The organism is Georgenia halophila (assembly GCF_039541595.1).
Genome location: NZ_BAABGN010000013.1, coordinates 223,699 through 279,684, shown reverse-complemented (window position 1 = coordinate 279,684; position 55,986 = coordinate 223,699). Strand labels below are relative to the sequence as shown.

Sequence of the window (55,986 nt, the reverse complement as noted above, 5' to 3'; positions counted from 1 at the left end):
CGCGATCTGCGACAAGCTCGGCGCCCTCCGGCTGTCCGACGCCATCGAGCGCGGCCCCGGCCGCCACGGCGTCTCGAACGCGTTCTACCTCTACCTGCGCGACCCCGACGGGCACCGCGTCGAGATCTACAGCCAGGACTACTACACCGGCGACCCCGACAACCCGGTGGTGACCTGGGACGTGCACGACAACCAGCGGCGCGACTGGTGGGGCAGCCCGGTGGTACCGAGCTGGTACACCGAGGCCTCGCCGGTCCTGGACCTCGACGGCAACCCCCAGCCCCTGGTGACCCGCACCGAGGAGCGCGAGATGGACGTGACCATCGGCGCGGACGGCTTCTCCTACACCCGCAAGGGGGAGGATGAGCTGCCGTCCTGGAAGCAGGGCGAGTACAAGCTCGGCCACCAACTCTAGGAGCGAGACGCATGCTGTCACCCGAGCAGATCGCGACGATCGCGGACGAGCTGGCCGCCGCGGAGCGGGACCGCGCGGAGATCCCGCTCCTCACGGCCCGACACCCCGAGATGACGATCGAGGACTCCTACGCCGTGCAGAACGAGTGGCGCCGTCGCGGCATCGAGGCGGGCCGCCGCCCCGTGGGCCGCAAGATCGGCCTCACCTCCAAGGTGATGCAGGCAGCCACCGGGATCACCGAGCCGGACTACGGCGCGATCTTCTCCGACATGGTGTTCGAGAGCGGCTCCGTCATCGAGCACGGGCAGTTCACCGGCGTCCGCATCGAGGTCGAGCTGGCCTTCGTCCTCGGGCACGCCATCACCGGAGGCTCCAACGGCTCGGGCGCGACGATCTTCGACGTGCTGCGCGCCACGGAGTACGTGGTGCCGGCCCTGGAGGTCCTCTCGAGCCGCATCGCGATGAAGGGCCGCACGATCGTCGACACCATCAGCGACAACGCCGCGATGGGTGCAATGGTCTACGGCGGCAACCCGACCGCCCCGGACGCCGTGGACCTGCGGTGGGTCTCCGCCCTGCTGTACCGGAACGAGACGATCGAGGAGTCGGGCGTCGCCGCCGCCGTGCTCAACCACCCGGCGATGGGCGTCGCCTGGCTGGCGAACAAGCTGGCCCAGCACGGCGACCGGCTGGAGGCCGGCGAGATCGTGCTCGCCGGCTCGTTCACCCGCCCGATCTGGGTGGACAAGGGCGACACCGTGCTCGCCGACTACGGACCGATGGGGACCGTCTCATGCCGCTTCGCCTGAACCCGACGTTCCGCCAGCGCCTGGCCGAGGCGGACCGCCCGCTCTTCGGCGGCTGGGTGTGCTCCGGCTCCCCGATCGCCGCCGAGATCATGGCTGGCGCCGGCCTCGACTGGCTGCTCGTCGACATGGAGCACGCGCCGAACGGGCTCGAGTCGACGCTCGCCCAGCTCCACGCGATCTCCGGCTACCCCGTCACGCCGATGGTCCGCGTGCCGGCCGGCGAGACCGTCGTCGTCAAGCAGGTGCTGGACCTCGGTGCGCAGAATATCCTCGTGCCGATGGTCTCGACTCCGGAGCAGGCGCGGGACGTGGCGGCCATGGCCCAGTACCCGCTGGCCGGCCGGCGCGGCGTCGGCAGTGCGCTGGCCCGCTCGGCGCGCTGGAACCGGGTCGAGGGCTACCTGCGCGGCGCGGCCGACCACGTCTCGGTGTTCGTCCAGGTCGAGACCGAGGACGGCATCCGCAACGCCCGGGACATCGCCGCCGTCGACGGCATCGACGGCGTCTTCGTCGGCCCGAGCGACCTCGCCGCGTCGATGGGTCTCATCGGCCAGCAGACCCACCCCGACGTCGTCGCGGCCGCGACGGGGGCGATGGCGGAGATCTCCGCAGCCGGCAAACCCGCCGGGGTGAACGCGTTCGACCCGACGGCGGCACAACAGTACGCCGACGCCGGCGCCCGCTTCGTCCTGGTCGGGGCCGACGTCGCCCTGCTCGCCCGCGGCGCCGAGCAGCTGGCCGCGACCTACATCGGCAACGAGAAGGAGTGACCACCATGACGGAATCCGAGAGCGCCCTGCTCGACGCCGTGCCGAACCAGCTCTACATCGGCGGGCAGTGGGTCGACGCCGCGAGCGGCGCCACCTTCGCCGTGCGGGACCCCGCGACCGACGAGGTCGTCCGGGAGGTGGCGGACGCGAGCGCCGAGGACGGAGTCCGTGCGCTCGACGCGGCCGTGGCCGCGCAGGACGAGTGGGCCGCCACGCCGCCGCGCACCCGCAGCGACATCCTGCGCCGCGCCTTCGACCTGGTGCAGGAGCACAAGGACGACCTCACCCTCCTCATGACCCTCGAGATGGGCAAGCCGCTGGCCGAGTCGCGCGGCGAGGTGGCCTACGGAGGTGAGTTCCTGCGCTGGTTCAGCGAGGAGGCTGTGCGCATCACCGGCCGGTACGGGCGAACCCCCGAGGGCACCGGCCGGATGGTGGTCTCCCAGCGCCCCGTCGGGCCGTCGTTCTTCATCACCCCGTGGAACTTCCCGCTGGCGATGGCGACCCGCAAGATCGCGCCGGCGCTGGCCGCCGGCTGCACCGTGGTCGTCAAGCCCGCCCAGCTGACGCCGCTGACGACGCTGTTCTTCGTGAAGCTGCTGGAGACCGCCGGCCTGCCCGCCGGCGTGGTCAACGTGATCACCTCCGCCTCCTCCAGCCGCGTCTCCGCCCCGATCATCGCCGACCCCCGGCTGCGCAAGCTGTCCTTCACCGGTTCGACGCCGGTGGGCCGCAAGCTCATCGCCCAGGCCGCCGACAACGTGCTGCGCGTGTCGATGGAGCTGGGCGGCAACGCGCCGTTCGTCGTCTTCGACGACGCCGACCTCGACAAGGCGGTCGACGGCGCGATGGCCGCGAAGTTCCGCAACATCGGCCAGGCCTGCACGGCCGCGAACCGGTTCATCGTGCACTCCTCGATCGCCGACGAGTTCTCCGCCAGGGTCACCGAGCGGGTCAGTGCCATGAAGATCGGCCGCGGCACCGAGGACGGCGTGCAGATCGGTCCCCTCATCGACGACGACGCCATCGAGAAGGCGACCGCGCTCGTCGCGGACGCCACGGACCGCGGCGCGACCGTGCTCACCGGCGGCGGCGCAATGGAGGGCACGGGCCACTTCTACGAACCCACCGTCCTGAGCGGCGTCACGCGGGACAGCGAGATCCTCCGGGAGGAGATCTTCGGACCCGTGCTGGCGATCTCGACGTTCACCGACGAGGACGAGGCCGTCGCGCTGGCCAACAACACCGAGTACGGCCTGGTGTCCTACGTCTACACCCAGGACCTGGCCCGCGGGCACCGCATGATCGACCGCATCGAGACCGGCATGATGGGCCTGAACATCGGCGTCATCTCCAACGCTGCGGCCCCCTTCGGCGGCGTCAAGCAGTCCGGCGTCGGCCGCGAGGGCGGCTTCGAGGGCATCCACGAGTACCTCTCGACGAAGTACACGCTCACCCCGGCCGAGTAGCTGTATAGCGGGACGCCACCTCGGCGTCCCGTTACACAGCTCCGCCTCGCCTGGCGATGGCGACGCGAGCCAGCTCCTTGGCCTGCTCGTTGTACTGCTGGACCGCTGTGATCGCCGCCGCCAGGTCACCGTCGGCCAGCGCCGCGGTGAGCTCGTCGAGGTGCGCATGGCCGAGGAACGACTGCCACTCGACCTCGTTCCATACCGGTCGCCACACCCAGGCGATGCTGAGGCGCTTGTAGGAGTCGACCAGCTGCGTGGAACCGGAGAGCTCGACGAGCGCCGTGTGGTGCGCGGTGTGCAGCGAGAGGAACTCCTGCGGGTCCGCGCCGGGCGTCTGTCGCAAGGTCTCCATCCGGGCGACGATCGCAGACATCCGGTCCAGCACGTCGTCGGGCACGCGCCCGGTGTGGTTCACGACGACACCGATCTCGATGTTGGCTCGGGCGTCGTACAGGTTCTCGATGAGGTCGACGTTGATGGGCGTCGGCATGAAGCGTCCGTCGGGATCCCGCTCGACGAGCGATTCCATGGACAGTTTCACCAGGGCGTTGTGGACGTCGTCCGGTCTCGCGTCGAACGTGGCAGCGAGGACGTCGACGTCGAGCTCCTGCCCCACGGGGACGTCCCGCTGGAGGACGAGCCGCCGGACCTGGTCGTAGGTGTCCTGCTCGCGGAGGCGATCCAACCGGCCGAAGGACCCACGGAAGTAGGCGAGCGGACGTCCGGGAACCGCCTCAGCAGCAAGTGCCGTGCCGAGGAAGACCGAGTGGGTCCCGCCGCCCGTACGGCTGTCGACCCTGCAGACGATGGATGCCAAAGCACTGTCCAGCAAGGGCACACCACCATGCTCGGAGAGCCGGTGCTCGACGCCGGTGAACTTGTCGCCCTTGCGGGCGAACTGGCGAGCTAGCTGAGCCTGGTGCTCGGCCAGGATGTTGATGGCGAAAGTTCCGGAGAGCACCACGGCGTCGTGGGTCGAGCTGGTCTGGTTGAGGCAGACGAGCATCATCGGCGGCTCGTCCGACAAGGCGACGACGGCGGAGACGGTCGTGCCGTACAGCCGTCCCTCGGCAGCGGTCGTGATGACCGCGACTCCACTGGTGAAGTGTCCGGCGGCCTCGCGAAACGTCTCGGTGTCGAGGTCCGCCTGCTCCTGGGTCGTCATGGGAGTCCCTTCCCGTCGGTTCTCAGGCCGCGGGCCGGTCCAGTCCAAGATTCTCTCGGAGCGTGCTGCCCTCGTACTCGGTACGGAAGTAGCCGCGCTCCTGCAGCTCGGGCACCAGCTTGGTGCAGATCGCCTCCAGACCGTCGGGGTTGTGCGGTGCGTTGAGGTTGAACCCGTCGCACGCTCCCGCCTCGAACCACTCGATCATCGTGTCCGCGGCCCGCTGGGCCGTGCCGACGAACCACATGTGCCCGGTCGATCGCGCGCGGTCGATGATGAGTTCTCGCAGCGTCATTCCCTGCTCGACGCTCTTGCGACGGAAGATGTGGTACCGGCTGCCCATCTTGGGGTCCTCGGAGAACCGTTCCTCCGGGATGTGCTCGTCATAGCCGATGTCGTCGATCTCGAGCTTGAGGTCACCGGCCACCTGTCTGCGTCCGGACGCGAGGTCCACCATGTCTCCGAGCTCGTCGGCGATCTCCTTGGCCTCGTTCTCGGTGTCGCCGATGACCGGGACGATTCCCGGAAGGACCTTGACGTCATCAGCTTCACGACCCTGGTCGAGGACGAGGCGCTTCATCTTCGCGTAGAAGTCCTGCGCCCCTTCGAACTGTGGCTGTGCGGTGTAGATGATGTCGGCGATCCTGGAGCCGAACGCCATCCCGATGTCAGAGGACCCGGCTTGGACGAGGACGGGATGGCCCTGCAGCGGGCGGGGAATGTTGATGGGCCCTTGGACCTTGAAGTGCTTGCCGGAGTGGTCGATGGGACGCAGGCCCGCCGGGTCCAACCAGCGCCCAGAGGCACGGTCGACCAGGATCGAGTCGTCCGACCAGCTGTCCCAGAGCCGCTGTACCACGTCGACGTGCTCGTCGGCACGGTCGTAGCGCTCCTCCGGGTCGGGCACGCCCGAGCCGCCGAAGTTGGCGAACCCATCACGGGAGGTGACGACGTTCCAGCCTGCGCGGCCGCCGGACATGTGGTCGATGCCCGCCATCTGGCGCGCGACGTTGTACGGCTGGGTGAAGGAGGTGGAGATGGTGCCGATCAGTCCGATGTTCGTGGTCAGGGCCGCGAGCGCCGACAGGGTGGTGACCGGCTCGTAGAAGCCGTTCATCATGATGTCGCCGCGCATGGTGGAGTTGGCGTGGACGCAGTCGCCGAAGAACACGGCGTCGAGCTTCGCGGCCTCCGCCATCCGTGTCAGGTCAGCCACGAACGAGAGGCCGGCCAGCTCCTCGGCACGGCTGTTCTCCCGGCGCCAGGTGTCGCGGTGGTAGCCGGCCGGGAGCACAAAGGTGGTCAGCACCATGTGCCGGGAATCTGCTGCGCTTGCCATGGGAGAGTCCTCCATCGGGTTTCGGGTCGGGGCGGCCTCGGCCGTTCAGTCGGTGCGTGCGGCAGGGACCATCGGCACGCTCAGATACGAGTCGTGCTGCACGCCGGAATGGATGTGCCAGCGGCCGCTGTTGCGGATGTCCGTGTGGCGGATGACCGGTGAGCTGAGGTCGGCCGGCCGTTCGACGAAGTCATGCCCCAGCACCGTGAGGTGCAGACGTTCACCGGCGTGGAACCGGGTGCCCGACGGCCAGATCTCGATCTCCAGCGGCACGGGCACCCCTGGCGTCAACGGCTCCTCGGCATCGTGCGGATGCACGGGTCGCAACTCGCTCGAGGCATGCTCGTCCAGCGACCGATGGCTGGCCCGCAACCATCCGAGCGCGACGGGACCGTCCTCGAAGAGCGCGTTGAACGGGAACCGGACCTCCTCGCCGTCCGCGGTGAACTTGCGGACGGCCACGAAGACGTCCGCATCCGTGGCGGTGTCGGTCTCGAGCCACAACCGCAGGCGCATAGGGCCGACGACGTCGGTGTCCGTCTGGAACGTGTAGCCGGCGTCGAGCTGACCGGTGGTGGGGTCGACCCACAGGTCGGACTCCGCCGGGCGGTCCTCGGCCAGGTTTCCGGCCGCCGGATCGAGATGGAGCCGAACGGCTGCCGAGTCGGGCACCGGCCAGGAGACGTCGCTGCGATGGGTGTACCGGTCCCCCGTGTCCCGCACCTCGACGGTCACCCGTGGCCAGTCATGAGGCCCGGGGCCGGCGTCCAGCAGGTAGTGGTCGAAGAACTGCCGCTGCCGTTCGACGCTCTCCGGGTGGTAGAAGTACCGCCACTTCTTCTGCCCGTGAACCTCGAGCCACTTCTCCTCGCTCGCGATCCGGGCGAAGGCTTCGAGAGTTCCTCGGGTGTGCAGGCCGTGATCGCTCCAGCTACCCACGACGTAGGCCGGGACACGGATCTCTTCCAGGGGCGGGTACTTGTCCCGGTAGTAGTCCGACATCAGGGGGCGTGCCTCGATGTTTGCCTGGGTGTCCTCCGTGCGTGTCCGTGAGTAGCCCATGTTCTGGGAGGCGCGCGGAATGAAGCCGGTCTCCTGGATGCCACCGTGGTAGGCGAACTCGCGGTACCAGTCCGTGAAGCACTCCCAGGGACTGATGGCCTTCAACGAGGGAGGCTGCATCGCCGCGGCGATGAACTGACTGCCCGCGAGGTAGGACACCCCGAGCATGCCGACCCGGCCATTGGACCAGCCGGCCTCGCCGAGCCACTCCACGGTGTCGTAGACGTCCCGCGCCTCTTGTGGCCCGTTGTGTCGCCCTTCCCCCTCGCAGTTCCACATGCCTCGCGGGTCGGCGCAGGCCACGGCATACCCGTGGGCGCACCAGTAGGCCGGGTCAGGCGCCTCGAATCCCGTGTGCTCGGAGATCCACCCGTCTTCGAGGCCCGCCGGGGGCCAGAGGTGGTCCTTGGTGTTGTGCTTGCCGTACGGACCCCACGCCAGGAGGACGGGCAGGGGTGCGGACGACATGGCGGGCCGGTAGATGTCGAGGTAGATCCGTACGCCGTCTCGGAGCGTGACGGGGACGTCCTTCTCGAGCGTGAGCTCGCCCAAGTGCACCGTCTTGTGGCGAAGCGGCGGTAGCGGAGGCTTCCCAACTGCGGTGGTCGGGTCGATTCCTGGCCGGGTGATGACGGTGTCCTGCTCCTCTACGAGGCCCACGGGATACTCCTGACTGTTGACTGACGGACTGCTCTGTCCGGCTATCGCTCGAGCACGACGACGTCGTCGGCTCGGATGCCGAAGTCGACGGTCGTGCCGTCTCCCTCACGGCCGATGAACCGTTCCCCGCCGGCGGGCACGGCCACAGCCACCAAGGCTCCGCCCGGTGTCTCTAGGTTGGCCGTCCACTGCTCGCCGACGTAGGTGCTGTCTCGGATGACACCGCGGCCGGCTATCGCCGCCCCATCGATCTTGCCCGGGCGGACGTTCTTGCCCCGGAAGGCGATGGCGCTTCCTGGCGTGGGCGACGAGCGCTCGCCTCCCGCACGGAACTGCAACCCTCCGTCCAGCGTCGCGATACCTGCGGAGTCGAGGGATTGGCACTCGAGGATGTTCTCGAAGCCGACGAAGTCGGCCGCGAAGCGGGAACCCGGTTCGGAATGGACCGTCTCGGGCGATCCGACCTGGTCCACCCGCCCCGCGTTCATGATGACGACGCGGTCCGAGAGCGCCAGTGCCTCCTCCTGGTCGTGGGTGACGTAGATCGAGGTGTTGCCGAACTTCTTGTGGAGCCGCTGGATCTCGGTGCGCATCGCCGTGCGGAGCTTGGTGTCGAGGTTGGACAACGGCTCATCGAAGAGCATGAGGCCCCCCGCCGAGACGAGTCCGCGAGCGAGAGCCACACGCTGCTGCTGACCTCCCGAGAGTTCGTGGGGGTAACGGTCCGCATGCGCCTGCATCCCCACGGCGGCGAGCGTTTCCTGGACGCGCCTCTTGACCTCTGGACGGGCGACCTTCTGCCGCTTCAGGGGGTAGGCGACGTTGGAACGGACCGTCATGTGTGGCCACAGTGCGTAGCTCTGGAACACCATGCCGACCCTGCGCTTGTGCGGTGGGAGGAAGCTGTGTTCGCTGGCGTCGACGAAGACCCGGTCGCCGGCCGTGATCGATCCGGCATCCGGGTTCTCGAGCCCGGCGACGCAGCGCAGCGTGGTGGTCTTTCCGCAGCCACTCGGTCCCAGGAGCGTCACGAACTCGCCCGCGTCGAAGGTCAGATCGAGGTCCTTCAGGATGTGGTTGGCGGCGAAGGATTTGTTCACGCCCCCGAGCGTCACTCTCATCGTCATCCCCTTCGTTTGTTGAGCCACGGCGTCGTGGCCAGATCTGTCGGGCTCCTAGGCGGTTCGGACGGACGAGGCCGTCCGGGAACGCTCCGGGTCGGTGTCCTCGACCGCTTCCGAAGAGGTTGAGAGTCCCTGCGGTGGGGCGGTGCCGGGAGGAGGGTTCGGCGTCACCGCCTTGGTGCGCCGGGCGAGGACCCGGGAGAGAGTGAGACCCACGGCGCCGAGCACGAGGAACGCGAAGATCAGGAGCAACGAGGCAGCGGCTGCGATGGGCGCCCGTCCCTCGACGTAGCGGCTGTAGATCTCCACGGACAGGTAGTTGGTTCCCGACGCGGAGAGCACGAGCGGCGTCGAGAGAATCCCGCAGATGACCACGAAGCACAGCAACCAGCCGCTGATGAGGCTCGGCAGCATGAGCCGGACGACGATGTCCCAGATAGCACGGTACTTCGACGCACCGGAGACCCACGCCGCTTCCTCGAGCGAACGAGGTATCTGGGCCATCGCCGCCCCGGTGGTCCGACCGGCCAACGGGATGACCGCGACGAAGAGGGCGAAGACCATGATGATCGCCGTGCCGTAGAAGCCCGACAGGATGGGTACCTCGAGGAAGAACCACAGGACACCGAGGGCAAGGATCAGACCCGGCATCGCGAGCCCGAGCCACTGGCTGTACTCGATGAATCGAGCGAGAGGGCCGCTGCGGAAGCGGGCGGCCCAGCTCAGTGCGGTCGACGCGCCGATGGCGAGGAAGGCACCGAGGACGGCGACGCGCAGTGTGTTGGCGTACGCGTCCACCATCCGTGGACTGGTGAGGACGTCTTCGTAGTTCTCCAGGCTGAACCCGGCGTCGGCGCCGAGGAAGGGTGAGAGCGAGACCCGGACGAGTTGGTACATCGGTAGCACGATGGTCAGCGCAGCGAAGATCACGAGCAGGGCGGTGAGCGCCCAGCGCCAGGGCCCGACGTCGCGTCGGAGCATCCGTGACTCCTTGCCACCGACCGTGACGAAGGAGCGCTTCCCGAGCACCCGGACCTGGACGTAGACCAGCAGCAGGAGAGCCACCATGAGCAGGACGGACATCGAGCTGGCGTGCCCGAACATCGGCCCGGTGGAGGAGGACAGATATTGGTAGATCTCGGTCGGGACCACGAAGATGCCGGCCGGCACCCCGAGGATCTGCGGTGCGTCGAACGATTCGAGGAAGAGTACGAAACTCAAGATCATCGACCCGGTCAGGGCGGGCGCCAGGATGGGGATCTCCATCTGGAAGAAGGTCCGCACGGGACCAGCGCCGCTGATCCGTGCCGCCTCCTCCAACGACCTGTCCATCGCCAGGAGGGGTCCGAGGAGCAGAAAGAATTGGAGGGCGACCAGGCGCATGGAGGAGACCAGCACGATCCCCCACCACGACTCGGCGTTGACCACTCTGGCCTGCTCACCGAACCAGGCGCCGAGTGCCTCGTTGATCAGCCCGACGTTCTGGTTGCCGAGCAGGCCCCACGCGATGGCGAAGAACAGACCGGGCGTCGCCACGAGAACGAACATGATGACCGGTACCACGCGCCGCAGGGGTGTGTTCGTCTTCGTGTACAGGACCCCGAAAAAGAGCGCCACGACGGTGGACACCGCGACTGCGCAGGAGCCCATCGCCAACGTGCGGAGCCCGACGTCGTGCACGTCCGAGGAGGTGAGGACGTCGACGAACATCGCCGTCGTGTACTCGCCTCCGTCGCCGAACATCTCGGTCTTGAACGCGCCCTGGACGATCATCGCCGCGGGCGCCACGAAGCACGCCACACAGATCACCGCGATGATGACCTGCGGGTTGGCCAGTGCCGTTCGAATGCGTCGCATCAGTACGCGGGCTGACCGACCGGGGTGTATCCGGCACCGATCCTGCCGTCGGTGGCGGCGGCGATCTCGTCGTCGGAGTCCGGGCGTATGACGCGCGTCCAGAGATCCTTGATCTTCCAGGCGCCGTTCACGCGTTCGTAGTGCACCTTGTAGATGCCTTCAGACCAGGGGCCCCACACGCGCAGCATGCCGAAGGATGTACGGAACTCGCACTGGAACCTGTGCCACACGAACTCGCCGTAGGCCTTGTCGCCGTCGACCACGATGGAGGGTGACGACAGCATATAGGCGTCACGGGTCTTGACGACCGGCTGCAGCTCGGCAGAGAGCATCGCGGAGATGTTCTCCCGTCCTTCGTGCCTGCCGTGGTTGCGGATGTCACAGACGGCGTCTTCGGCGTAGGCGTCGGCGACACCGTCCCAGTTCCGGTCCGCCAGGTCGCGGAGGTACTGCTGCTGGACTCGTTCGATCTCCTGGACCGACGTCAGCTCGTCGACCTTTGTCTCGAGCGTCCGAAGTCTGTCGAGAGTCTCCTGATCTGTACTGGGCATACGCCCCCTTCCGGTTGGGCCCGCCCGGCTTTTCGCGCGTGGCCGTGTGTCTTACTGGGACGTGACTTCTTCGAAGAGGTCGGCGTAGCCGGCCATCTCCTCGCGCATCACGGACTGCGAGGGCAGGGGAACGAAGTCGTACTCCTCCAGGCGCTGCCAGCCGTGCGGTGACTCCAGTGACTCGTGCTGGTTGATCGGAAAGTTGCCAGACTCGAGAGTCACCTGCTGCGCCTCCACGGTGAAGAGGAAGTTCAGCAGGAGCTTCGCGGTCTCGGGAGCGGGTGCCTCGGCCGCCATCATCCACTTCTCCGTGGCGATGACCGGCTGCTCCAAGAAGTGCACCGCGAGGGGCGCGCCCTCCTCGGCGGCGTTGAGGATGGATGTGGCGGCGGAGGTCAGGTCAATCGGGTACTCGCCGGAACTCACGGACTGCAGCGCGAGTTGGTCCTGTGCCACAAGGCTGGACTGCGAGGCGACGGTGCGGAGCCACTCCTCGTCGACCACGCCTGACTGGAGAAGCGTGGTGAGGACCGTCTGCATACCACCCGGGCTGGCAGGGGTCATGAATGTGACCCGCCCGTCCCACTCCGGGTTGGCGAAGTCGGGCCAGTTCGCGGGCAGCTCGGACTCCTCGAGCATCTCCGTGTTGTAGCCGGCGGAGAAGAACAGCGCCCACGGGGAGTGGTAGAAGCCGTCCGGGTCCTGCACCTGGTCCTGGTGGATCCGGCCCTCGGTCCAGTCGGGCAGCTCGAAGGTCACCGGCGTGTACTCCTCGGCGAACCCCTGGTCTGCGTATCGGTCGGCGTTCGGGTTGGAGATCACCCCCGCGACGTGCCTGCCGGTGTCACGCTCGGCCTCCAGCGCGGTCTGGAGCTCGGCACCGGAGTACGTCTCGGTGGCGATGGCCAGGCCGGGGAACCGCTCCTCGAACGCCGCGTAGATGTCCATGAACTCGTCGTGGTGACCGGCGTAGATGGTCACTTCCGTGTTACCGGACTCGATGGCGGCCTCGTACAGGGAGGTGAGCTCGTCCTCCTGCTCCTCGTTCAGCTGGAGCGGGCCGAGGTCGAGGTCTTCGGTAGCGGCGGCCTGCGGGTCGTCGCTGCACGAGGCCAGTGCAAGCGCTCCACAGAGCGCAACGGTCGTCATCGCGAGCCGAGGCCGCGGTGAGGTGGGGAAACGCATGATGCTCTTCCGTTTCTCTGGAGACGGACTGCGATGTCTTCTCTCAGGTGAACGCCAATGACGCTCAGACAGACCAACCGTGACGCAGCGCACGCAACTTGTCAACGCCCATACATACATCTGCGCGACCTGAGCTGGATCTCTGTGGGGCAGTCCTGGACTCTGAGAGGCAGCAGGTGCTCGCTGTTGTGCCTGCCATCCCACCGTTTATGTGCACACAAGTCGGCCCTAGCCCTTCTGGATGCATGAGTGAGATCATCGCTACCAGGCCAGGATGTCACCCCAACTAGGTGTCACTCTTGACAAATCGACTGCATACAGGCCAGCATCGCTACGGGTAAGCCACGCAGCGACGCGTGCCCAACCGGCGGATTTGGAGCGCTCCTGACATGAGCACCTGGGACTACATCGTCGTCGGCGCCGGCTCTGCCGGTGCGCTCATCGCCTCACGGCTGTCGGCAGACCCCTCCGTGCGCGTTCTCCTGCTCGAGGCCGGTCTCGACTACCGAGCGGCTGACACGCCCAAGGAGTTCAAGGACAGGACCAAAGGGTTGGGCCTGGCACTGGAGGCGCCGAAGAACCACCTGAACCCGGAGTTCTACTGGCACAACACCACGGCCACACGCGCGAGCGGTCAGCAGGCGTTCCCGTATCGCCGCGGCCGCGGCCTGGGCGGCAGCTCTACGATCAACGGGCTATACGCGATCCGTGGCGTCGCCGACGATTTCCGCACCTGGGAAAGGCTCGGTGCGGCGGGTTGGGGGCCGGACACCATGCTCGACGCCTACCGCGCCATCGAGACCGATCTGGACTTCGGTGAGCAGCCGTACCACGGCGCGACCGGACCCACACCGGTGTACCGCGAACCCGAGCAAGGCTGGGGCGGAGTTGACAAGGCCGTCCACGAGGCCGCGCTGGACGCGGGATATCCATGGCATCCGGACCACAACGCTCCCAGCAGCACAGGCATCTCCCCCACCGCCATGAACATCAGGAACGGCGACCGTGTGTCCACGAACCACGCCTACCTGGAGCCGACCCGTGGTCGCTCCAACCTCACCATCCTCGGCAACACGCTCGTCGATCGCGTCCTCTTCGAGGGCGACCATGCCGTCGGCGTGGTCGATGCAACGGGTCAGGAGTATCGGGCACGATCTGGCGGCGAAGTCTTCCTGTGCGGCGGGTCCACGTCGTCGCCGGCGATCCTCATGCGCTCGGGCATCGGACCGGCGGACGACCTCCGAGCAGCCGGGATACCGGTGCGTCGCGACCTACCGGTAGGACGTAACGCTCAGGACCATGCCGTGACGTTCGTAGAGGTTCCCGTGATGGGAGCTGCCCAGACGAGTGTGGCCAACCGACCGACATACATCCTCGTGCGTTACAGCTCGGGTATCGGCCGGGACAACGACATGATGCTCCTCGCCACCAACCACAATTACTGGTTCGGCAGGCCCACGGCGGGGATCGCCGTATCACTCGAGCAGCCCTACTCTCGTGGGCACATGGTGCTCCGTTCGACCGACCCGCACGACGAGCCGCACTTCGAGCTGAACTTTCTGTCGGACGAGCGCGACGTCACGCGGATGCGCGACGGACTCGACAGGGCGCGTGCCCTCATCGAGCACGACGCGTGGCAGCGCATCATCACCGGAGAACCGATGTCTCCGCGCGACGATGTGGAGATGGTCTCCACGGTGAAGGACACGATGCATCTGAGTGGCACGGCGCGTATGGGTCACGAGGATGACCCTGAAGCCGTGGTGGACAGCGACTGCTGCGTCATCGGCATGAAGGACCTGCGCGTCGTGGACGCGTCGGTCATGCCGACGATTCCGAGCGCCAACACGTACCTTTCCGTTCTTGCCTTGGCCGAGGCGTTCGTGGACCGTAAGTTGATGGGAGCACAGTCATGACGATCCCTGTCTCGAGGGACACCGCTGTCGAGGAGGTCTACGAGCTGGCCTCCGGCGTCGCCTCGGGTGCTCGACACCTGATCGGTGGTGAGGTTGTCGACGGCACGGTCGCCGCTACGGTCCGCGCGCCATGGAACCGACAGCTGGCCGTGGACTACCGCATCGTCGACAGTGCGACCGTTCGCGATGCCGTCGCCGCCGCACGGCGAGCGTTCGACGAAGGCACCGGTGACCACGGACGGCGACGGGACGTGCTGCTCGCGATGGCCAACAGCGCCCGAAGCATCCAGGACGAGCTGGCCGTGATAATTGCGTTCGAGACCGGCAAGCTCATGCGCTCGGCGACCATGGAGGCGGCGGGCGTTGCCGCGTCTCTCGAGTACTGGGCAACGGTGCAGCCACGGACCGAGGCGCTCAGCTCGGACGACGCGCACACCACCGAGCTGGTACGCAAGCCGCTCGGCGTGGTCGCAGCGATCACGCCGTTCAACATGCCGGTGCTGATGATGGCCAACAAGGTCGGCGCTGCTCTCTCGACAGGTAACACGGTCGTCTGCAAGCCGTCGCCTGCTGCGCCCCTCGCCGCCCTGCGCCTCGCCGGCGCCGTCGCCGACGTCGTTCCTGCGGGCTGGGTCAACATCGTCGCCGGGGACGACGACGCCGGACCAGTCCTCTCCAGCTCACCGGACGTCGCGATGGTGTCGTTCACGGGCAGCGCCGCAGTCGGGAAGAGCATCATGCAAGCGGCGGCGGGCACCCTGAAACGTCTGCAGCTCGAGCTCGGCGGCAACGACGCCGCCATCATCGGTCCGGACGCCGATCTGGCCACCGCGATACCAGAGATCTTCCGGAGCGCCTTCGGCTCGAGCGGGCAGGCATGCGTGGCCGCGAAACGCGTGTATGCGCACCAGTCCGTCGCTGACGATGTGGCCGAACGCCTCGCACGGCTGGCCGAGGAGACCCGGGTCGGGCATCCGTTCGATGACCAGGCCACTGCGCCCGTGCTGACCACGGAGGCGCAGTACGACAAGGTCGAGGAACTGCTCGAAGGCGTGCGCGGAAAGTCCAAGATCCTCTTCGAGGGCAGGCGCTCGAAGACCACCGGCTTCTACATGCAGCCCTCCATCGTGACCGGGATCAGCAACGGCAGTCCGCTCGTCGACGAGGAGCAGTTCGGCCCCGTCCTGCCCGTCGTCTGCTACAGCTCGACCGCTGAGGCCATCGAGCTGGCCAATGCCACGACGTACGGGCTCGGCGCGACGGTCTGGTCCGAGGACGAGGCATTCATCGCTGAGGTGGTGCCGAGGCTCGAGACTGGCATGGTGTGGGTCAATGGTTTGGGCATGCCGCACCCGTCCGTACCGTTTGGAGGCGTGAAGGAGAGCGGCGTCGGGCGCGAAGGCGGCGAGGCCGGAGTGGACGCCTTCACCGAGCTTGTGACCGTTACTCAATACAGGCCGGCTCCCGGGAAGGTGACGTGATGGCGATTCCCATCGAGGTCAGCCCTCGCTCGCGACCCAACTTTAAGAGCTTTGTCGACAGCGTTACCGACAAGGTGGCCGACGAGGGGATCGACACCGAAGGTGTCATACCTCGGCTCAGTCTCATGACGCGCAAGCTGAATCAGCTGATGGCCGACGATGCGGCACAACGCGTGTACAGGCCCGGCGGATGGTCGCACGCCAGCTTCCGGATCTGCGTCTCTCTCTGGGTCATGGGTCCGCTGCCGTCGCACCGTGTCGCGTCGATGACCAATATGAGCCGAGCGACGGTCTCTGCCGCCCTGAAGAAGATCCTTGAGGATGAACTCATCACCAAGGAGCCGTCCACGGAGGATCTCAGGTCCGTCGTCGTCCGCCTGACACCAAGAGGTGAAAAGCTCATCAGAGAGAGCTATCAATGGCACCTCGAGGTCGAGAACGAATGGTTCGGCGCCCTGACCGAGGCCGAACGCCACATCCTGCTGATGCTTCTTGAGAAGATCATGGAGAACCGACCAGCCTTCCGCTGAGAAGACCTCAACGCACCAGCCGCACCTCGGCGAGATCGTTCAGGCCGGAGTCGACCTTGCGTGCGCCGTCGGGCCGGAAGCCGTTGCGGGCGTAGAAGGCGCGGGCGCGCGGGTTGTCCGCGGCGACCCAGAGCTGCGCCGGCTCCTCGCCGAGCACCGTCTCGAGCAGCGCCTGCCCGATCCCGGTGCCGTAGTGGCTGGCGTAGACGTAGAGCGCGTAGACCTCGAGGTCGCGCACCGGATGGTCGCCGAGGCTGCCGCCGACCATAGCGATCCCGACGACCGCGCCGCCCGACTCCCCGACGGCGATCCGGTAACCCAGGTCACCGCGTCCCAGGACCCGTCGCCACGTCTCCCGGCGGCGGCCCAGCGCTGCGTCGTCGTAGAACCGTTCAGGCAGCTGCTGCCCGTAGGCCTCGCGCCAGCCGGTGTTGTGCACCACAGCCATGGCGTCGGCGTCGGCGCGTGTCGGCGGCCGGACAACGAAGGCGACGGGTTCGGTCATGGCGTCCCACGCTACGGGCCGGCACCGCTCAGCCGTCCGGAGCCAGAACCGCTTCGAGATGCGAGTGCTGCTGAGCCGCACCATTCTGGGAACCGGGACCCGAACCCAGCCAGGAGGGATCCGCACGATGCCGAAGACGACCAAGGGCGGCAAGCCCAAGCAGACCGAGCTGCCGAGCACCCTGCAGAAGTCCGACAAGAAGGCTCAGCGCACGTTCGCCGAGGCGCACGACTCGGCGGCCGAGGAGTACGGCGAGGGCGAGCGCGCCCACCGCGTCGCCTACGCCGCTCTGAAGCACACCCACGAGAAGGTCGGCGACCACTGGGAGCCGAAGAAGGAGTCGGGACCGTCCGACAAGCAGGCGAAGGGTGGCCGCGGCACGAGCCGCAAGACCGCCGGCGGCGTCGACGCGAACGCCTCGAAGGCGCACCTGTACGACGTCGCCAAGGAGCTCGACGTGCCGGGCCGGTCCAAGATGGACAAGGGCGAGCTCGTCAAGGCGATCCAGAAGGCGAACGAGAAGAAGACTCGCGCCAACCGCTGATCTGGCGCCTGGGCTGCTCACCCCGCCCGGCGCCCGGCGACCTGAAGCGGCCTCCCGGCCCGGGATACCACGCGAGTACCGTCCCGGCGCTTTGTTCCCCTCCCCGCGCGCGTGTGGGTGCTCTCCGTGACACTCGCAGGTATGCATCGCGACGAAGCACGAACCATAAAGTTCCAGCTCGCGCATTGGGCTCGCGAGCTGGCCGACGCCGACGGCGTGGTCCCCCGGCCCAGCAAGCTCGGGAAGGGCGGCGTCACGGCCGACGACGTCATCGACGCCCCCACGTTGGCGATCGGCCTCGCACCACGGGCGGACGACGACTACGGCATCGCGCTGCGGTACCGGACGGACGTACCGCGGGCACGGGCGATCGCCGAGCAGCTCGCCGAGCAGGCTGGGCCCTCGGTGGACGTGCGGCGTACCGGCCGGATCCTCAGCCTCTCCGGCGTGCCCACCTGGTCCGGCATGCCGCTGCCCGCCGAACCGGCCCAGGGCGAGACCGGGCGGATTCGTCCGCTGCGCCCTGGCGTCTCCCTCGCACACGTCGACGTCACGGCCGGCACGCTCGGCGCCTTCGTGGTCCGGGAGGCCGACGGCGACCTCTTCGTCCTCTCGAACTGGCACGTCCTCGCCGGGTCGCCGTCCGCAGAGATCGGGGACGTCATCCTGCAGCCCGGTCCGGCCGACGGCGGCACCGCCCCGGAGGACCGGGTCGGTACGCTGGCCGACCTCGTGCCGATACGGCCGGAGGAGGCGATGACCGTCGACGCCGCGATCGCCCTGCTCGATGAGCCGCAGGCGGACCTGGAGTACCCGGTCGGCACGATCACCGAGACCGTCGAGGCCCGCGGCGGTGAGTCGGTGGCCAAGGTCGGGCGCACCACCGGGCGGACCAGCGGGCGGGTCAGCGCGATCGAGCTGGACGACGTCATGGTCGGCTACGGCGGGCTCGGCGCCGTCAGCTTCGACGATCAGATCGAGATCGAGTCCTCGACCGGCGGTCCTTTCTCCCAGGGCGGCGACTCCGGCTCCCTGGTCTACCGGGAGGACGGCGTCGCCATCGGCCTGCTGTTCGCCGGATCGGAGTCGGGTGGCCCGAACGGTACCGGGCTGACGTACGTCAACCCGATCTGGACCGTCCTCGACGCGCTCGGGGTCAACCTGGCCCGGTCGACAGCACGACAGGCATCGATCTGACCGATCGGCCCGGCCCGTCGGCTCCCGCGTCCGCGCGCACGGCGCACAATGGGCCGTGGAGGTGATCATCGTGGCCAGCCTCGAGCAGGCCAGGGCCGCCAAGCGAGCCCTGCGCGAGTCTCTCGCCGGGGCCGACGGCGTGACCGGCGTCGGCCTGGCTCCGACCGCCCATGCCGCAGACGCGACGAAAGCCTCCACGGAGAACTCCCCGGACGACCGAGGCAGCGCCACGGACGACGAGGACGACTGGTGCGTACTGGTCAACGTCGCCACGGCGGAGGCGAGCGGGCACGTGCCCTCCGACGTCGGGGGCGTTCCCGTCCGTGTCCGCGTCAGCGGAACGATCACCGCCAACTGAGAATCCTGGCAACCGGCTCGCCGGATCTAGCTCAGCCGGGACTCCTCACCCAACGCGTGCCAGGTGCGGTTGTGGTACACGAGCGGCGCCTCGCCCGCGTCGGGCACCTGGGTCTCGAGCGGCTGCACCGCGACGACGACGGAGCCCCCGGCGTCCATCTTGTTGACCACGCGCCCGCGCAACCACGCGCCGACGCCGTCGAGCAGCGGCTCGCCGGTCTCCAGTCTTGACCACCTCGTGGGTTCGGCGAATCGGTCGACGCCGCTGGTGGCGAACCGTTGCGCCGTGGGCAGGTCCTCGACGGACAGCAGGTGCACCAGGACCGTCTCCGCCCGCCGCAGCGCCGGCGTGGCCGACGACTCCGACGCGAGCGAGAACGCCAGCAGCGGCGGCTCCGCGGAGATGGTGATGATCGAGGTGGCGGTCAGACCGACCGGCCCGTCGCCGGGGTCGGCGGTGACTACGGCGACGCCCGCCGGGTGGTTGCGGAAGAACTTCTTGAACTCGGCGGCGTGCACGGTGCCCGGGAGCGCCCGCATCCGGCGGGCCCTCGGATCGGAAGACCGGACCCGCACCGAGGATTCTGCTGCCGCTGACATGTTCGCCACTGTGGCTAAGGGGGCACGGATCTAAAACGCGACGTCGACGATGTCTCAGATGCCGACCGGTTGGCCGCGGGTCCGGCCGTGCTGGGCCGCCATCTGGACCGCGGCTCGAACCGGGCGGCTCTGCGGCTCGGCACGGGCAGGTGGTGCTCGGCGCGTCCGCCCAGACCCCGAGCAGCGCCTGCGGGTGGCCGGTCACCGGTAGGTTCGCGGCGTGAGCAAGCGACTAGGAAGCACGGTCGAGGTCGAGTCGGTCGAGGAGTTCGACACCAGGATCGCCGACGGCGCGATCGACCTGTCCGGATGGCACCTGCAGGGTCTCGATCTGCGCGGCAGGGGCCACGCCCTGCGGTCGGTGGAGGTGGCCGGAGCGCTCTTCCTCGATTGCGAGCTGGACCCGGGCGACGAGGTGAGTATCCAGGCCCGGGGCGCCCTGGTGTTCCCGGCGGTGCCCGGTGTCCCCGTGGACAGCTACCGCGCGACCCTGTACGACGCGGAAGAGCTGTACGAGGGAATGGACGCCTCCTACGAGGCGACGCTCGACGCCCGGGTGTACGCCTGGTCCCAGCAGGAGCGTTCGCTGGATCTGACCCTCACCAAGGCCCTGCACGACCACTCCATCGACGACGCGCTGCTGGCCGCCGTCGAGGGACGGCGCGTCGTCGGGGTGATGGGCGGCCACGCCCTCGTGCGAGGCAGTGTCGAGTACGCGGCGGCCGCCCGGCTGGCCGCCGAGCTGACGCGCGCGGGCCTGACGGTCGCGACCGGCGGCGGGCCGGGCGCCATGGAGGCCGCCAACCTCGGCGCCTACCTCGCCCATCGCTCCCCCGGTAATCTCGAGGAGGCGCTCGAGATGCTCGCCGCGGTGCCCAGCTTCGCACCGTCGGTGCGGGCGTGGGCGCGCGCCGCCTTCGACGTGCGGGAACGCTGGCCGGACGGGGCCGAGTCACTGGGCGTGCCGACCTGGCACTACGGCCACGAGCCGCCGAACGCCTTCGCGACGCAGGTGGCGAAGTACTTCCGCAACGCGGTCCGCGAGGCCGTGCTGCTGCGGGTCGCGACCGCCGGCATCGTGTTCCTGCCGGGCGCGGCCGGCACCACCCAGGAGGTCTTCCAGGACGCGTGCGAGAACTACTACGCCGATGCGTCCTCCGTGGCGCCGATGGTGCTCGTGGGCCGCGAGCACTGGACGGAGCGTCTGCCGGTGTGGCCGCTGCTGACCGCACTCGCCGGCGACCGGCTCATGGCGTCACACGTCCATCTCGTCGAGGACGTGGACGAGGTCCCGTCGATCCTCGGCGGCCACGGCGAGAGCGCCCGGTGACATGACGACGCTGCTCTGGCTCGGCTCCGCCGGACTCGCGCTGTTCGTCGTGACCCTCCTGGTCGACGGCGCGACCCGGCCCGGGTACGACCCGGTCCGCCACCCGGTCAGCGCCTTGGCGCTCGGCCCGCGCGGCTGGGTCCAGACCGGAAACTTCCTGGTGTGCGGCGTGCTCGTCGCCCTTGCAGCGCTTGCCGTGCCGGGCACGTCCGGCAGCGGCTGGCTGGCCGTCCCGATCGCGGTCTTCGGCGTCTCGCTCCTCGCCTCTGGCGTGTTCCCGATGGACGCGATGCGCGCCTACCCGCCCGGTACCCCGGACGTGACGCCGGAACGCTTCAGCAAACGCCACCGGGTCCACGACTGGTTCGGCATCGCCGTCTTCATGTCGTTGCCCGCGGCGGCCGTCGTCGCCACGTTGGTGCTCGACGGCGCGGTCTGGCGCTCGTACTCCGGGCTCACCGGTGTCGCCGCTGCCGTGCTGTTCGCCGCCTTCGGCCAGGCCTGGGAGAACGACTCGCCCCGGGCCGGCCTCCTCCAGCGCGTGACGATGGTGGTCGGCTGGTGCTGGCTCGCGCTGCTGCTCGTGCATCTGGCCGGTTAGCCCAGGTCGCGCCGACCGCGCGCACCGTCGCGCGGGGCGAGCGCCCGGCGGCTCGACGTGACAGCTCGGTCAGAAGAGGAACAGGCAGAACGGGTGGCCGACCGGGTCGAGATAGACCCGGACGTGCTCCTGCGGCTGGAAGTCTGCCAGCACGGCACCGGCCGCGGTGGCGAGCGCACCGGCGGACTCGAGGTCGTCGACCTTGATGTCGAGGTGGCTCATCATCTGCTGCTGATCGGCGCGCGCGGGCCAGGTGGGCCGGGTGTAGACCGGCTCGAGCTGGAACGACAGCTTCGGTCCGCCGTCCGGCGAGGCGAGCTGTACCCAGGTCGGGTCGTCGGTGACCCTCTCCCAACCGAGCAGCCGCTCGTAGAAGCCGGCGAGCTCACGGGGGTCCGGTGCGTCCAGCACCACTCCGCTCAGCGTGAGACGGGGTTCGTCTGCCATGGTTCCTCTCCTTCGTGGACCGTTCAGCAGCGTAGGCAAGGACGCCACGCGCCGCTCGTCAAGCCCGCGCGACGACGTCGTAACCGTGCCAGTGCTTCGGCCCACGTCCGCTCGGACCGTCGAACTCGGAATCGCTCAGCTCGACGATCACCAGGCCGTCGAGCAGGGCCTCCACCTGGTCACGGTCGTGGAAGGTCATCCCCTCGACCGCCGTCGGGCCGGCGGCCCAGGAGTCCCGCTGACCGAAGAGGTTGACGGCGAGGACGCCGCCACCCCGGACGGCGGTGACGACCCTCGCCCACACGGCGTCGAACTCCGCCGGGGACGAACGGCAGGCTGGCACAGGCGAAGACGAGATCCGCCGTCGGGAACTCGTAGGTGCACAGGTCTGCGACGACGCCGGTCAGCGCGCCGTCACGCGTCTGGTCCGCCACGCCCGCGACCGCGGCCGGCTCCCGGTCCACGGCGGTGACCTGCCACCCCTGCTCGAGCAGCCACACCGTCTCGGTGCCGTCTCCGCACCCGAGGTCGACGGCGACTCCGGCGCCACCGACGGTCAACTCGCCCTTGCGGACGAGGTCACGTGGCGGACGTCCGGCGGTCCGCCGGTAGTACTCGGACCAGTCCGCATCGGCGCTCGACCCAGTCACCCACCGAAGCCTGCCACAGCCCGGCTGCGCCCGTGGGCGCCGCGGTCGGCGTCAGTGCGAACGGTGCACTGCTCAAGTCCTCACTATCGAGGGCGCCTTGGTGACTTTCCCAGGCGCTCACCGAGGATCAGCAAGCAGACCGCGGCGGCGGGCGACTGCCGCGGCCTCGGTCCGCCCAGAAGCGCCGAGCTTTGCCAGGATGCTGGAGACGTGGACGCTGGCGGTCTTGGTGCTGATGAAGAGCTGCCCGGCGATCTGTCCGTTCGTGCGTCCCTCGGCGACGAGGGCGAGCACCTCGCGCTCGCGGGGCGTCAGTTCGTGGCCGCCGCGGGTGGAGGAGCCCGGCGTCGGCCGTGCCGTGAGGTCGCGAAGCTCGACGAGCAAAGGCCGGGCACCGAGCCGCTCCGCCGTGCGGACCGCCCGCTCCGTCAGTCGGCTCGCGTCCTGGGCGCGGCCGGCGGCCCGGAGGGCGCGGGCCAGCCGCGCCTCGGAGCGGGCGCACTCGTACGGCTGGCCGAGGTCTTCGAAGCCGTCGACCGCCCGCTGCCAGGCTTCGATCAACTCATCCTCGCCCGGCGGTTCGATGCCGGCGACCCAGCGCAGGTGAAGCATCTCCGCCTTGGCCCGTGCCTGCCAAGCCCTTCCTTCGACGGCGTACGGGCGACCGGTCGCGGTGGCCCGGGACACGGTTCGCTCGGCGGCGTTTGCCTCAGCGGCACCCAGGCCGACCAGATCCTCAGCGTCGCTGCCGGCCCGTGCCGCAGCGTCCGCGAGCTGGCCAAGGAGCAGGGCGCCCAGCCGGACGCGGGCCTGGAAGAGGCCGTCTTCGGCGTGCCACAGAGTCGAGACCGTCCGGACAGCCTCGTCGTGCACGGCGACGGCACGGGCGACGTCGCCATGCTGTCCGTGCAGATCGATGGCTGCGCCGGCGGAGAGGACGCAGACGAAGGCGTCCCGAGGCCACCACTCGCGCACCTGGTCGAGCAGCCGCGCCGCGTCATCGTCCCCGCGCGCGACGGCACGGCTGAGTGCGAGAGCACCGAACAGCACCCCGACCAACGGCGGCGGGGACTGGTCGGAAACGTCGGACTCCGCGGCGACGGCGTCCCAGTCGCCGGTCATGTACGCGGTGAGGCAGGCCAGCAACCGCGCGTCGAGGCCGTTCGGGGACCACGGTCGGCCATGCTCGGAGGCGATGGCGGCCGCCTCGAGGTACACCGTCCGCGCCCGGGTCAGCTCGCCGACCTCGAAGAGGATGGTGCCGGTCAGGTGCAGCCCGCGGATCAGGGCGACGACGTCGTCGTCCCGCCGCGCCTGCGAGACGACCTCGCCGAGCGCGGCTAGCGAGGCGTCGGGGTCGCCCGACCCTTCCTTGAGCCGGCCGAGCAGCATCGCCGCCTCCGAAGCCACCCGCGGTTGGTCCCGCGCGCTCGCCAGTTCATGCGCCTCCTCGGCGAAGCGGGTCGCGTCGGCGTCCCTGCCGCGATCGTAGGCGGCGTACGCGTGTGCGGTCAGGGCTCGCGCCCGCAGCGATGGATCCTCCGCGGCAAGCGTGATGGCCTCCGCGGTCACGTCCAGTGCGCTCACGTCGGTGTCGATCTCCCGCAGGGCCGCGGCCTGTGCCAGCAGCAGGCGGGCGCGGTCAGACCCGGTCGGTCCGCCGGGTCGCTGGCGCAGGAAGTCGGCGATGAGATCCGCGGACCGGTGCGGGTGCCCGGACGCGAGCAGTGCATCCGCGGCCCGGACCGTGAGGTCCGTGCCGTCGACGTCGGGTGCGCCCGGTCGGTCAAGCAGCCCCAGGACGCGAAGGTAGTGGGTGGCTGCCTCGTGCGGACCACCGACGGCGGCGGCGTCGTCCCCCGCCTGGATGCCCGCGATCACCGCCGTGGTGACGTCCTGCGCGGCGAGGGCGTGGTGCGCCAGCTCACCGGCCGTGCCCTCGGTCCCGCCGGCCTGCAACGACCGCACGTAGGCAGCGTGCAGGCGCTGCCGTTCACCGGGCAGGAGATCGTCGTAGACGACCTCGGCGAGGAGGGCGTGGCGGAACGCGTAGGCGGTCCCGTCCACCGGCACCAGGACGTTGCTGTCGACGGCGGTCCGCACGGCGCCCTCCAGCGCCTCGTCGTCGAGGTCGAGGACGTGGACGAGCAGCTCGTGCGCCACCGGGCGGCCGGCGCAGGCGACGGCTCGGACCACGGTGCGGGGTGCGTCGTCGAGCCGGTCCAGACGCAGCAGTAGCAGATCGGCGAGGTCGGCGGGCAGGGCGGCGTCGCCCGCCGCACGCGCGAGCGCCAGCTCCTCGGCGAAGAAGGCGTTGCCCTCAGCCCGGCGGACGATCTCACGGACGTCGGGCTCGGCGGTAAGACCGGAACAGAGGCCGCGCACGAGAAGGCGGACATCGGCGTCGGGCAGCGGGCCGACCTGGAGCCGCTCCACCCCGGGCAGCCGTGCCCACTCCGCCGCCCGCGCACGCAGCGGGTGGCGCCGGTGGAGGTCGTCGCTGCGGTAGGAGGCGACGACGGCGACCTGGCCGGCGAACCCGCGGGTGAAGAGCAGAGTCACCAGGTCGCGGGTGGATGGATCCGCCCAGTGCAGGTCCTCGACGAGAACGAGCAGGCCGGCCGGCGCGGCGAGCTCCTCGAGCGCGGCGTGCACGGCGTCGAAGAGGTCGGCACGCCCGGAGTCGTCCGGGCCGTCCGCCGACGTGGCGGCCCGGCGGCCGGGACGCAGCCGGAGGAGAGCCGGGTGGCGGGCCGCAAGGTCGGCGAAACGGTCCGGTTCGGCAGCCTCGAGCCTGCCGAACATCTCGCCGAACGGCAGGAAGGGCAGGGCGCCGTCGCCGATGTCGGTGCAGTGGCCCACGAGCGTCGGGACGCGGGCCGGCTCGGCGCGGGCGGCGAGCTCGGTGAGCAGGCGCGTCTTGCCGACGCCGGCGTCCCCTGCGACGACGACGGCGCACGCTGTCCCGCTGTCGGTCAGGCCGGTCAGCGCGGCGAGCCGCTCGACCTCCGCCGCCCGGCCGACGAGGGGTGAAGCATGAGTCGTGGGCACGCCGCCATGATGGCCCCTCGTGCCCACATCGCGGTACCCGCGGCCATGCGCGCGAAGGTCGCCGAGCCGGGAGTCGCGGCCCGGAGTCGCACCGCCGAAAGCAGGCAGTGCCGCCGAGTGCCGGCGTTCAAACACCAGCAGACGGCGGAAGAGCCTGCTCTCGGCGGCAGGTCGCCGGTGCCTACTCCTCGAAGGCCGTCGGCCGCAGCTGCGCCGCGCGCACCTTATCGACGTCGAGCTTCTCCGACCGGTCGAACCGGTAGATGCCGTTCTGCTCCTGGAAGACGTCGGTGAGCTGGGTGTAGCAGTACGCGAACATCTCCCGGTCGTTCAGCAGCACGCCGGTCAGCCCGGCGAACCGCTCCTGGAACTCGTCCTCGTCCCGGACCCGCTGACCGTACCCCCAGGACTCGGAGGAGTCCTGCCCGCTGACGTCCGTGGCGTCCGGGTTCCACCAGATGCCGCCGAACTCGCTGACGAAGTAGGGCTGACCGCGGTACGGCAGCGACCAGGCCCGACCCTCGGGGCCCGTGTTGGTGTACGGCTCGCCGGTGGCGAGGCCGGACTGTTCGCGGGCGAACGCCTCCGGGTCCTGCTCGTAGGAGTGGGAGTCGTAGACGTCGGTTTCGGCCACGCGGTGGGAGTAGCCGGACGCGTCGAGGACCGGCCGCATGGGGTCGGCGGCCTTGGTGGCGAGGAACATCGCGCGCGTGACGTCGTCGAGCACCGTGATGCGGTCGGTGAGCGGCTGGTGGGTCTCGTTCAGCGGGCACCACCCGATGATCGAGGGGTGAGAGTAGTCGCGCTCGAGCGCTTCGACCCACTGGGTCACGAAGGACGCCGTGGGCCGTTGGTGGTCCCCGGCCGGTCCGAGGCCCGCGATCCCCCAGTCGCCGAACTCGCCCCACACGAGGTAACCGAGCCGGTCGGCGTGGTAGAGGTAGCGCTCCTCGAAGACCTTCTGATGCAGCCGTGCGCCGTTGAAGCCGGCCCGCTGACCGAGCTCGATGTCGCGGACCAGGGCCTCCTCGCTCGGCGCGGTCATGAGCGACTCGGGCCAGTAGCCCTGGTCGAGGACGAGCCGCTGGAAGATGCGCTCGCCGTTGATGAGGAATGCGTGCCCGTCGATCGACACGGACCGCAGACCCGCGTAGGACTCGACGTCGTCGACGACGTTCCCGTCGCCGTCCTCCAGGCGGATCCGCAAGCCGTACAGGAACGGGTCGTCCGGTCCCCAGGTTCGGACCTTGTCCTCCGGGATCTGCAGCACGAGGGAGGGCGCCAGGTCCAGGTCCGCCCGCACGACGGCGGAGGCCACGGTCTCGCCGTCGGCCGTCAGGTCCGCCGCCACCCGGCTGCCAGGCCCGTTGCCGCTGAGCGGCACCTGGACCGTGAAGGACGAGGCGGCCAGGTTCGGGGTGATGCGGGGGCGGCGCATGTGCAGGTCGGCGACCGGCTCCATCCAGACCGTCTGCCAGATGCCGGTGGTGCGGGTGTAGTTGCACTCGGAGTTGGCGTACTTGATGGCCTGCTTGCCGCGCGCCTGGGCCGCGTGGCGGGGGTCGCGCGCCCGGACCGTGATGACCACGCTCTGGCCGGCACGCTCCCCCAGGTCCACGGTGAACGGCGTCCAGCCGCCGCGGTGCCGGCCGACCTCCACGCCGTCGGCCCACACGGTCGCGTCCTGGTCCACCGCGCCGAAGTGCAGGTGCACGCGGCGGCCCGACCAGCCGGCGGGGACCTCGACGGTGCGTCGGTACCAGACGGCCTCGAGGAAGTCGGTGTTCTCGATGCCGGACAGCTCCGACTCGGGCGCGAACGGCACGAGGATCCGGTCGGACAGCCTGCCCTCGACGAGCCCACGCTCGAGGCCGGAGTCACCCTGGTCGATCTCGAAGTCCCACCAGCCGTTGAGGCAATGCCAGTCGGCTCGGACGAACTGTGGGCGTGGGTACTCGGGGCGCGGCATCGCGTCACCGGGTGTCGTCATCTTTCGCTCTCCTTGTCGTGCGGCCTGGTTCTCGGCTGTCTCAGTAGCATCGAATCTCGTAGACAGCCGCAGAGGGGTCACCGTTCGTAGCGTGAACCACGAGGCGAATGGCGGTCGAGCTGATCACGTCGACCAGGTGGTGCACCCGACGCGGGAAGCCGTTGCCCTCGACCACAAGTATGTCGGTCCACCGCTCGCCCGACCACGCCCGGATCGTGTAGTCGCGCACCGTCTGGGGGTCGCGCCACAGCGCGGGCGTGTGGTCGTACTCCCGCAGCAGGTGACCTGCGAAGGTGACGTGGACGGTGCTGATGTCCTGGGGCTCGTCCCAGTCGAGCTGGATCCACTGGTCGAAAGGATGGCCCGGATCGGACCGCCACTCGTTGGTGGCCCGGTGCGGCCTCGCCGTCCCGCTGATCACGCCGACCGGCGGGTAGGCGCGCTGCGCGGGCGTGATGCGGTGGCTCATCGTCACGCCGTCGCCGAACCGGCGCAGCCGCCCCGGTGACATCTCGAACGCCGAGACCGCACCGGGGAGGATGCGCCCGGCACGGAGCCACTCGACGGCGGGTTCGGCGGCGAGGTCCACGCGGACGTACTGCCCACCCGGGGCCGTGCGAACCAACGACCCGGGGTCGACGCGGACGTCCCAGGTGACCCAGTGCTCCCCCGGTTCGACCACGAGGGTCGTGTCGTCGAGCACCATGTTCGTGTCAACGCGGTAGTCCCAGATGTGGTCCGCCTGCTGCAGGCGTGCCGGGATCTCCACCGCCGTGTCGGAGTGGTTGCGCAGGAGGACGCTCACAGTCCGAAGGCCAGGAGCGTCCGGACCGGTTTCGACCGGAATCCACTGGGCCCGCAGCGCCGAAAGGTATTCGCCACTGTGGCGGACGTTCTCACGAAGACCGCCATCGATCCACCTGTCACCCGGCGCCGCGCCGAGATTGACCGCCTCGGAAGACGCCGTGATGGTCGCTGTCCGCGCACGGTCCCGCTCGTCGGCGTTGACCACGTTCGGAAGAAAGCACCCGTCCTTGAGCAACTGTTGCTGGACGTCATGGATAGCGATCGTCGCGACCTGCTGGACCGACACCCCGTTCTTGAGGGCGACGGCCGCGGCCGTACCGGCGGCCTGCCCCATGATCGCCGTCGTGGCCTGGACTCGGACGGAACCCAGACCGACATGCGTGGCCGAGACGTTGCGGCCCGCCATGAGCAGATTCGTCACGTCCTTCGCCACGAGCGAGCGCAGCGGGATGCCGAACGGTCCGACGTAGGCGGTCACGGACTCCTTGGAGTGCAGGTCGTATCCGGCAGCGGCCGTCGGCTCGCTCGTCGACGCAAGCAGCCCGCCGGGCGTGTGCAGGTCGATGTTCCAGCCGCCGTAGGCGATCTCATCCTCGAACGGCTCGTCCCGGAAGAAGTCACCCTCGGTCAGGAGATGCAGACCCATGATGCGCCGGCTCTCGCGCTTGCCCGGCACCTGGCCGAGCCAGTCGAGCGCGAGGTTCTTGGCCGCGTTCCGTGTCTGGGGGTCTTTGTTCTTCATCCAGTCCCACACGCCCAGCGTGTGCCGGGTCAGCTCGTGCCGGATCTCCTCGGCGTCGTAGATGGTGTTCCACGGCTTGCCGAGCTCGATCCACCAGAATCCGCCGCGCACGTCTCTGGGGACACGGCCCTGCTTGTAGAAGAAGTCGGGATCGGTGTACTCGACCGCCCACTCGGGCAGCTCGAAGTCGACCGGGTGTCCGACATCCTTGGTCTTGAAGTGGATGGAGTTGCCCATCGTGTCCTCGGACGCCTCGAGCGGGGCGTGCGGCTCGCCGAACTCGGCGCGCGCCTCCTCGCCCGTGCGGAACTCACAGCCGGCCAGTGCCGCGACCACGGCGTCGCCGGTGCAGTCGAGGAACACCTCGGCCCGCAGCTCCGTCTCGGTCTCGGCCGACATCGTCCAGCCTGTCACGGACGCGATGCGTCCGTCGGTGACGGTGACGTCACACACGGCGGTGTTCATCAGGAGGGTCAGGTTCTCCGTGCGCTGTGCCAGGTCGTACAGCGAGAGATCCCAGACGCTGTTGGCCCAGCCGTTCTCGAAGATGGGCTCGTGGTTCTTCATCCGCTCGCCGACCATCAGCTCCGAGAGCACGCCGCCCTCGCGGGCATACGCGTGATAGGTCGTGCTGCCGCGAGGCACCACCCTGACCTCCGAGGAGCTGTTCCCGCCGAGCACGGGCCGGTCCTGCACGAGGCAGACCCGCTGCCCCATCCGAGCGGCCGATACGGCGGCAGTGAATCCTGCGAGCCCTCCGCCGCAGACGACGATGTCATAGCTCTGGGTGACGTGTCTCAAATCTTCCTCTTCCAATGTTGCCGCACTCAGTCTTTTGCTCGGACGGTTCGCGTTATCCCTTCAGCCCAGTCGTGGCAATCCCTTCGATGAGGCGGCGTTGGAAGATCATGAATATGACGAAGACGGGCAGGAGGGACAGCGTCGTCATGGCGAACAGCTCCCCGTAGGAGGACTCGCCCATGCTGTTCATGAACATGCGCAGGCCCAGCGGCACGGTGTACTGATTGACGTCCGCCAGGTAGATCAGCGGGCCCATGAAGTCCTCGTACGTCCAGATGAAGGTGAACACTGCCGTGGTCGCCAGTGCTGGACCCATCAGCGGCAGAAGTACCCGGACAAACCGCTGCAGGTGCCCGCAACCGTCGATCTCGGCGGCCTCGTCGAGCTCTCGGGGGATGCTCCGCATGAATTGCACGAGCAGGAAGATGAAGAACGCGTCGGTGGCGAGGAACTTCGGGACGATGAGCGGCAGATAGGTGTCGACCCATCCGACCGCCGTGAAGATGGTGTACTGCGGCACAAGCGTCGCGTGAACGGGAATCATGACCGTGGCGAGCATGACGGCGAACCAGAGACGCTTCAGCGGAAACTCGACCCGGGCGAACGAGTAGGCCGCCATGGTGCACGCGACGAGGTTTCCGATCACCGCGCCCACGGAGACGACGGCGGAGTTGATGAGGAACCGGCCGAATCCTGGCGGGTTCGCCGCCCATCCGTCGGGATAGTTGGCGAAGACCAGCTCGCTGGGCAGGAAGGTCTCGGACGAGAAGATCTGGTCCTCGGGCACGAGGGACCCCCGAGCCATCCACAGCAGCGGGTACAGCATGCCGACGCAGAGCATGACGAGGCCGGCGTGCAGCAGGACGCGTTTGAACCTCTTGGCGGCTGCGCCGCCTCGAGCATCGACCGGCGGGCGGTCCACCGTCCGGAAGGTCACCATCATCGGCCCCCGTCCGCGTAGAAGACCCAGCGCTTGGAGCTGAGGAAGGCCACAGCGGTGAACATCGCGATGATCGCGACGAGGATCCACGCCAGCGCCGAGGCGTAGCCCATCTCGAACTCGGTGAAGGCCCGCTGGTAGAGGTACAGGGTGTAGAAGAGCGTGGATCCCACCGGGCCTCCGGTGCCGTTGCTGATGATGAACGAGGGCGTGAACGCCTGGAAGGCGACGATCGTCTGCATCACGAGGTTGAAGAAGACGATCGGTGTCAGCAGGGGCAGCGTGATGGAGAAGAATCGGCGGAGGGCGCCGGCTCCGTCCACGTAGGCGGCCTCGATCAGATCCGCGGGGATGTTACGAAGACCCGCGAGGAAGATGATCATCGGCGAGCCGAACTGCCACACCGCGAGAACGATGATCGTCATGAGCGAGTAGTCCGGGTCGGCGATCCAGTTCGGTCCCTGGATGCCGACGAGGCCGAGCAGATCGTTGACCGTCCCCTCCCGGCCGAAGAGCTGACGCCACAGCACCGCTATGCCGACGCTCCCACCGAGCAGGGAAGGCAGGTACAGCACCGACCGGTAGAAGGTCATGCCCCGCATGGCGCGGTTCATCACGATCGCGAGACTCAGCGCGACGATCAGTCGCAGCGGAACCGAGACGAGGACGTAGGTGAAGGTCACGCCGACCGACTGCCGGAAGTCCTCGTCATCGGTGAGGATCTCCGTGTAGTTCCCGAGCCCGACCCACTGCGCGTCCGTGAACAGGTCGTACTCGGTGAATGACAGGTACGCCGAGGCGGCCATCGGTCCCAGCACGAGGGTGAACAGACCGAGGAACCACGGGAGCAGGAAGAGGTAGCCGGCCACGGTCGCCGAGCGCCTCCGCCTCGGGGTGCGCCGTGGCGGACGCACCTCTTCCGCGCCCGGGCCGTCGACGCGCGCTCGGTCGCGCTGGGACGGCTCGCTCGCCACGGTGGGTGCACCGCTCGTTGAGCTGGTGCTCATTCGAGCTCTGCGGCGGTGGAGAAGAACTCGTCCACCGCGTCCGGGATGGTCGTGCTACCGAAAGCGACGGCCTCGTTGAGCTCGCTGAGCAGCGTGCGGAGCTCGGCGAAACCGGCCGGCCACAGGCGGTTGAGCGGGGTCGAGGTCTCCGCGACCTCGTCCATGTAGTCCATCGCCGCCTGCTCCTCGTCGGACAGGGTGCCGGCAAGCTGGTCACGGGCCTCCTGCGACGGCGGCATCCCCAACGAGACGCCGATCGCCTCACGGGCTTCCTCGTCGTTGATGAAGTGGTTGATGGCGTCCACGGCGGCGTCCTGGTTGTCGCTGGTGGCCGACACCGACCACAGGCTGGCCGCGTTCATCCAGAGACTGGGGTTCTCGGCGTCGTACGGGGGAAGGCTGAGCGACAGATCCGCGTCCATCAGACGCGTGTACGCGATGTAGTCCTGCGTCCAGCCGAACCCCATGGCCGCGCGACCCTGGGCCAGCGGCGCGTTGGGAAGCTCCCCTTGTCCCTCGGCCGTCACGTCCGCCGGCGGCGCGCCGCCCGCCTGACGAAGCTCCTCCCAGTACTCGAGCCAGGCGGTCAGGTCCTCGGGCGTCGCGTTGAGGGAACCGTCTTCCGCGTAGAACTGCCGGCCGTCGTCGCGGACGGCCAGGATGAACAGGATGAGGTCGCCGCCGCCGTCCTGGATCCCCCAGACGTCGTCGCCGAGCGCCTCATGGGCGTCGACGGCCACCTCGGCCAGCTCGTCCCAGGTGTACTCACCCTGCGGCACCGAGACCCCCGCCTCGTCCAGCAGCTTGTCGTTGGCTACCAGGCCCATGGCGTTGGAGGCCGCGACGACGCCGTAGAGCTCGTCCCCGACCGCGCCGAACTGCTTCAGTCCTTCGTCGACGATCTCGGCGTCCAGGCCCTCGGCCCCGCTGAGATCCATCAGCGTGCCCCTGCTCGAGTACTCGGGGATCTGGCTGCCGGCCTGCATGATCAGATCGGGCGGGTTTCCGCCCGCCGTCTGCGTGGCCAGGCGGTCCCAGTAGCCGTCCCACGGCTGACTCTCCCGGGCGACGTCGACTCCCGACGCCGCCGCGTAGGCGTCGAAGGCCTCGTTCAGCGCCTGGTTCTCTGAGTCCCCGCCCCACCACGTCGCGCGCATCGCTTCGGAACCGCCGCCGCCGTCACCGGAGGATCCACCTCCGGCGGGCGCGCTGACTCCGCAGCCGGCCACGGCGAGGGCAACCCCGAGCATCGCCGTTGCGCCCACGGCGAAGGGACGCGACGAACAGCGGATTTCAGACTTGGACATGAGGAAACCTCCGGGGTACCGGCGTCACTGACGGATGGGGCGCGCATTGGCGTTCTAACGTTGTATTCCAACGTTAGAACGGTAAGATAGTGAGCGATGAAGAGGTCTGTCAACGATTGCAGCGCCGAGAGTCGACCTTTCGGGTCGCCTCGACGGCTCGAGCCCGGGACGGCACCGTGACGGCGGCGGCAGGCAGGTCGGGATCCGCACGGCCGGGGCGACGCCCCAGCGTCAAGGACGTCGCCGAGCGCGCGGGCGTGTCGTGGAAGACGGTGTCCAACGTCGTGAACAACCGCACGAATGTGCGGCCCGAGACCCGCGCGAGGGTGGAAGCGGCGATCCGCGAGCTCGGGTACCGCACCAGCATGGCCGGCCGCCAGCTCCGGTCTGGCAGGACCTACCTGCTCGCCGTCGCGCTCCCCGACCTGACAATGCCGTACTTCGCGCACCTCGCCCACAGCATCATCCGGTCGGCCGAGGCGCGCGGCTACACCGTCCTCATCAGCGAGACGAACGGCCGGCCGGAGTCCGAGCGGTACGTGGCCGGCGGTTTCGACGCACAGTTCGCGGACGGCATCATCCTGCGGCCGGAGGGCCTCGACAGCACGACTGTCACGCAGGCTCACGGCCCCCTGCCGCTGGTGCTCCTCGGCGAACGCGTCGACGGCTCGCACCTGGACCACGTGATCGTCGACAACCAGACGTCCGGCCAGGAGACGACCCAGCACCTGCTCGATCTGGGGCGGCGGTCGCTGGTGTTCGTCGGCGCGCAGGAATCGCGTCAGTTCGGCCCGGGCTGGCTCCGCATGCTCGGGTACCGCGAGGCGATCGAGAAGGCCGGCATCGACTTCCAGCCGTCCCGAGTCGTGCCCGCACGGCACTTCACACGCGAGTCCGGCCTGCTCGCGGTCCAGGAGCTTCTCGGGCGCGGGCTACCGTTCGACGGCCTGGTCTGCGCGAGCGACCTGATCGCCATCGGCGCGATGCATGCCCTCCGACGGCGTGGCCTCCGCGTCCCGGAGGACGTCGCCGTCACGGGCTGGGACAACATCCCGGAGGGCGCCTACTCGAACCCGACGCTGACCACCGTCGCACCCGACATCGCGACGAGCGCGGACCGGGCCGTCGAACTCTTGGTCCGCCGGATCGAAGACCAAGACGCGGCCCCGCGAGAGGTCGTCGCCGGGCACAAGTTGATCCGGCGCGAGAGCACGGCAGCCGCCGGCTGAAGAGGCTAGCCCGTGTAGGCGCCCTGCCACACGACGTCGAACGGGGTGCGCGCCGTGAGGCGCCCCTCGATGGCCGCCGTCACCATGTCCTTGGCGGTCGCGACCGCGTCGAAGACCTCAGCGCCCTTGGCCAGCTCTGCGGCGACCGCGGCGGCGAGCGTGCAGCCGGCGCCGGACACGCGCTCCTCCCCCACCTTCGGCACCGAGAACACGTGCGGCTCGACGCCGTCGAAGAGCACGTCGACGGCATCATCGCCCGGCAGCTCGACGCCACCCTTGGCGAGCACGTACTGCGGGCCGAGGTGGTGGATCCGGCGGGCAGCCTCGACGAGGTCGTCGACGGTCTCGATGACGTCCATGCCGGAGAGCGTCTTGGTCTCGAACATGTTGGGCGTGACGACGGTGGCGTGCGGCAGGACCCGCTCGCGCAGCGCGTTGTCCGTGTCCAGGGCGGCGCCGGGCTCCTGGCCCTTGCAGATGAGGACGGGATCGAGGACGACGTGCCGGAAGGACTGTTCGGCCAGGGCCTTGCCGACCACATCGATGGTGGCCGGCGTACCCAGCATGCCGATCTTGACGACCTCGAGTTCGTAGGTGGCGGTGGCCGCCTCGATCTGGTCGGCGATGACCTCCGGGTCGACCGGCACGAAGCGGTGCGCCCAGCCGGCCTTCGGATCGAACGAGACGATGCAGGTGAGTGTGCCGACACCGAACACGCCGAGCTGCTGGAAGGTCTTCAGGTCGGCCTGGATGCCGGCGCCGCCGGTCGCCTCGGAGCCGGCGATGACGTAGGCGGGGTTGACCATCGGGTCCTCCGTTCGGTGGGTCTCTGCCAAGCACGCGGCGTACCAAACTACCGGAGCGGGGCTGCGATCACGCCCGACGGCGCAGCAGGCGGTAGCCGCCGACACCCAGCGCCGCCGCAGCGACCGTCCGGCCCATGCTCCGGGCACGGCCGTGGTGGCCGCCGTGCACGGTGGGCGCCTCGCCGGCGTCCCCGTACAGGCTGCCGGTTGTCTGTGGGACGCGCCGCCGGGACAGGTGTGTGCGCGAGACGACCCCGGACATGAACCGTTCCATGGTGCCCGGGAACAACCGGTGCTTGAGGACGACGATCCGCCCGATCGTGCCGACGACGGCCTCGCGTCGAGGACTGCGCACGAGGGAGCAGATCGTCCGCGCGACTCGTTCCGGGGTATACAGCGGTGGGATCGGCCGGGCCTCGCGGCCGGTGAAGTTGGCGACCTGCCGGTAGTACGGGGTGTCGACGCTCGGCGGCAGGACGGAGCAGACGTGGACGTCCTTGGCGCCGGCCAGTCTGAGCTCCTGTCGCAGGCTGAAGCCGAGCGCGCGCACCGCGGACTTCGACATCGAGTAGGCGCTGTTGTAGGGGGCCGGCACCTCGCCGAGCACCGACGAGACGTTGATGACCACGCCCGCCCGCTGCCTGATCATCTGCTCGACGGCGACGCGCGAGCCGTGGACGACGCCCACGACATTGACCTCGAGAAGGCGTTGCAGGTCGTGCAGCGGGGTGTCGAGGAACGGCGCGACGATGCCGACGGCGGCGTTGTTCACCCACACGTCGATCCGGCCCAGCTCCGTCACGGTTCGGCGGGCCAGGTCGATGACGCCACGCTCGTCCGCGACATCGGTGCTGACCACGATGGCCTCGGCACCGTGCTCGCGGCATTCGGCGGCAAGGGTCTCCAGCGGCTCCCTCCGGCGAGCGGCCAGGACGACGGCGGCACCCTCCTTGGCGAACCGGAGCGCGGTGGCGCGGCCGATACCGTCCGAGGCACCGGTGATGACGACGACGGATCCCTTGATGCGCACGACTACCTCCTCGGCGTCTGGATCCCGACGATAGATCGGCCCTGTGCTCGGCGCGCGTCAGGGCGCAGGGCGTCCTACGTTGGCGCCATGAGCGAGAACACGGACGGCACCATCAAGGAACCCGACGAGTGGGCCACCGGTGATGAGCCTGCGACGGGCGCCCAGCTGAGCTATCTCGAGACGCTCGCCCGGGAGGCGGGCCGCGAGCTGCCGGAGAATCCCACCAAGGCGCAGGCATCGGAGCTGATCGACGAGCTGCAGGACCAGAGTGGCCGCGTCTCCGGTGGGGACGACGCCTAGCCGTTCCCTTCGCGGCGCCGAGATTCTCGACCGCTCAGCTGCGCCTCGTTGCTCGGTCGTCCCACCCTTCGGACAGGCCCGGTCCGATCGTTCACGGCTCGGACGGGCCCGCCGGCCAGCGTCAGCCTCACCCAGACTTGGCTGTGCCGCCGGACCACGACCGGCGGCAGGAGAAGAAGGGTGAGCCACATGGACACCGCCGAGCTGCGGGCGACGCAACGCCCGCTGAAGCAGCGCTACCGCGAGGACCCGGGTGCGGCCGTCGTCACCCTGCGCGCCGAGGGGGACCTCGACACCGGTGGCGTCAGCTGCTCCGTGAGCACCGGCCGGGCGCTGGTCGAGGCCGGCCTGCACCCGGCCACCGGCGGGACCGGCACTCTGGCCTGCTCCGGGGAGATGCTCCTCGAGTCCCTCGTGGCATGCGCGGGAGTCACCCTCGGCGCCGTGGCGACCAACACGGGCCTGGACGTCACCGGCCGCGTGCGCGCCGAGGGCGACTGGGATGCCCGCGGCACGCTCGGCGCCGACCGTGACGCGCCTGTGGGTCTGACCTCGATCCGGCTGACCTTCGACCTCGAGTCCGACGCATCAGCGGAGGAGCTCGACAAGCTCGTCGAGACCACGGAGCGGTACTGCGTGGTGCTTCAGACGCTCCAGAACGGCCCGGCCATCACCGTCGACCGCGGCTGACCCGCTTCACGAGGGCGCTGCGGACGCTGCGTGGCGTTGAGCAGGTGATGCGTCCGACGGGCGGTCGTGTCGGGGCCTGCACGTATCGTCGCGGAATGGACCTCAACCTCGTAGGCCGCCGCGCCTTCGTCTCTGCCAGCACGGCGGGCATCGGGCTGGAGATTGCCCGTTTCCTCGCCAGTGAGGGCGCCGCCGTCACGATCCACGGGAGAGACCCTGCCCGCGCAGCGGACGCCCTCGCACAGGATCTCGCCGGCCACAGCTCCGTCGAGACCGTCCTCGGTGACCTCGGGGACGCCGAGGAGCGCACCCGTGTCGCGGACCGCGTCGCGAGTGGTGCTTACGACATCCTCGTCAACACTGCCGGTCCGTTCAGCGAGCATGCCTTCGCCGAGGCCGAGCCCGAGCATTGGCTCGACGCGTACCGGAGCAATGTCATCAGCGCCGTCGAGCTGAGCCGACGAGCAACACCTGGCATGACCGAGCGTGGCTGGGGCCGGATCATCACCCTGGGAACACGCGGTGTGCGGACGCCGTTGCCGAACATGATCGAGTACTCGGCCGCGAAAGCGGCCCTGCAGAACGCCACGACCGCGATGGCCCGTAGCCTCGCCGGCACAGGCATCACCGTGAACATGGTCAGCCCGGGTGTCATCCTCACGCCCGGCCTCCGTGCGATGTTCACGGCCCGTCCCGAGTACGCCGAGCGGTCCTGGGACGCGATCGAGTCCGAGGTGGCGACCACCTACGCACCGAACCCCGTGGGGCGACTTGGGCGCCCAGCCGACATCGCCGCCGCCGTCGCGTTCCTGGCCAGTGACCTAGCCTCTTACATCACCGGTGTGGAGCTGCCGGTCGACGGCGGGATCACCGGCGCCCGGTAGCCGCATGCCACCTACGCCTGGGCACTCGCTCCGCGTGCGAGCTCGGCCTCGTAGGACCGCTGCAGCCGCTCGGAGACCGACGGCGTCCCCGGCGCCCGCGCGACACCCAGATGCTGCTCGCGCAGCTCGTCCATGAACTCCTCCCACAGCTCGGGCCCACCCTCGTCGAGGATCTTCGCCCGGATGCTGAGCTCCGGTGCCACCGGCAGGAACTTGGTGCCCCACGCTCCGAGGGAGGCGAGCACTGGAACGAGCTGGATAGCCTGCTCGGTCAGGCTGTAGATCTGCTTCTGCTTGTGCGTCGGGTCCTGCACCCTGGTGACGATCCCGGCCGCGACGAGACGCCGGAGCCGCTCACTGAGGATGTTCGAGGCGATGCCCTCCTCCGACCGCGTGAGCAGCTCGCGGAAGTGGCGGCGGTTGCCGAACATCATGTCCCTGATCACCAGCAGCGACCACTTGTCCCCGATGACCTCCAGCGAGAGGTTGATCGGGCAGCCGGAGCGGTGCGCGTCGGCCACGTCGACCATCTCCCTCTGCATCTCCGGAACTAACTGGTTGCAGTTTACCTCCGCACGCGGTTAACCTCATCCCACACCAATTGCATCTAGCAATCACTCGCCGAGGAGCGGCAGAGATGGGCATCGTGACGTGCGACGTGACGGTCTCGGTCGACGGGTTCGTCGCCGGCCCGCGCCAGAGCAGGGACGCTCCGCTCGGCGTCGGCGGCGAGCGGCTCCACCGCTGGCAGTTCGAGGACGCCGAGAACAACGCGGCCGAGGTCGCGGCCATCACTCAAGCCGGCGCCTTCATCATGGGCCGCAACATGTTCGGACCGATCCGGGGCCCGTGGTCGGAGCCGTGGGACGGGTGGTGGGGCGCCGAGCCGCCGTACCACGCGCCGGTCTTCGTCCTCACCCACCACCCGCGAGAACCACTCGAGATGGCCGGTGGGACCACCTTCGCCTTCGTCACCGACGGGATCCGTGCCGCGCTCGAGCAGGCCTTGGATGCTGCCGGCGAGCGCGACGTCGCCGTCGCCGGTGGCGCCGAGACGATCAATCAATACCTCGCCGCCGGACTGATCCACGAGCTTCGGCTGCACGTCGCGCCCATGGTCCTCGGTGGCGGCGCGCGCCTCTTCGACGGAGTCGGAGACCTCGGCCTGACTCCGGTGAGCGCCCGCGCCACCCGGCTTGTCACGCACACCACCTACCGCGTCGACGGCCCTTCGGAGGGAACCTGATGACCACCGCGACCCACCTCCTGATCCGCGGCTTCCGTCCCGGTACGGATGCCGGTCCCGTGACGGGCTGAGCCATGGCCAAGCTCTTGTACTCCGTGACGATGTCCGCCGACGGGTTCATCGCGGGCCCCGGCGGGGACATGTCGTGGCTGACCGAGCACCTCGGAGCCGACCCCGTGATGGACGAGCTGATCGCCGGCGTCGGGGCACTCCTGGTCGGCGCCCGCACCTTCGGTGGCGACGACCCGCACCGCGGTGACCCCGAGCGCGAGGGCGCATTCGAGGGCGAGTGGGACGGCCCGCAGGTGGTGCTCACCCACCGCCCGCCGGCCCAGCCGGTCACACGCACGACGTTCCTGGACGACGTACGCACAGCTGTCGAGGCCGCACGAGACGCGGCCGGAGGCAAGGAGTACGTCAACGTCCTCGGGGCCGACGTGGCCCGTCAATGCCTGGAGCTCGGTGCCCTCGACGAGGTCCTCACCTGCGTCGCACCGGTCTTCCTCGGGGACGGCACGCGCCTCTTCGAGCGACCGGGCGGCACGCGCGTAGGCCTCGAGCGCATCCGACAGTGGCACACTCCTCGGACGACGAACAGCTGGTACCGCGTCGTCTGACGACGCACTCATGCGCAGCCCCGATCTCCTTGACCTCGCGCCGTCCCAGGGCGACCGACGGATCCGCTCGACCTCACCGACAAGACCCGGGGCCCACCCAGGGACCGACACCCGCTCGAGACGAGACCCCGACCACCGTCATACCCGGCTATCAGGAGCACCGACGTGCGGTCAATGTCCCTGATGCTGTAACAGGCGTCGCCTACGCTCGGAAGGAGGGGCTCATGAACGAGGGGGGCAATCGATGAAGAGTGGGCGCCAGCGGCCTTGGTTTCGTCATGGCGGCTTCCGGTGGATCATCGGGTGCATAGGTGCCCTCACCGCTGCGGCCTCGGTGGCATTTGTCGTGAGTCCATGGCCCGGGACTCTGCTTCTCCGGACGCTGTTCAAGAGAGACAGCGCCCGGCTACTTGGTGCCATGGAGCTGCACGCTCCGGCCGGGGTGATCCACAAGCAGAAATCGGCGTACCGCGACGACGATCCGGATGCGACATTTCACCTCTACCGCCCGGAAGACGCTTCAGGGCAGCTTCCTGCAGTGATATGGATCCACGGGGGCGCTTGGATCTCCGGAGGCGCTGCTGACGATGTTCCCTACTTCGAGCTGATTGCCGAACACGGGTACACCGTCATCGGGGTCGACTACTCTCTCGGCCCCGAGCGGATCTACCCAACCGCAGTTCACCAGCTCAATGATGCACTTTCCTACATCAACGCACACGCGGAACGGTTGCATGTGGATCCTGACAGGATCGTGCTGGCCGGCGACTCCGCGGGCGCTCAACTGGCAACCCAGCTCTCGGTGCTCACCACGAATCCCGAGTATGCCGGCGAACTCGGCGTGAAACCCGCCTTGCACGCCGTCCAGCTGCGCGGCGTAGTACTGAACTGCGGAATATACGATGTGAGGGCCCTGCTCGGGGCGAAAGGGCTTCTGGGATGGGGCGACGGTATAGCGATCTGGGCCTATACGGGTTCTAAAGCCATCGATGATTCAGCGGCTGTCCGTCAGATGTCGACGATTCACCATGTGAATCGCGCCCACCCCCCGGTCTACATCAGTGGCGGCAATGGCGACCCACTGACCAAGGAACAGTCTGAGCCGATGGCCGCGCGGTTGGCAGAGCTTGGGATCGACGTCACTACCCTGTTCTGGCCGACGAATCACACCCCGCCCCTTCCGCACGAGTATCAGTTCAACCTAGACAACGCCGAAGGTCGGACCGCATTCGCGAAAACGCTGGAGTTCCTCGAGCAGCGACTCGTGTCGTGAGCAGGGCCGCCATCAAGTCTAGGGCAGCGGTGAAAGGAGTGGGTCATGGAAAGACTGTTTCCCTGGTCATTTTTTAGGGGCCATTTCCGGTCCCTGTCCGATCGGAAGGAGACGTCAAGCCGGCAGAACTGGCCCTTGACCCTGCTGGTTTACGGTCTCCCACTCGCGGTTCTCATTCTGTGCTGGCAGCTCGAGCAGACGTTCCAGACTCCGGTAGTTCTTCAGGAGCCTGGGGCGGTACTGACCGCGGCAGCGTTGCTCACTGGCGGTGCCCTGACAGCTTTCACTCACCTCCACGCCTTACGCCTCAGGCTGACCGAGCGGATAAACGAATCCACCCAGACGGACAGGGACATGCTTGATGAAGTCGCGGTGCACCTCATCATGGCGGCCCTGGCCTCCATCTTTACCGCCTTCGTGCTGGTTCTCGGCATAACTTTTGCCACCGGGAACACCAATGGTGGCGTGATGAGCGGGCCATTCGCATGGATCGTCTTCGCCTCACTCACCTTCAAGGCCCTGCTCTACTGGATAGCGTTTCCACGTCTGTACCTGACGTACGTCCGGCTTAACGATGTCTCGTCGCGGATGTCTGGCACCGAATCCACTCCTTAGGGCGGACACCTGAAACAGACCCGCGCATCGCGATTGTCGTAGCGCTCGCCCTGACCTACCGAAGCGGCGTCAGCCTCCGCGCCACCACGATCTGGCTCCGCTTACGGTAGATAGATCGAGGTTGCTGGGAGCACGCGCATCCGGAGACGGTGGAGGTGATGAGGCATGACAGAACCCGGCACCGTCCAGCCACGTGCACGTGGCTGGCAGCTCACTGCGGGCACCGCGGTGGTAGCCGTGCTCGCCGTCCCTGCCGGTCTCGGCCTCGCCGTCTTCGGGTTTTTCGGCTGGTGCGTCGGTCCGTTGGTCCTCGTCGCGGGCCTTGCCGGGCAACGCCGCCGTGGACGGGCATGGGCGGTCTGGATCGGCGTCGGGCTGACTCTGGGAGCGCTGGCATACATCACCATCGGTCTGCTTACCCCCGACGGACCATCATCCGGCGGCGGATCGGGCTCACCGCTGAACTAGACCGCTGTACCAAAACGTCGGCGACACCATCAGGACCACAGGGAACGCGCACTAGCCCGCGCGGGATCCAACCACGTGGTAGCCCCGGTCGTGCAGCATCTGCAGCACGCTGTCGCAGTGGTCCGGCCCCTGGGCCTCGAGCTCCACGGAGATCTCGACCTCGTCGACCGCGAGCTCGGCATAGGTACGGATGTGCTCCACGCTCAGCACGTTGGCGCCGTCCCCGGCGAGGTCCTGCAGCAACGCTGCGAGGCTCCCGGGGCTGTCCCGGACCCTGACACGCATCTCCAGGTAGCGCCCCGAGGCGGACATGCCGTGGCGGACGATCCGCAACAGGATCAAGGGATCGACGTTGCCGCCCGAGAGCAGCACCACCACGGGCCCCGGGAAGGCGTCCGGGTCGCCGAGCAACGCCGCCACACCGGCCGCCCCCGAGGGTTCGACCACCATCTTGGCGCGCTCGGCCACATAGAGGACGGCTCGAGAGAGCTCGCTCTCGCCGACGGTGCGCACGTGGATCGCGTGCCGGCGGATCACCGAGAAGGGCACGTCTCCGGGCACCCCGACCGCGATGCCGTCCGCCATGGTGTCCACGGCGGCCCACGGCACCGGTCGCCCTTCCGCCAGGGACCGGGGATAGGTGGCGGCACCGGCTGCCTGCACGCCGACCACGGTGATGTCCGGGTCGACGGCGTGCGCGGCCGCGGCCACCCCGGCGAGGAGCCCGCCGCCCCCGGTCGGGACGATGATGGTGCGCGCGTCGGGTACCTGCTGGAGGATTTCCAGGCCGAGCGTGCCCTGCCCGGTGACGATGTCCGCGTGGTCGTACGGATGGATCAGCACCCGGCCCGTGCCGGCCGCCTCGGCGTGTGCGGCCTCCAGCGCCTCAGTGAGGTTCCCGCCCGCCTGCACCACCTCAGCCCCGTACTGGCGCGTGGCGTCCAGCTTGGGCAGCGCCGCCCCGAGCGGCATGAAGACCTTCGCCGAGATACCGAGCTCCCGGGCGGCCAGCGCGACGCCCTGGGCATGGTTGCCGGCCGACGCCGCGACCACGCCGAGCCGGCGCTGCTCCGTGCCCAGTCGGGACATGCGCAGGTAGGCGCCCCGGATCTTGAACGAGCCCGCGCGCTGGAGGTTCTCGGCCTTGAGCCACACCTGCCCCCCGGTCAGACGGGACAGGGAGGCCGAGCTCTCCACAGGCGTGCGGTGCACGACGGCGGAGATCGCCTCGGCGGCCTCCGTGAACGTAGCGAGGCCGGGGTCGAAGTCGGTTGGTTCAGGCTCTGACATCGCATCCTCCGTCGGTGCGTGGCCGGACCGTCGTCAGGCCGCGTACACCTCGGTGCCGCCCAGCCGGGTGGACAGGACTCGGCTCGTTCCGATGCCACGGTCCACCAGCACCGTGTCGCCGTCGTCGGCCACCCGGTCCGTCAGCCCCAGGACGCGGGCCGGGTTCAGCGTCGCCATCGCCAGCAGGGCCTCGGGGTCGACCGGCAGGTGTGCACGCGCCCAGTCGAGGCAGCCGAGCAAGGACCGTCCCGATCCCGCAAGCAGCTCGGTGCCGGTGAGGGTGAGCCGCCCGTCGGCGTCGACCGTGACGCTGCCTCCGACCGGCGTGCGGTACTCCCCCGGCGCATTGCCGGCAAGGGCCGCAGAGTCAGAGGTGAGCACGCAGCACCGGGAAGACTTGGCGCGGATCATGGCCGTGAGCACGTCGACCGGCAGGTGGTGCCCGTCGGCGATGAGCATGGCGTCGAGCTCGTCGGCGGCGAGCTGCGCCCAGATGTGGTTGGGGTGGCGCGGCACGGTCCGGTACGTCCCGTTGCCGAGGTGCGTGCTCAACGTCGCTCCGGCCCGCGCCGCGGCACGGACCTGTTCGGCCGTGGGAGCGCAGTGACCGAGCGAGACCAGGACGCCGCGCGTTCTCGCTGCCTTGATGTAGGCCTCCGTGCCCGGGCGTTCGGGGGCGAGGGTCACCACACGCACCAGCCCGCCGCTGGCCTCCTGCCACCGATCGAGCTCGGCGACGTCCGGATCGCGCAGGTGACGGACGTCGTGCGCTCCGCGAGGACCGTCGTCGGGATGGAGCGACGGGCCCTCCACGTGCACCCCGGCTATGGAGTGGGCCACCAGCGGGTCGGTCTGCCGTGCCGCGGCGACGGCGCGCAGGGCATGGACGATCTTCGCCTCCGGAGCGGTGATGATGGTCGGGAGGTAGGTGGTCACACCCTGCGCCCACAGGGCACGGGTGAGCTCGACGACGGTTGCCGGCTCGAGCTCGTCGGCGTTGACGTCCAGTCCGGCGTAGCCGTTGACCTGAAGGTCGACCAGGCCCGCGTGGCGCACGACCCCCGCCCCGAAGGTCTCAGGAGCGGTCATCGGCGCCGGTCTCGATCGGTACGCCGGCGGCCCGCTCGACGGCGGCGGCGGCGGCGTCGACCGCGGCGGCGTCGACGGCGGCGGCGTCGACGGCGGCGGCGTCGCCGAGCAACGACGCGGCACCCTCGTCGAGGTGGATCGAGGCCGCGCCGTGCGTACGCAGGACGCTGGCCGGGCAGCGTGCGGTCACCGGACCGGTCAGGGCGCAGGACACCGCGGCCGCCTTCTGGGACCCGAGGACCGTCGCCACCATCGAACGGGCACCCACCAGGGCCGGGACGGTCAGTGTCAGGGCACGTGTCGGCACGTCGGCCACGGCGGCGAAGAGGCCCTCGTCGACCTGCTGGGTACGAGAGACCTCGTCCAGCTCGACGGTGCGCACCAGCTCGGGGTCGTCGAAGTCCGCCACGTCGGGCTCGTTGAATGCGATGTGGCCGTTCACGCCGATACCCAAGCACGTCACGTCGATCGGCGCCGCCGAGAGCAGCTGGGCGTACCGGGACGCCTCCGCAGCCGGGTCCGCCGTCGGATCGATACGCCGCAGCGTCACGTCGGTGGGCAGGCGGTCCTGAAGCCACTGGCCGAACGCCTGCGGGTGGTCGAACGGCAGACCGAGGTACTCATCCATGTGGAACGCCTGTACCCGACTCCAGTCGATGCGCACATCGGAACGCAGGGCGGCGATGGTCGGCTCCTGAGACGGTGCGCTGGCGAAGATGACCCGGGCCCGCCCGCGCGCGCTGATCGCCTCGAGGACGAGCCGGGACACCCGATCCGCCGCGTGGCGCCCTACCTCGTCGGCCGTACGCGCCACTGTGGTCCCGCCGGCCAGCAGCCGGTCCGTAGTCCTCGACATCTGTCTCCACCAGTTCGTTATGCAAGCGGTTGCAGGGTCACCATAGGCGCGCGCCCACCGCCGGTCAACGACCGCGATGGTCCTCGGGTGGCCGTCGCCTCGTGCACATGCAAGCGCTTGCAGCCGGCCGTGGCCCTCCGTACGCTCCCGATCGACCTCATCGGTGCCGCGCCGAGGACCTGGCGCCCGAACGCAAGGAGGAGCATGGCGCTCGACCACGCCGCCCTGCAGGCCCGCGACCAGCTCGAGCGTGTGATCCTGCCGTTCTGGCTCTCGCGCGGCATCGACCGGACCTACGGAGGCTTTCACACCGGGTTCGACAACCGGGGACGCACCCGGACCACCACGGACAAGTTCACCTGGTCGCAGGGCCGCTTCGTCTGGTTGCTGGCGCGGGCCGCGCAGCACGCCCGCCGTGGGCGGCTCGCGCTCGATGCCCGCACGCTGCTCGCCGACGCCGAGGCGGGCGCCCGGTTCCTCCTCGACCACGCGGTGGTCGGTACGGACACCTGCGCCTTCCGAGTCACCGAGCGGGGTGAGCTCGTCAACGGCACGGCCTCCCCCGCGCGGAGCGTCTATGCCGACTGTTTCGTGGTCATGGGCCTGGCGGAGCTCGCGCGAGCCACGGGCGAGGCCGCCTGGCTGTCCCGGGCGGAGCCGATCCTGGCTCGCGCCCGTGCCGACATCCTGGCCGGCACCGCCCCCACCCCACCGTACGAGGTGCCCGCCGGGTACCGGGCGTTCGGTCCGACGATGATTCTGCTCAACACCCTGCTGGTGCACGCCGAGGCCGCTCGCGCGCTGGGGCTGGAGCTCGGTCCACACCGTCAGTGGCTGGCGCAGGGCCTCGACCTCCTGCTCGCCCACCGCGCCGCGGACGGGACGTTCGCGGAGATGCTTCCGGAGCACGCACCGCCGAGGCCGGACGCACTCCTTGATCGCCACCGCGTGCCGGGGCACGCCATCGAAGGGCTCTGGGTGGCCCTGGACGTGATGGAGCTCCTCGGGGACACGTCACACCAGCGCGAGATTCTCGACTCCGTGCCGGCGCTGTGCTCGCTGGGGTGGGACCCGGTCCACGGCGGCCTGCTGCGCTACACCGACGCCGACGGTGGCGCGCCGCGCGGAAACCGGTCCGACTCGCCGTACGAGGACCTCGTGGCACGGACCTGGGACACGAAGCTGTGGTGGGTACACACGGAGGCGGCCGCTACGGCGGCGATCTCCGCCCGCCGGCACGGTGACGCGGCGTCCGCCGAGTGGTTCGAGCGGATCTGGGACTACACGCTGGACACGTTCCCAGGGGGCGCCGACGGCGAGGAGTGGGTGCAGATCCGGGACCGCGAAGGCCGCCCGCTCGACGAGGTCGTGGCGCTGCCGGTGAAGGACCCGTTCCACATCACCCGCAACCTGATGCAGCTGCTCGTCCCGGCGAACGAAGAGGATCGGTAACGGGTCCTCGGGCCGCCCGCGAGGCGCCGCGGCAGCGCTTCTCCGCGGCGGGGACTCAGCTCGTGCCCGGAGCGGGGGCGGTCGTGCCCCGGACCGTCAACTCACCACGGACCCGCACGTCCTTGACCGCCTCGCCGCGCGCGACCCCGTCGAGCCGCTCGACCACGTGGTTGCCCAGCTCCTCCAGCGGGGCGGTGATGGTCGTCAGGGCCGGCGTGACGGTCCGGGCCAGCAGCACGTCGTCGCACCCGACGAGGCTGAAGTCGTCCGGTACTCGCCGACCGCGCTCCGCCAGCCCCGACAACACCCCGCAAGCCATGAGGTCGTCGAAGGCGAGCACGCCCGTGGCCCCGGAGGCGAGGATCTCCCGGGCCGCCCGGCGGCCATCCTCGAACTGGGCCTCGAACGGTCCCAGCTCGACGAGCTCGGCGCCCTCCTGCCCTGCCGCCGCTCGAACGGCTTCCACCCGTCGCGCTGCTGCCCACGCGTCGGCCGGCCCGCGCATCACCACAAGCTTGTGGTGCCCGTCCGCGACCAGGTTGCGGACGGCCTCGCGCAGAGCGGGGCCGTTGTCGACCACCACGGTCGGCAATCCACGCATCGCGCGGTTGACCACCACGGCCGGCGTCTGCCCGACCGCCTCCTTCAGGGCTGCGCTCGGTGCCCGCGGCGAGGCGATGATCAGCCCTTCGACCTGGGGCTTGAGCTGTGCGACGAGCCCGGGCTCGGCCGCGCCGTTGGCCTCGGCATCCACGAGGAGGACGCCTGAGCCACGTCCGGCGGCCGCCTTCTCGATCGCTCTCACCAACGGAGGAAAGAACGGGTTGGTGATGTCCGGGATCAGCAGCCCGATCAGTCCCGTGCGGCCGGTCGCCAACCCCCTCGCCGCCCAGCTCGGCTCGTACCCTAGCTGTTCCGCGGTGGCGAGGATGCGTTCGCGCACCGATCGTTTCACGAGCTCGGGGCGGGTGAAGGCCCGGGAAACTGTGGACGCGGAGATCCCCAGCTCCTCCGCGATCGAATAGATCGTCGCTCGTTTCATAACGGTCCTCGTTCCGCTCTCGTCATGCGGCAAGCGTCGCACAAGGCGTGCAAGCGGATGCACGTCACGGCGCGTTTCCTCGCGATCCTTCGTTGACGTGGCCAGCGTGCCAACCGCCCATCCCGACAGCCACGACCGCCAGCCCTGACCGACCGACTGCCTGCGCAGGAAGAGACCCGGTGGTTCGGGCGAACGTTCTGCCGATACCGTGCCGGTCATGGCGACCGACAGGCTCAGTGAGCTTGAAGACCAGGCGTGGCGGGGGTTCCTGTACACCCATGACCGGATCTGGCAAGAGATCGAGGCGGGGCTCGCCCCGCTGAACGTCAGTATGGCCGAGTACAGCGTGCTGGCACTGCTGGGCGAAGCCGGCCGGAACGGCATGCGGATGACGGAGCTCGCCCAGCGGCGGCTGATGACCAGTGGCGGGTTCACCCGGCTCGCCGACCGGCTCGAGCGTCGCGGACTGATCGAGAGACGGCGCTCGGACCACGACGGTCGTGTCTTCGAGGCCTTCCTGACCCGCGACGGACGCAGACTCCTGCGCATGGCGTGGCGCCAGCAACACAGCGACCTGCGCAGGCTCTTCTTCGACCGGCTCGACGACGAGCACCTGCGCCGCCTCGCCGACGCCTGGGAGCGGCTCGACCCGGACCGACCCGGCTCGGACTAGCTCCTGCTCACGGGGTCCACGATGAGGGCTCCGCTTTGCCGCTGCAGCTCAGCGAGGGCCCGGTCCGTCGCGATGTCGAAGGCGTGCGACCCGATCATCGAGCGAGCTCTGTGACTCGACAGAGAAATTTATCTTCCTAAGAAGGGAATTTGCCGCGCGCTCCCCCCGTTGCGCTCGTTGCACCTTCAACCAACCTCCCAGGGAGCTTCACATGGGCATCTTCAGTCAGCCGGGCGTGCAGGCCGAGGCCTTCGACGCGCCGACGACGGCCATCCACGACGTCTCGGGCGACTACACGCTCGACGTGTCGCACAGCCGCGTCGGGTTCGCGGCCCGTCATGCGATGGTGACCACCGTTCGTGGCTCGTTCACCCAGTTCGAGGGCGCGGCCACCATCGACACGGGCACCCCGGCCAACTCCAAGGTCTCGTTGCAGATCGACACCGGCTCGATCGACACCGGCAACAAGGACCGCGACGCACATCTGCTCAGCGGCGACTTCTTCGAGAACGCCGCGCACCCTCACATCACCTTCGAGTCCACCCACGTGGAGCGCGACGGCGATGAGTGGGCGATCACCGGCGACCTGACCATCAAGGGCGTCACGAAGCCCGTGACGGTGGTCTTCGAGGAGAGCGGCTCCGCCAAGGACCCCTTCGGCAACACCCGGGTCGGCTTCGAGGGCGCGACCGTGATCAACCGCTCAGACTGGGGCCTGACCTTCAACGCCGTCCTCGAGACCGGTGGAGTCATGGTCTCGGACAAGATCAAGCTCGACTTCGACATCTCGGCGATCAAGAACGTGTGAGACACCAGCGGCGTACGCCGGCCCGTCGATTCGAGAGGGCCGGGGTACGTCGTCTCGCGTCAACGACCTCGGTCGTCAACGGATCGCACCGTCCAGCCCGGCCGCGAGCCAGCTCATGCACGCGAGACGCACGTGAGGCGGTGGCGGGTGCCCGCCGTCGTGGTGCAGCAGCTGAAGTCCGTGCGGGTCGTCCCAGGCTCGGCGTGCACGTTCGACCAAGTCGCGATTGTGCGGCCCGTCGCCGTCGCCGCCGCCGGCGATCAGGAACCGTCGTGGTGCCACGAGAGCCAGCACCTCATCCTGGTCGCGTCCGTCGGGAACATGCTCACCGAGGTACCAGGGGTCGCTCCAGTTGGAGTGCGCGAATCCCAGCCCGGCCTCGTGCGCGACGCCGGTGACGACCCGGGTGTCCAGCGCCGCCAGGTGCAGGGCGAGCTTGCCGCCGAGCGAGTGCCCGAAGACGCCGATGCGGGCCGGGTCCACCCAGGACTGCTCGCCGAGGAAGTCGAGCGCGAGCAAGAGGTCACCCAGGCTGCGGCCCAGCCCGGTCATCGGCCATCGTCGGCCGTGCCGCTCGGCAGCGGGACCGTACCGGGCCCCCAGCTCACGGTTGCCTGCGGTGCTCTCGTCGGCCGCCGCCTCCTGCTCGAACCACCAGGGCACGGCCAGCACGCTCACACCCTGCGCGGCGAGCTGCAGCCCGTAGGCCTGCGCGGCCCGGTGCGGCCGTCCTGCCGTGCGAGCGCACGGCTCGCCCAAGAGCGTCGCCACCTCGTAGAACGGCAGCACCACCACGGGCTCGTGGGCGTCGGGCCGGTCCGGACGCAGCACCGTCGCGCCCAGCCGAGCGCCATAGCTGTCGAGGTGGACCTCCTCCGTGCGCCAGCCGGGCACCGCCGACGACGGCACAGAGGCGCCGAGCTCCCAACCTCCGGTCGCGTCCGTGCGGGCTCCCAGCCACTCTCGCCACCATCGCCGACCGTCCACCGGGCAGAACCTAAGGGTGCGAGAGGGCCGCTGGCAAAGAACGGCGGTCGTGCTCGGCGCTCGATCGGGCACCGCGGGACGACGCGACGGAAGGGCCGGCACGCGACATCCGTTGCTCGACCGTTACGCCGTCGCCCCCGGGGACGCTTGACAGAGAAAAACCGGATGATTAGGTTCTAGTGCAACCGCTTGCAAACTGCAGTTGAACTGCGCCTCTCATAGGCGAGGACGCAATGGAGGACTCATGAAGCGCACATCAGCGATCAAGGTCGCGGCTACGGCGATGGGCGCCGTACTGCTCGCTGCGGCATGTTCGGAGGGGTCGGCGGACACCGGCTCGGGCGGGGAGCCGGCGGACCCGGAGGAGGTCTCGGGCGACGTCACGTTCTGGTTCTACCCGATCGGCGTCTCCGGGGAGGCGAGCTGGTGGGAACCGCACATCGAGGCGTTCAACGAGGAGTACCCGAACGTCAACATCGACGCGGTCCCGCAGTCCTTCAGCAACCGCGAGGACTCCCTGGTCACGGCCGTCGCGGGCAACAACGCCCCGGACGTCGTGTACTTCAACCCGGACTTCATCCCGCAGTGGGCCGAGGAGGACCTCCTTCTCCCGCTGGACGATCTGCGCGACGACTGGGACGACTTCTACGACTCCTCCCTGGACTCCATGTCGTGGGAGGGCACGCTGTACGGGGCGCCGCTGCTCATGCAGATGATGACGTCGTACTGCAACGCCGACGCCCTCGAGGCCGCCGACGTCGAGTGCCCGACCACGTGGGACGAGTTCCGTGAGGCGGCCCCGGCCTTCAAGGAGGCCGGCTACTACCCGACCGAGTACCAGGGCACCACGACGCTCAACCACACCTACTACCCGTTCCTGTGGCAGGCCGGTGGACAGGTGCTCTCCGACGATCTGCAGTCCGCGGCCTTCAACAGCCCGGAGGGCCTGGAGGCGTTGGAGTTCGTCAAGGAGATGGTGGACAACGAGTGGGTGCCGCAGCAGCCGCTGACGGTGAACGAGCCCTTCGAGCAGACCCCCATCGGGCGGGCCGAGGTCGGCTACGTGCGTGGCGCCAACCTCACACAGACCCGGGAGGTCGTTGACCCGGAGCTCATCGAGGTCGTTCCGCCGATGTCGAACGAGGAGCAGGTGGCATCGGGCTCGGTGGGTGCCTGGTCCATCTTCAACACCACCGAGAGCCCGGAGGCCGCCAAGGCCTGGGTCCGGTTCCTCTCCAGCGAAGACTTCATCGCGACCTTCAACGAGGAGACCGGCTACCTGCCGCCGCGGGAGTCCATCGACTACCTCTTCGAGGACGACCCCCAGACCGCGCAGGGCATGGAGTACCTCGACACGGTGCGAGTGGGCGTGATGCACCCGCAGGCCCGCCAGATCATCGACGTGATCCGGCCGCACATCCAGTCCGTGCTGGTCGAGGGGAACGACCCCCAGGCAGCTCTCGACGCCGCCGAGGAAGACGTCAACGAGCTCCTTGCCCGGGGCTGACGACGCCCGCCGGGGCGCGCAGGGCCACATCGGCCCGGCGCGCCCCGCACCCCCGTACCGAGCAAGAAAGGGCCAGCCGTGGCGACGATCACCGCCCCGACCCCACAGGTCCGCAAGGAGCCCCGCAGGAAGATCTGGACGTCCAACGGCGCCCTGATCGCCTACGTCTTCATCCTCCCGTACGTCCTGTTCTTCACGATCTTCCGAATCATCCCGGCCCTGTACGGCATCGTCCTGAGCTTCGGCGAGTACAGCCTCGGCGGCAGCCTCGAGCTCCTCGGTCTGGACAACTACCGCCGGCTCTTCGCCGACGAGCTGTTCTGGAACGCCCTGAAGGTCACCGGCATCTACGCCGCGGTGGCGATCCCGATGACGGTGGCCATCTCGCTGGCGATGGCGCAGCTGTGCAACCGCGTGATGCGCGGCATGTCGTTCTACCGCTCCATCTTCTTCCTGCCCGTGGTGACCTCGCCCGTGCTGTCCGGTCTGGTCTTCATCTGGATCTTCAGCCCTGACGGGCCGTTGAACTGGGTGCTGGGCTCCGTCGGCATCCCCGCCACGAACTGGCTGCAGAGCAGCTTCTGGGTGCTGCCCTCGCTGGCCCTGGTCAGCGCCTGGATGAATTTCGGCTACAACATGCTCATCCTGCTCGCGGGCATGCTGGCCATCCCCCAGGACTACTACGAGGCGGCCCAGCTGGACGGCGCGAACGCCTGGCAGCGCTTCGTCAAGATGACCCTGCCGCTGCTGAAGCCGGCGCTCTTCTTCGTGCTCGTCCTCGAGACCGTGAAGTCGTTCCAGGTCTTCGACACGATCTACGTCATGACCGGCGGCGGGCCGGTCCGCGCCAGCTACACCCTGACGTACATGATCTACGACCAGGGCTTCGGCTACTTCGACTTCGGCTACGCCAGCGCCGCCGGTGTGGTGCTGCTGGTCATCACACTGATCTTCTCCCTGATCCAGCGTCGACTCGTGGGGAGGAGCCACTGATGACCACGACCGCCGCCGCGAAGCCGCAGCACCGCGACCGTGTCGCGACCACACCCACACCAGTCGCGAAGAGACAGGGCAACGGCCGGCGCAAGTGGCCGATGCACGTCCTGCTCATCGTGACCGCACTGATCACCGCGTTCCCCTTCTACGCGATGGTGGCGCTGTCCCTGCAACCGGGTGTCGCGATCGAGCTTCCCGGCTCGCTGCTGCCGTCCGACGCCTCGTTCGGTGCGTACGCCGACGCCATGAGCAGCCGCTCCATCCCGAACTGGGCGATGAACTCAGCGATCTACTCGATCGTGTCCGTCTTCCTCGTGCTGCTCTTCGCCTCGATGGCTGGATACGCCTTCGCCAAGAAGCGCTTCTTCGGACGGGAAGTCATCTTCTGGGTCTTCATCGCCATGCTGATGCTGCCCTATCACCTGACGATCATTCCCCAGTACCTCGTGGTCTCGCAGCTGGACGGGCTCAACACCATGTGGGGCATGATCGTCCCGACCATCGCGAACGCGCAGGCGATGTTCCTCATGCGCCAGTTCATCGCGGACATCCCCGACGAGCTCATCGACGCCGCGCGGATCGACGGGGCCGGAGAGTTCCGCATCTACTGGAGCATCATCCTGCCGCAGACCAAGCCCATCCTGGCGACGCTCGGGACGTTCGTGTTCCTGTGGCACTGGAACGACTTCCTGTGGCCGCTGGTCTCGCAGCAGTCGCCGGAGAACTACGTGCTCACCGTCGGTCTGAGCTCCATGCAGGAGCAGGAGGCGCCGCTGGCCACGATCATGGCCGGAGCGGTCATCACCTTCATCCCGGCGCTGCTGGTCTTCATCGTGCTGCAGCGCTACTTCGTACGCGGAGTGATGATGTCGGGTATCAAGTAGCCATGCCCCGCATGGACCTGCCGCAGCACGAGCTGGAGACCTACCTCCCCGACCGCACCGAACCAGCGGATTTCGAGGAGTTCTGGGCGATGACCCTTCGTCGCTCACGTGCCGCGGCAGAGCCGCCGCGGTTCAGCGAGATCGACGCCGGCCTCCCCGTCTTCGACACCTGGGACGTCTCGTTCAGCGGTTTCGACGGCCAGCCGGTGGCCGCCTGGCTCGTCGTCCCGACGGGCCGCACGGGACCGCTGCCGTGCGTCGTGCAGTACCTCGGCTACGGAGGTGGACGGGGATTCGCCTTCGAACGCCTGACCTGGGCGGCCGCCGGGTACGCGCAGCTGGTCATGGACAACCGCGGGCAGGGCGCGAGCCTGGGCTCGGCGGGAGCGACGGCCGACGTCAGCTCGAGCGCCGGCCCGCACGCCGTGGGCTACTCCACGCGAGGCATCCTGGAGCCGGAAGAGTTCTACTTCCGCCGCCTCTACACCGACGGCGTACTGGCCGTCGACGCGGTCCGGGCCCACCCCGCGGTCGACGGCGACCGAGTCGTCGTCGCCGGGGGCAGCTTGGGCGGAGGCACCGCCCTGGCAGTCGCCGCCCTGGCCGAGAATCTTGCCGGCGCGCTCGTCGACGTGCCCGCCCTGTGCCATCCGCGCCGGGCGATGGAGGTTGTGGAGGGCAACACCTACCGGGAGATCTGGACCTTCCTGCGCACCAATCGCGACAAGGCCGACCAGGTTTTCCGGACCCTGTCCTACGTCGACGGCATGAACTTCGCCGTCCGTGCCACGACACCGGCGCTGTTCTCCGTCGCCCTCATGGACGACATCGTGCCGTCCTCCTCCGTCTATGCCGCCTACAACCATTACGCGGGCGCCAAGGACATCCGGGTGTGGCCGTTCAACCGGCACGAGGCCGGCGGGCCGTACCAGACGGCCGAGCAGATCGCCTACGTGCGCGATCTGCTGAGCTGAGCCCGAACCGGTACGGACGACGGGCGCGCCACCCCAGGGCGGCGCGCCCGTCGCGGATGGCGCGACCTACAGGTCGGCGCACTGACCCCGACTCGGGCCACCGATCGTGTTGGCCTTGCCCTCGTCCGTCGGCTGCTGGGCGTTGCCGGTGCAGCGCAAGGGGCCTTCGACGGTGCTGTCGGAGACCACCACCGCACCGGTCGAGCCGTGGATCGAGACGGGGCCGGTCACCTCCGAGGACCGCAGCTGCACCGTCGTGGCCCCCTCCGCCGTCAGCGGACCCTCGATCGATCCCCTGGAGACGACGAGGGAGGCGCCCGCCGCCACGCTGACCGGTCCTTCGACATCCGCGTCCTCGAGACACATCACGCCGTCGGCGATCCTCACCGGGCCCTCATGGGTCCCGGTGAACGTCTCGTCGCACCGAGGCATGGGCTCGGCGGGAACCCACCGGTACAGCGTGCCGCCCCGGTTGTAGTAGTAGTTCCCGAGCCGGTCGATGGCCAGGTTCTGAACACCGGTCTGGAGCGTGGTCATCTCCATGGTGGCCGGGTCGATCTCGAAGAGCCGGCCGGCCGTCTGCCCCACCAGCGTGCCGTGGTGCCAGAACAGCTCCCGGGTGGTCCAGTAGGCGCCGGAGTCGTCCACGTCGAAGTACCTCTGCTGCCGCACCACCTCCATGGTGGCCGGGTCGACCTGGAAGACGCCGTTCGCCGTCATCCCCCAGAGCATGCCGTCGTCGTCGAAGGTGAGAGCGGAGATGTTCTCCTCACCCGGTACCGGCGTACCCAGGTGGACGACCTCCTGGCTGGCGGGATCGAAGACGAACAGCTGGCCCTCGTCGGTGGTGGGCTCGGTTCCCAGCCCACCCCAGATGCCGGTGCCGCCATAGACGAGCCCGTCGCGGTAGGCCAGGCTCAGGATGGTCTGGTCCTCGATGAGCTCCGGCAGCACGGTCAGCTCGCCGCTGTCCGGGTCCAGGAGGCTCAGCGCGCCGCCGAGATGACCGTAGTCGGGCACGGAACCGACCGCGACGACGTCGCCCGCGGACGCGAAGG

54 protein-coding genes and 1 pseudogene (2 of these 55 cut by a window edge) are annotated in these 55,986 nt (G+C 69.0%); 28 read left to right on the top strand and 27 right to left on the bottom strand.

Features of this window, described 5'->3' with window-relative positions; genetic code table 11:
• The 4 genes in view from hpaD to ABD907_RS17445 are tightly spaced (at most 11 nt apart) and all read left to right on the top strand, a layout consistent with a single transcriptional unit that may run on beyond the window.
• On the top strand, positions 1–415 hold the 3' end of the coding sequence (hpaD, locus tag ABD907_RS17460) for a 3,4-dihydroxyphenylacetate 2,3-dioxygenase (protein ID WP_345217888.1). 737 nt of this gene lie to the left of the window's left edge; the window shows 415 of its 1,152 coding nt (coding positions 738–1,152); its start codon lies off the left edge, out of view; it ends in the stop codon at positions 413–415.
• 11 nt (positions 416–426) lie between these two features.
• Entirely contained in the window at positions 427–1,224 is a 798-nt protein-coding gene (locus tag ABD907_RS17455) for a fumarylacetoacetate hydrolase family protein (protein ID WP_345217886.1), read from the top strand.
• On the top strand, positions 1,209–1,994 hold the full coding sequence (locus tag ABD907_RS17450) for an HpcH/HpaI aldolase family protein (RefSeq protein ID WP_345217883.1): 786 nt from the start codon (positions 1,209–1,211) through the stop codon (positions 1,992–1,994). Before ABD907_RS17455 ends, ABD907_RS17450 begins: the two co-directional genes overlap by 16 nt.
• A 5-nt stretch (positions 1,995–1,999) precedes the next feature.
• The gene (locus ABD907_RS17445) at positions 2,000–3,463 is read left to right on the top strand and encodes an NAD-dependent succinate-semialdehyde dehydrogenase (protein ID WP_345217881.1); all 1,464 of its coding nucleotides are present in this window, start codon (positions 2,000–2,002) and stop codon (positions 3,461–3,463) included.
• A gap of 31 nt (positions 3,464–3,494) precedes the next feature.
• Here ABD907_RS17445 and ABD907_RS17440 read toward each other — a convergent pair whose 3' ends face one another.
• Genes ABD907_RS17440 through ABD907_RS17410 form a run of 7 tightly spaced genes read right to left on the bottom strand, consistent with a single transcriptional unit; the run spans position 3,495 to position 12,409 of the window.
• On the bottom strand, positions 3,495–4,631 hold the full coding sequence (locus tag ABD907_RS17440) for a flavin reductase (protein WP_345217879.1): 1,137 nt from the start codon (positions 4,629–4,631) through the stop codon (positions 3,495–3,497).
• Between the two features lie 22 nt (positions 4,632–4,653).
• Positions 4,654–5,970 (bottom strand): NtaA/DmoA family FMN-dependent monooxygenase, encoded by a 1,317-nt coding sequence (locus tag ABD907_RS17435; protein WP_345217876.1) that lies wholly within the window; start codon positions 5,968–5,970, stop codon positions 4,654–4,656.
• 45 nt (positions 5,971–6,015) lie between these two features.
• Positions 6,016–7,692 (bottom strand): CocE/NonD family hydrolase, encoded by a 1,677-nt coding sequence (locus ABD907_RS17430; RefSeq protein ID WP_345217874.1) that lies wholly within the window; start codon positions 7,690–7,692, stop codon positions 6,016–6,018.
• Positions 7,693–7,733: 41 nt separating this feature from the next.
• Positions 7,734–8,813, bottom strand: coding sequence for an ABC transporter ATP-binding protein (locus tag ABD907_RS17425; RefSeq protein ID WP_345217872.1), 1,080 nt, complete (start codon positions 8,811–8,813; stop codon positions 7,734–7,736).
• A 54-nt stretch (positions 8,814–8,867) separates the two neighbouring features.
• A complete protein-coding gene (locus ABD907_RS17420) occupies positions 8,868–10,673 on the bottom strand; it encodes an ABC transporter permease (protein WP_345217870.1) in 1,806 nt (601 codons plus the stop codon).
• Positions 10,673–11,224 (bottom strand): nuclear transport factor 2 family protein, encoded by a 552-nt coding sequence (locus ABD907_RS17415; RefSeq protein WP_345217868.1) that lies wholly within the window; start codon positions 11,222–11,224, stop codon positions 10,673–10,675. The genes ABD907_RS17420 and ABD907_RS17415 overlap by 1 nt, the downstream gene beginning before the upstream one ends.
• Before the next feature lie 51 nt (positions 11,225–11,275).
• Positions 11,276–12,409, bottom strand: coding sequence for an ABC transporter substrate-binding protein (locus tag ABD907_RS17410; protein ID WP_345217866.1), 1,134 nt, complete (start codon positions 12,407–12,409; stop codon positions 11,276–11,278).
• A 389-nt stretch (positions 12,410–12,798) separates the two neighbouring features.
• Here ABD907_RS17410 and ABD907_RS17405 point away from each other — a divergent pair, with 389 nt between their 5' ends.
• The 3 genes from ABD907_RS17405 to ABD907_RS17395 are packed head-to-tail and all read left to right on the top strand — an operon-like array spanning position 12,799 to position 16,336.
• Entirely contained in the window at positions 12,799–14,325 is a 1,527-nt protein-coding gene (locus ABD907_RS17405) for a GMC family oxidoreductase (protein ID WP_345217864.1), read from the top strand.
• Entirely contained in the window at positions 14,322–15,806 is a 1,485-nt protein-coding gene (locus tag ABD907_RS17400; RefSeq protein WP_345217863.1) for an aldehyde dehydrogenase family protein, read from the top strand. Before ABD907_RS17405 ends, ABD907_RS17400 begins: the two co-directional genes overlap by 4 nt.
• On the top strand, positions 15,806–16,336 hold the full coding sequence (locus ABD907_RS17395) for a MarR family winged helix-turn-helix transcriptional regulator (protein WP_345217861.1): 531 nt from the start codon (positions 15,806–15,808) through the stop codon (positions 16,334–16,336). Before ABD907_RS17400 ends, ABD907_RS17395 begins: the two co-directional genes overlap by 1 nt.
• 7 nt (positions 16,337–16,343) lie before the next feature.
• Here the strand turns inward: ABD907_RS17395 and ABD907_RS17390 are convergent, their stop codons facing one another.
• Positions 16,344–16,841 carry a GNAT family N-acetyltransferase gene (locus ABD907_RS17390; protein WP_345217860.1) on the bottom strand — a complete coding sequence of 166 codons (498 nt, stop codon included), beginning with the start codon at positions 16,839–16,841 and terminating at the stop codon, positions 16,344–16,346.
• Between the two features lie 127 nt (positions 16,842–16,968).
• Between ABD907_RS17390 and ABD907_RS17385 the strand changes: the two genes are divergently transcribed.
• From ABD907_RS17385 to ABD907_RS17375, 3 genes are all read left to right on the top strand, one after another.
• The gene (locus tag ABD907_RS17385) at positions 16,969–17,385 is read left to right on the top strand and encodes a ChaB family protein (RefSeq protein WP_345217859.1); all 417 of its coding nucleotides are present in this window, start codon (positions 16,969–16,971) and stop codon (positions 17,383–17,385) included.
• Between the two features lie 141 nt (positions 17,386–17,526).
• A complete protein-coding gene (locus tag ABD907_RS17380; protein WP_345217857.1) occupies positions 17,527–18,582 on the top strand; it encodes a trypsin-like peptidase domain-containing protein in 1,056 nt (351 codons plus the stop codon).
• Between the two features lie 70 nt (positions 18,583–18,652).
• The gene (locus tag ABD907_RS17375; RefSeq protein ID WP_345217855.1) at positions 18,653–18,940 is read left to right on the top strand and encodes a hypothetical protein; all 288 of its coding nucleotides are present in this window, start codon (positions 18,653–18,655) and stop codon (positions 18,938–18,940) included.
• 26 nt (positions 18,941–18,966) lie between these two features.
• Here the strand turns inward: ABD907_RS17375 and ABD907_RS17370 are convergent, their stop codons facing one another.
• Positions 18,967–19,539 (bottom strand): flavin reductase family protein, encoded by a 573-nt coding sequence (locus ABD907_RS17370; protein ID WP_345217854.1) that lies wholly within the window; start codon positions 19,537–19,539, stop codon positions 18,967–18,969.
• A 220-nt stretch (positions 19,540–19,759) separates the two neighbouring features.
• On the opposite strand from ABD907_RS17370, the gene ABD907_RS17365 reads away from it, so the two are divergent.
• A complete protein-coding gene (locus tag ABD907_RS17365) occupies positions 19,760–20,869 on the top strand; it encodes an LOG family protein (protein ID WP_345217852.1) in 1,110 nt (369 codons plus the stop codon).
• 1 nt (position 20,870) lies between these two features.
• Entirely contained in the window at positions 20,871–21,470 is a 600-nt protein-coding gene (locus ABD907_RS17360; RefSeq protein ID WP_345217850.1) for a DUF998 domain-containing protein, read from the top strand.
• Between the two features lie 69 nt (positions 21,471–21,539).
• On the opposite strand, the gene ABD907_RS17355 is transcribed toward ABD907_RS17360, so the two are convergent.
• The 9 genes and pseudogenes from ABD907_RS17355 to ABD907_RS17320 form a co-directional block, all read right to left on the bottom strand.
• Positions 21,540–21,917, bottom strand: a complete 378-nt coding sequence (locus tag ABD907_RS17355; RefSeq protein ID WP_345217848.1) for a VOC family protein — start codon at positions 21,915–21,917, stop codon at positions 21,540–21,542.
• Between the two features lie 58 nt (positions 21,918–21,975).
• A complete protein-coding gene (locus ABD907_RS17350) occupies positions 21,976–22,260 on the bottom strand; it encodes a hypothetical protein (RefSeq protein WP_345217846.1) in 285 nt (94 codons plus the stop codon).
• Between the two features lie 34 nt (positions 22,261–22,294).
• Positions 22,295–22,417: pseudogene (locus ABD907_RS21300) on the bottom strand (class I SAM-dependent methyltransferase); the annotation flags it as partial.
• A 267-nt stretch (positions 22,418–22,684) separates the two neighbouring features.
• Entirely contained in the window at positions 22,685–25,618 is a 2,934-nt protein-coding gene (locus ABD907_RS17345; RefSeq protein ID WP_345217844.1) for a helix-turn-helix transcriptional regulator, read from the bottom strand.
• Positions 25,619–25,799: 181 nt separating this feature from the next.
• The gene (locus tag ABD907_RS17340) at positions 25,800–27,608 is read right to left on the bottom strand and encodes a glycoside hydrolase family 2 protein (RefSeq protein WP_345217842.1); all 1,809 of its coding nucleotides are present in this window, start codon (positions 27,606–27,608) and stop codon (positions 25,800–25,802) included.
• A gap of 40 nt (positions 27,609–27,648) precedes the next feature.
• A complete protein-coding gene (locus ABD907_RS17335) occupies positions 27,649–29,958 on the bottom strand; it encodes an FAD-dependent oxidoreductase (RefSeq protein WP_345217840.1) in 2,310 nt (769 codons plus the stop codon).
• A 52-nt stretch (positions 29,959–30,010) separates the two neighbouring features.
• On the bottom strand, positions 30,011–30,898 hold the full coding sequence (locus ABD907_RS17330; RefSeq protein WP_486334129.1) for a carbohydrate ABC transporter permease: 888 nt from the start codon (positions 30,896–30,898) through the stop codon (positions 30,011–30,013).
• On the bottom strand, positions 30,898–31,905 hold the full coding sequence (locus ABD907_RS17325; RefSeq protein WP_345217837.1) for a carbohydrate ABC transporter permease: 1,008 nt from the start codon (positions 31,903–31,905) through the stop codon (positions 30,898–30,900). The genes ABD907_RS17330 and ABD907_RS17325 overlap by 1 nt, the downstream gene beginning before the upstream one ends.
• On the bottom strand, positions 31,902–33,212 hold the full coding sequence (locus ABD907_RS17320) for an ABC transporter substrate-binding protein (RefSeq protein WP_345217835.1): 1,311 nt from the start codon (positions 33,210–33,212) through the stop codon (positions 31,902–31,904). The genes ABD907_RS17325 and ABD907_RS17320 overlap by 4 nt, the downstream gene beginning before the upstream one ends.
• 89 nt (positions 33,213–33,301) lie before the next feature.
• On the opposite strand from ABD907_RS17320, the gene ABD907_RS17315 reads away from it, so the two are divergent.
• A complete protein-coding gene (locus tag ABD907_RS17315) occupies positions 33,302–34,441 on the top strand; it encodes a LacI family DNA-binding transcriptional regulator (protein ID WP_345217833.1) in 1,140 nt (379 codons plus the stop codon).
• A 5-nt stretch (positions 34,442–34,446) separates the two neighbouring features.
• On the opposite strand, the gene thiD is transcribed toward ABD907_RS17315, so the two are convergent.
• Together thiD and ABD907_RS17305 are read right to left on the bottom strand one after the other, a co-directional pair.
• Entirely contained in the window at positions 34,447–35,247 is an 801-nt protein-coding gene (thiD, locus tag ABD907_RS17310) for a bifunctional hydroxymethylpyrimidine kinase/phosphomethylpyrimidine kinase (RefSeq protein WP_345218903.1), read from the bottom strand.
• Positions 35,248–35,314: 67 nt separating this feature from the next.
• Positions 35,315–36,277, bottom strand: coding sequence for an SDR family oxidoreductase (locus tag ABD907_RS17305; protein ID WP_345217831.1), 963 nt, complete (start codon positions 36,275–36,277; stop codon positions 35,315–35,317).
• An 87-nt stretch (positions 36,278–36,364) separates the two neighbouring features.
• Here ABD907_RS17305 and ABD907_RS17300 point away from each other — a divergent pair, with 87 nt between their 5' ends.
• The 3 genes from ABD907_RS17300 (at position 36,365) to ABD907_RS17290 (ending at position 38,151) form a co-directional block, all read left to right on the top strand.
• Positions 36,365–36,577 (top strand): DUF3072 domain-containing protein, encoded by a 213-nt coding sequence (locus ABD907_RS17300; RefSeq protein ID WP_345217829.1) that lies wholly within the window; start codon positions 36,365–36,367, stop codon positions 36,575–36,577.
• Between the two features lie 189 nt (positions 36,578–36,766).
• Entirely contained in the window at positions 36,767–37,267 is a 501-nt protein-coding gene (locus ABD907_RS17295) for an OsmC family protein (protein WP_345218901.1), read from the top strand.
• 95 nt (positions 37,268–37,362) lie between these two features.
• Positions 37,363–38,151 carry an SDR family NAD(P)-dependent oxidoreductase gene (locus ABD907_RS17290; RefSeq protein ID WP_345217827.1) on the top strand — a complete coding sequence of 263 codons (789 nt, stop codon included), beginning with the start codon at positions 37,363–37,365 and terminating at the stop codon, positions 38,149–38,151.
• A gap of 11 nt (positions 38,152–38,162) precedes the next feature.
• Here ABD907_RS17290 and ABD907_RS17285 read toward each other — a convergent pair whose 3' ends face one another.
• Positions 38,163–38,672, bottom strand: a complete 510-nt coding sequence (locus tag ABD907_RS17285) for a winged helix-turn-helix transcriptional regulator (RefSeq protein WP_486334128.1) — start codon at positions 38,670–38,672, stop codon at positions 38,163–38,165.
• Positions 38,673–38,788: 116 nt separating this feature from the next.
• Here ABD907_RS17285 and ABD907_RS17280 point away from each other — a divergent pair, with 116 nt between their 5' ends.
• The 5 genes from ABD907_RS17280 (at position 38,789) to ABD907_RS17260 (ending at position 42,370) form a co-directional block, all read left to right on the top strand.
• The gene (locus tag ABD907_RS17280; RefSeq protein ID WP_345217823.1) at positions 38,789–39,397 is read left to right on the top strand and encodes a dihydrofolate reductase family protein; all 609 of its coding nucleotides are present in this window, start codon (positions 38,789–38,791) and stop codon (positions 39,395–39,397) included.
• A gap of 74 nt (positions 39,398–39,471) precedes the next feature.
• The gene (locus tag ABD907_RS17275; RefSeq protein ID WP_345217821.1) at positions 39,472–40,014 is read left to right on the top strand and encodes a dihydrofolate reductase family protein; all 543 of its coding nucleotides are present in this window, start codon (positions 39,472–39,474) and stop codon (positions 40,012–40,014) included.
• 418 nt (positions 40,015–40,432) lie between these two features.
• Positions 40,433–41,287 carry an alpha/beta hydrolase gene (locus tag ABD907_RS17270; RefSeq protein WP_345217819.1) on the top strand — a complete coding sequence of 285 codons (855 nt, stop codon included), beginning with the start codon at positions 40,433–40,435 and terminating at the stop codon, positions 41,285–41,287.
• A gap of 45 nt (positions 41,288–41,332) precedes the next feature.
• Positions 41,333–41,902 (top strand): hypothetical protein, encoded by a 570-nt coding sequence (locus tag ABD907_RS17265; protein ID WP_345217817.1) that lies wholly within the window; start codon positions 41,333–41,335, stop codon positions 41,900–41,902.
• Positions 41,903–42,067: 165 nt separating this feature from the next.
• The gene (locus tag ABD907_RS17260; protein ID WP_345217815.1) at positions 42,068–42,370 is read left to right on the top strand and encodes a hypothetical protein; all 303 of its coding nucleotides are present in this window, start codon (positions 42,068–42,070) and stop codon (positions 42,368–42,370) included.
• Between the two features lie 51 nt (positions 42,371–42,421).
• Here the strand turns inward: ABD907_RS17260 and ilvA are convergent, their stop codons facing one another.
• The 3 genes from ilvA to ABD907_RS17245 are packed head-to-tail and all read right to left on the bottom strand — an operon-like array spanning position 42,422 to position 45,605.
• Positions 42,422–43,660, bottom strand: a complete 1,239-nt coding sequence (gene ilvA, locus ABD907_RS17255) for a threonine ammonia-lyase (protein ID WP_345217813.1) — start codon at positions 43,658–43,660, stop codon at positions 42,422–42,424.
• Between the two features lie 33 nt (positions 43,661–43,693).
• Entirely contained in the window at positions 43,694–44,749 is a 1,056-nt protein-coding gene (locus ABD907_RS17250) for an N-acetylglucosamine-6-phosphate deacetylase (protein WP_345217812.1), read from the bottom strand.
• Positions 44,736–45,605 (bottom strand): 6-phosphogluconolactonase, encoded by an 870-nt coding sequence (locus ABD907_RS17245; protein WP_345217810.1) that lies wholly within the window; start codon positions 45,603–45,605, stop codon positions 44,736–44,738. Before ABD907_RS17245 ends, ABD907_RS17250 begins: the two co-directional genes overlap by 14 nt.
• A 204-nt stretch (positions 45,606–45,809) precedes the next feature.
• Between ABD907_RS17245 and ABD907_RS17240 the strand changes: the two genes are divergently transcribed.
• Positions 45,810–47,057 carry an AGE family epimerase/isomerase gene (locus tag ABD907_RS17240; protein ID WP_345217808.1) on the top strand — a complete coding sequence of 416 codons (1,248 nt, stop codon included), beginning with the start codon at positions 45,810–45,812 and terminating at the stop codon, positions 47,055–47,057.
• A 55-nt stretch (positions 47,058–47,112) separates the two neighbouring features.
• On the opposite strand, the gene ABD907_RS17235 is transcribed toward ABD907_RS17240, so the two are convergent.
• Positions 47,113–48,099: a LacI family DNA-binding transcriptional regulator gene (locus ABD907_RS17235; protein ID WP_345217806.1), complete on the bottom strand. Its 987-nt coding sequence runs from the start codon at positions 48,097–48,099 to the stop codon at positions 47,113–47,115.
• Positions 48,100–48,316: 217 nt separating this feature from the next.
• Between ABD907_RS17235 and ABD907_RS17230 the strand changes: the two genes are divergently transcribed.
• Positions 48,317–48,772 (top strand): MarR family winged helix-turn-helix transcriptional regulator, encoded by a 456-nt coding sequence (locus ABD907_RS17230; RefSeq protein ID WP_345217804.1) that lies wholly within the window; start codon positions 48,317–48,319, stop codon positions 48,770–48,772.
• 211 nt (positions 48,773–48,983) lie between these two features.
• The gene (locus ABD907_RS17225; RefSeq protein WP_345217802.1) at positions 48,984–49,580 is read left to right on the top strand and encodes a YceI family protein; all 597 of its coding nucleotides are present in this window, start codon (positions 48,984–48,986) and stop codon (positions 49,578–49,580) included.
• Positions 49,581–49,655: 75 nt separating this feature from the next.
• Here the strand turns inward: ABD907_RS17225 and ABD907_RS17220 are convergent, their stop codons facing one another.
• Positions 49,656–50,567, bottom strand: a complete 912-nt coding sequence (locus ABD907_RS17220) for an alpha/beta hydrolase family protein (RefSeq protein WP_345217799.1) — start codon at positions 50,565–50,567, stop codon at positions 49,656–49,658.
• Between the two features lie 244 nt (positions 50,568–50,811).
• Here ABD907_RS17220 and ABD907_RS17215 point away from each other — a divergent pair, with 244 nt between their 5' ends.
• The 4 genes from ABD907_RS17215 (at position 50,812) to ABD907_RS17200 (ending at position 54,928) form a co-directional block, all read left to right on the top strand.
• Complete coding sequence (locus tag ABD907_RS17215; protein WP_345217797.1) at positions 50,812–52,074, top strand: ABC transporter substrate-binding protein; 1,263 nt, start codon at positions 50,812–50,814, stop codon at positions 52,072–52,074.
• Positions 52,075–52,152: 78 nt separating this feature from the next.
• Positions 52,153–53,067 (top strand): carbohydrate ABC transporter permease, encoded by a 915-nt coding sequence (locus ABD907_RS17210; protein ID WP_345217795.1) that lies wholly within the window; start codon positions 52,153–52,155, stop codon positions 53,065–53,067.
• The gene (locus tag ABD907_RS17205) at positions 53,067–53,954 is read left to right on the top strand and encodes a carbohydrate ABC transporter permease (protein WP_345217792.1); all 888 of its coding nucleotides are present in this window, start codon (positions 53,067–53,069) and stop codon (positions 53,952–53,954) included. Before ABD907_RS17210 ends, ABD907_RS17205 begins: the two co-directional genes overlap by 1 nt.
• A gap of 2 nt (positions 53,955–53,956) precedes the next feature.
• Positions 53,957–54,928, top strand: a complete 972-nt coding sequence (locus tag ABD907_RS17200; RefSeq protein WP_345217791.1) for an acetylxylan esterase — start codon at positions 53,957–53,959, stop codon at positions 54,926–54,928.
• 66 nt (positions 54,929–54,994) lie between these two features.
• On the opposite strand, the gene ABD907_RS17195 is transcribed toward ABD907_RS17200, so the two are convergent.
• Positions 54,995–55,986, bottom strand: partial view of a ligand-binding sensor domain-containing protein gene (locus ABD907_RS17195; protein ID WP_345217789.1) — the final stretch only. Its footprint extends 1,858 nt past the window's final position; the window shows 992 of its 2,850 coding nt (coding positions 1,859–2,850); its start codon lies beyond the right edge, outside the window; it ends in the stop codon at positions 54,995–54,997.

Excerpts from the sequence above, each read along its gene's own strand:
- ABD907_RS17455 (WP_345217886.1), top strand. The coding sequence starts at position 427 with ATGCTGTCACCCGAGCAGATCGCGACGATCGCGGACGAGCTGGCCGCC.
- ABD907_RS17450 (WP_345217883.1), top strand. The coding sequence starts at position 1,209 with ATGCCGCTTCGCCTGAACCCGACGTTCCGCCAGCGCCTGGCCGAGGCG.
- ABD907_RS17445 (WP_345217881.1), top strand. The coding sequence starts at position 2,000 with ATGACGGAATCCGAGAGCGCCCTGCTCGACGCCGTGCCGAACCAGCTC.
- ABD907_RS17440 (WP_345217879.1), bottom strand. The coding sequence starts at position 4,631 with ATGACGACCCAGGAGCAGGCGGACCTCGACACCGAGACGTTTCGCGAG.
- ABD907_RS17435 (WP_345217876.1), bottom strand. The coding sequence starts at position 5,970 with ATGGCAAGCGCAGCAGATTCCCGGCACATGGTGCTGACCACCTTTGTG.
- ABD907_RS17425 (WP_345217872.1), bottom strand. The coding sequence starts at position 8,813 with ATGAGAGTGACGCTCGGGGGCGTGAACAAATCCTTCGCCGCCAACCAC.
- ABD907_RS17420 (WP_345217870.1), bottom strand. The coding sequence starts at position 10,673 with ATGCGACGCATTCGAACGGCACTGGCCAACCCGCAGGTCATCATCGCG.
- ABD907_RS17415 (WP_345217868.1), bottom strand. The coding sequence starts at position 11,224 with ATGCCCAGTACAGATCAGGAGACTCTCGACAGACTTCGGACGCTCGAG.
- ABD907_RS17410 (WP_345217866.1), bottom strand. The coding sequence starts at position 12,409 with ATGCGTTTCCCCACCTCACCGCGGCCTCGGCTCGCGATGACGACCGTT.
- ABD907_RS17405 (WP_345217864.1), top strand. The coding sequence starts at position 12,799 with ATGAGCACCTGGGACTACATCGTCGTCGGCGCCGGCTCTGCCGGTGCG.
- ABD907_RS17400 (WP_345217863.1), top strand. The coding sequence starts at position 14,322 with ATGACGATCCCTGTCTCGAGGGACACCGCTGTCGAGGAGGTCTACGAG.
- ABD907_RS17395 (WP_345217861.1), top strand. The coding sequence starts at position 15,806 with ATGGCGATTCCCATCGAGGTCAGCCCTCGCTCGCGACCCAACTTTAAG.
- ABD907_RS17390 (WP_345217860.1), bottom strand. The coding sequence starts at position 16,841 with ATGACCGAACCCGTCGCCTTCGTTGTCCGGCCGCCGACACGCGCCGAC.
- ABD907_RS17385 (WP_345217859.1), top strand. The coding sequence starts at position 16,969 with ATGCCGAAGACGACCAAGGGCGGCAAGCCCAAGCAGACCGAGCTGCCG.
- ABD907_RS17380 (WP_345217857.1), top strand. The coding sequence starts at position 17,527 with ATGCATCGCGACGAAGCACGAACCATAAAGTTCCAGCTCGCGCATTGG.
- ABD907_RS17370 (WP_345217854.1), bottom strand. The coding sequence starts at position 19,539 with ATGTCAGCGGCAGCAGAATCCTCGGTGCGGGTCCGGTCTTCCGATCCG.
- ABD907_RS17360 (WP_345217850.1), top strand. The coding sequence starts at position 20,871 with ATGACGACGCTGCTCTGGCTCGGCTCCGCCGGACTCGCGCTGTTCGTC.
- ABD907_RS17355 (WP_345217848.1), bottom strand. The coding sequence starts at position 21,917 with ATGGCAGACGAACCCCGTCTCACGCTGAGCGGAGTGGTGCTGGACGCA.
- ABD907_RS17340 (WP_345217842.1), bottom strand. The coding sequence starts at position 27,608 with ATGACGACACCCGGTGACGCGATGCCGCGCCCCGAGTACCCACGCCCA.
- ABD907_RS17330 (WP_486334129.1), bottom strand. The coding sequence starts at position 30,898 with ATGGTGACCTTCCGGACGGTGGACCGCCCGCCGGTCGATGCTCGAGGC.
- ABD907_RS17325 (WP_345217837.1), bottom strand. The coding sequence starts at position 31,905 with ATGAGCACCAGCTCAACGAGCGGTGCACCCACCGTGGCGAGCGAGCCG.
- ABD907_RS17320 (WP_345217835.1), bottom strand. The coding sequence starts at position 33,212 with ATGTCCAAGTCTGAAATCCGCTGTTCGTCGCGTCCCTTCGCCGTGGGC.
- thiD (WP_345218903.1), bottom strand. The coding sequence starts at position 35,247 with ATGGTCAACCCCGCCTACGTCATCGCCGGCTCCGAGGCGACCGGCGGC.
- ABD907_RS17300 (WP_345217829.1), top strand. The coding sequence starts at position 36,365 with ATGAGCGAGAACACGGACGGCACCATCAAGGAACCCGACGAGTGGGCC.
- ABD907_RS17295 (WP_345218901.1), top strand. The coding sequence starts at position 36,767 with ATGGACACCGCCGAGCTGCGGGCGACGCAACGCCCGCTGAAGCAGCGC.
- ABD907_RS17290 (WP_345217827.1), top strand. The coding sequence starts at position 37,363 with ATGGACCTCAACCTCGTAGGCCGCCGCGCCTTCGTCTCTGCCAGCACG.
- ABD907_RS17280 (WP_345217823.1), top strand. The coding sequence starts at position 38,789 with ATGGGCATCGTGACGTGCGACGTGACGGTCTCGGTCGACGGGTTCGTC.
- ABD907_RS17275 (WP_345217821.1), top strand. The coding sequence starts at position 39,472 with ATGGCCAAGCTCTTGTACTCCGTGACGATGTCCGCCGACGGGTTCATC.
- ABD907_RS17270 (WP_345217819.1), top strand. The coding sequence starts at position 40,433 with ATGGAGCTGCACGCTCCGGCCGGGGTGATCCACAAGCAGAAATCGGCG.
- ABD907_RS17265 (WP_345217817.1), top strand. The coding sequence starts at position 41,333 with ATGGAAAGACTGTTTCCCTGGTCATTTTTTAGGGGCCATTTCCGGTCC.
- ABD907_RS17260 (WP_345217815.1), top strand. The coding sequence starts at position 42,068 with ATGACAGAACCCGGCACCGTCCAGCCACGTGCACGTGGCTGGCAGCTC.
- ilvA (WP_345217813.1), bottom strand. The coding sequence starts at position 43,660 with ATGTCAGAGCCTGAACCAACCGACTTCGACCCCGGCCTCGCTACGTTC.
- ABD907_RS17250 (WP_345217812.1), bottom strand. The coding sequence starts at position 44,749 with ATGACCGCTCCTGAGACCTTCGGGGCGGGGGTCGTGCGCCACGCGGGC.
- ABD907_RS17245 (WP_345217810.1), bottom strand. The coding sequence starts at position 45,605 with ATGTCGAGGACTACGGACCGGCTGCTGGCCGGCGGGACCACAGTGGCG.
- ABD907_RS17240 (WP_345217808.1), top strand. The coding sequence starts at position 45,810 with ATGGCGCTCGACCACGCCGCCCTGCAGGCCCGCGACCAGCTCGAGCGT.
- ABD907_RS17235 (WP_345217806.1), bottom strand. The coding sequence starts at position 48,099 with ATGAAACGAGCGACGATCTATTCGATCGCGGAGGAGCTGGGGATCTCC.
- ABD907_RS17230 (WP_345217804.1), top strand. The coding sequence starts at position 48,317 with ATGGCGACCGACAGGCTCAGTGAGCTTGAAGACCAGGCGTGGCGGGGG.
- ABD907_RS17225 (WP_345217802.1), top strand. The coding sequence starts at position 48,984 with ATGGGCATCTTCAGTCAGCCGGGCGTGCAGGCCGAGGCCTTCGACGCG.
- ABD907_RS17215 (WP_345217797.1), top strand. The coding sequence starts at position 50,812 with ATGAAGCGCACATCAGCGATCAAGGTCGCGGCTACGGCGATGGGCGCC.
- ABD907_RS17205 (WP_345217792.1), top strand. The coding sequence starts at position 53,067 with ATGACCACGACCGCCGCCGCGAAGCCGCAGCACCGCGACCGTGTCGCG.
- ABD907_RS17200 (WP_345217791.1), top strand. The coding sequence starts at position 53,957 with ATGCCCCGCATGGACCTGCCGCAGCACGAGCTGGAGACCTACCTCCCC.